54 protein-coding genes (1 of these 54 cut by a window edge) are annotated in these 56,349 nt (G+C 59.9%); 40 read left to right on the top strand and 14 right to left on the bottom strand.

The features are described 5' to 3' along the window. Positions 1–57 precede the first annotated feature (57 nt). Together ndk and WMP96_RS05515 are read left to right on the top strand one after the other, a co-directional pair. A complete protein-coding gene (gene ndk / locus WMP96_RS05510) occupies positions 58–468 on the top strand; it encodes a nucleoside-diphosphate kinase (protein ID WP_005324068.1) in 411 nt (136 codons plus the stop codon). Between the two features lie 161 nt (positions 469–629). Continuing rightward, complete coding sequence (locus tag WMP96_RS05515) at positions 630–1,934, top strand: exonuclease domain-containing protein (RefSeq protein WP_239205003.1); 1,305 nt, start codon at positions 630–632, stop codon at positions 1,932–1,934. Positions 1,935–1,947: 13 nt separating this feature from the next. On the opposite strand, the gene WMP96_RS05520 is transcribed toward WMP96_RS05515, so the two are convergent. Then, positions 1,948–2,298, bottom strand: coding sequence for an ArsR/SmtB family transcription factor (locus WMP96_RS05520; RefSeq protein ID WP_301715987.1), 351 nt, complete (start codon positions 2,296–2,298; stop codon positions 1,948–1,950). Between the two features lie 125 nt (positions 2,299–2,423). Between WMP96_RS05520 and arsB the strand changes: the two genes are divergently transcribed. Beyond that, on the top strand, positions 2,424–3,488 hold the full coding sequence (gene arsB / locus WMP96_RS05525) for an ACR3 family arsenite efflux transporter (RefSeq protein WP_301715986.1): 1,065 nt from the start codon (positions 2,424–2,426) through the stop codon (positions 3,486–3,488). On the opposite strand, the gene WMP96_RS05530 is transcribed toward arsB, so the two are convergent. After that, positions 3,485–4,252 (bottom strand): hypothetical protein, encoded by a 768-nt coding sequence (locus WMP96_RS05530; RefSeq protein ID WP_301715985.1) that lies wholly within the window; start codon positions 4,250–4,252, stop codon positions 3,485–3,487. The two genes, arsB and WMP96_RS05530, sit on opposite strands and share 4 nt — an antisense overlap. Before the next feature lie 202 nt (positions 4,253–4,454). Here WMP96_RS05530 and WMP96_RS05535 point away from each other — a divergent pair, with 202 nt between their 5' ends. The 22 genes from WMP96_RS05535 (at position 4,455) to WMP96_RS05640 (ending at position 27,989) form a co-directional block, all read left to right on the top strand. After that, entirely contained in the window at positions 4,455–8,291 is a 3,837-nt protein-coding gene (locus WMP96_RS05535; protein WP_340432312.1) for a translation initiation factor IF-2 N-terminal domain-containing protein, read from the top strand. A 226-nt stretch (positions 8,292–8,517) separates the two neighbouring features. Next, positions 8,518–8,823: a 50S ribosomal protein L21 gene (gene rplU, locus WMP96_RS05540; protein ID WP_005324077.1), complete on the top strand. Its 306-nt coding sequence runs from the start codon at positions 8,518–8,520 to the stop codon at positions 8,821–8,823. A 42-nt stretch (positions 8,824–8,865) separates the two neighbouring features. Next, positions 8,866–9,144, top strand: a complete 279-nt coding sequence (rpmA, locus tag WMP96_RS05545; RefSeq protein WP_005324079.1) for a 50S ribosomal protein L27 — start codon at positions 8,866–8,868, stop codon at positions 9,142–9,144. A 774-nt stretch (positions 9,145–9,918) separates the two neighbouring features. Then, positions 9,919–9,978 (top strand): hypothetical protein, encoded by a 60-nt coding sequence (locus WMP96_RS05550; protein WP_232212622.1) that lies wholly within the window; start codon positions 9,919–9,921, stop codon positions 9,976–9,978. A 1,420-nt stretch (positions 9,979–11,398) separates the two neighbouring features. Then, on the top strand, positions 11,399–11,572 hold the full coding sequence (locus WMP96_RS05555) for a hypothetical protein (RefSeq protein WP_301715982.1): 174 nt from the start codon (positions 11,399–11,401) through the stop codon (positions 11,570–11,572). Between the two features lie 36 nt (positions 11,573–11,608). Further along, positions 11,609–11,743 (top strand): hypothetical protein, encoded by a 135-nt coding sequence (locus WMP96_RS05560; RefSeq protein WP_275438794.1) that lies wholly within the window; start codon positions 11,609–11,611, stop codon positions 11,741–11,743. 1,860 nt (positions 11,744–13,603) lie between these two features. Then, positions 13,604–15,136, top strand: a complete 1,533-nt coding sequence (gene obgE, locus WMP96_RS05565; RefSeq protein WP_023020939.1) for a GTPase ObgE — start codon at positions 13,604–13,606, stop codon at positions 15,134–15,136. 60 nt (positions 15,137–15,196) lie between these two features. After that, on the top strand, positions 15,197–16,429 hold the full coding sequence (gene proB / locus WMP96_RS05570) for a glutamate 5-kinase (protein ID WP_034660157.1): 1,233 nt from the start codon (positions 15,197–15,199) through the stop codon (positions 16,427–16,429). Between the two features lie 33 nt (positions 16,430–16,462). After that, positions 16,463–17,392 carry a D-isomer specific 2-hydroxyacid dehydrogenase family protein gene (locus tag WMP96_RS05575; RefSeq protein WP_301715977.1) on the top strand — a complete coding sequence of 310 codons (930 nt, stop codon included), beginning with the start codon at positions 16,463–16,465 and terminating at the stop codon, positions 17,390–17,392. Continuing rightward, the gene (locus WMP96_RS05580; protein ID WP_023020942.1) at positions 17,392–18,297 is read left to right on the top strand and encodes a D-isomer specific 2-hydroxyacid dehydrogenase family protein; all 906 of its coding nucleotides are present in this window, start codon (positions 17,392–17,394) and stop codon (positions 18,295–18,297) included. The genes WMP96_RS05575 and WMP96_RS05580 overlap by 1 nt, the downstream gene beginning before the upstream one ends. After that, entirely contained in the window at positions 18,297–18,632 is a 336-nt protein-coding gene (locus tag WMP96_RS05585) for a hypothetical protein (RefSeq protein ID WP_023020943.1), read from the top strand. The genes WMP96_RS05580 and WMP96_RS05585 overlap by 1 nt, the downstream gene beginning before the upstream one ends. 72 nt (positions 18,633–18,704) lie before the next feature. Next, complete coding sequence (locus WMP96_RS05590) at positions 18,705–19,973, top strand: glutamate-5-semialdehyde dehydrogenase (protein ID WP_200288741.1); 1,269 nt, start codon at positions 18,705–18,707, stop codon at positions 19,971–19,973. An 11-nt stretch (positions 19,974–19,984) separates the two neighbouring features. Then, positions 19,985–20,941 carry a cutinase family protein gene (locus WMP96_RS05595; protein ID WP_200288742.1) on the top strand — a complete coding sequence of 319 codons (957 nt, stop codon included), beginning with the start codon at positions 19,985–19,987 and terminating at the stop codon, positions 20,939–20,941. Beyond that, positions 20,938–21,555: a nicotinate-nucleotide adenylyltransferase gene (gene nadD / locus WMP96_RS05600; protein ID WP_023020946.1), complete on the top strand. Its 618-nt coding sequence runs from the start codon at positions 20,938–20,940 to the stop codon at positions 21,553–21,555. The genes WMP96_RS05595 and nadD overlap by 4 nt, the downstream gene beginning before the upstream one ends. A 146-nt stretch (positions 21,556–21,701) precedes the next feature. Then, complete coding sequence (rsfS, locus tag WMP96_RS05605) at positions 21,702–22,145, top strand: ribosome silencing factor (protein ID WP_179387589.1); 444 nt, start codon at positions 21,702–21,704, stop codon at positions 22,143–22,145. Between the two features lie 6 nt (positions 22,146–22,151). Then, on the top strand, positions 22,152–22,850 hold the full coding sequence (locus WMP96_RS05610; protein ID WP_023020948.1) for a histidine phosphatase family protein: 699 nt from the start codon (positions 22,152–22,154) through the stop codon (positions 22,848–22,850). Further along, positions 22,850–23,725, top strand: a complete 876-nt coding sequence (locus WMP96_RS05615; RefSeq protein WP_301715975.1) for a DegV family protein — start codon at positions 22,850–22,852, stop codon at positions 23,723–23,725. The genes WMP96_RS05610 and WMP96_RS05615 overlap by 1 nt, the downstream gene beginning before the upstream one ends. 99 nt (positions 23,726–23,824) lie before the next feature. Then, positions 23,825–24,535 carry a ComEA family DNA-binding protein gene (locus WMP96_RS05620; RefSeq protein ID WP_301715974.1) on the top strand — a complete coding sequence of 237 codons (711 nt, stop codon included), beginning with the start codon at positions 23,825–23,827 and terminating at the stop codon, positions 24,533–24,535. Between the two features lie 18 nt (positions 24,536–24,553). After that, entirely contained in the window at positions 24,554–25,966 is a 1,413-nt protein-coding gene (locus tag WMP96_RS05625) for a ComEC/Rec2 family competence protein (RefSeq protein ID WP_301715973.1), read from the top strand. A gap of 1 nt (position 25,967) precedes the next feature. Beyond that, the gene (holA, locus tag WMP96_RS05630; RefSeq protein WP_340432319.1) at positions 25,968–26,945 is read left to right on the top strand and encodes a DNA polymerase III subunit delta; all 978 of its coding nucleotides are present in this window, start codon (positions 25,968–25,970) and stop codon (positions 26,943–26,945) included. Positions 26,946–26,955: 10 nt separating this feature from the next. After that, positions 26,956–27,345: an ankyrin repeat domain-containing protein gene (locus WMP96_RS05635; RefSeq protein WP_023020953.1), complete on the top strand. Its 390-nt coding sequence runs from the start codon at positions 26,956–26,958 to the stop codon at positions 27,343–27,345. Next, positions 27,342–27,989, top strand: a complete 648-nt coding sequence (locus WMP96_RS05640) for a LysE family translocator (protein WP_301715972.1) — start codon at positions 27,342–27,344, stop codon at positions 27,987–27,989. Before WMP96_RS05635 ends, WMP96_RS05640 begins: the two co-directional genes overlap by 4 nt. Here WMP96_RS05640 and WMP96_RS05645 read toward each other — a convergent pair. Beyond that, complete coding sequence (locus WMP96_RS05645) at positions 27,986–29,338, bottom strand: type II restriction enzyme (RefSeq protein ID WP_340432321.1); 1,353 nt, start codon at positions 29,336–29,338, stop codon at positions 27,986–27,988. The genes WMP96_RS05640 and WMP96_RS05645 overlap by 4 nt on opposite strands. Continuing rightward, complete coding sequence (locus WMP96_RS05650; protein WP_023020956.1) at positions 29,331–30,173, bottom strand: DNA adenine methylase; 843 nt, start codon at positions 30,171–30,173, stop codon at positions 29,331–29,333. Before WMP96_RS05650 ends, WMP96_RS05645 begins: the two co-directional genes overlap by 8 nt. 331 nt (positions 30,174–30,504) lie before the next feature. Between WMP96_RS05650 and WMP96_RS05655 the strand changes: the two genes are divergently transcribed. After that, the gene (locus WMP96_RS05655; protein WP_086588296.1) at positions 30,505–31,083 is read left to right on the top strand and encodes a TetR/AcrR family transcriptional regulator; all 579 of its coding nucleotides are present in this window, start codon (positions 30,505–30,507) and stop codon (positions 31,081–31,083) included. Between the two features lie 83 nt (positions 31,084–31,166). On the opposite strand, the gene rpsT is transcribed toward WMP96_RS05655, so the two are convergent. After that, positions 31,167–31,430 carry a 30S ribosomal protein S20 gene (gene rpsT, locus WMP96_RS05660; protein ID WP_049361613.1) on the bottom strand — a complete coding sequence of 88 codons (264 nt, stop codon included), beginning with the start codon at positions 31,428–31,430 and terminating at the stop codon, positions 31,167–31,169. Positions 31,431–31,657: 227 nt separating this feature from the next. After that, the gene (locus WMP96_RS05665) at positions 31,658–32,194 is read right to left on the bottom strand and encodes a type II toxin-antitoxin system PemK/MazF family toxin (protein WP_023031165.1); all 537 of its coding nucleotides are present in this window, start codon (positions 32,192–32,194) and stop codon (positions 31,658–31,660) included. Positions 32,195–32,212: 18 nt separating this feature from the next. Between WMP96_RS05665 and lepA the strand changes: the two genes are divergently transcribed. The 4 genes from lepA to efeB all read left to right on the top strand — a co-directional run bounded on the left by lepA (position 32,213) and on the right by efeB (position 38,734). Continuing rightward, positions 32,213–34,063, top strand: coding sequence for a translation elongation factor 4 (gene lepA / locus WMP96_RS05670; RefSeq protein WP_239205038.1), 1,851 nt, complete (start codon positions 32,213–32,215; stop codon positions 34,061–34,063). Between the two features lie 259 nt (positions 34,064–34,322). After that, entirely contained in the window at positions 34,323–36,287 is a 1,965-nt protein-coding gene (locus tag WMP96_RS05675) for a phospholipase C (protein WP_301715970.1), read from the top strand. A 3-nt stretch (positions 36,288–36,290) separates the two neighbouring features. Beyond that, positions 36,291–37,454: an EfeM/EfeO family lipoprotein gene (locus WMP96_RS05680; RefSeq protein ID WP_239205042.1), complete on the top strand. Its 1,164-nt coding sequence runs from the start codon at positions 36,291–36,293 to the stop codon at positions 37,452–37,454. Then, entirely contained in the window at positions 37,454–38,734 is a 1,281-nt protein-coding gene (gene efeB / locus WMP96_RS05685; RefSeq protein ID WP_301715969.1) for an iron uptake transporter deferrochelatase/peroxidase subunit, read from the top strand. Before WMP96_RS05680 ends, efeB begins: the two co-directional genes overlap by 1 nt. Positions 38,735–38,813: 79 nt before the next feature. On the opposite strand, the gene WMP96_RS05690 is transcribed toward efeB, so the two are convergent. Beyond that, positions 38,814–39,803: an HNH endonuclease signature motif containing protein gene (locus WMP96_RS05690; RefSeq protein WP_301715968.1), complete on the bottom strand. Its 990-nt coding sequence runs from the start codon at positions 39,801–39,803 to the stop codon at positions 38,814–38,816. Between the two features lie 113 nt (positions 39,804–39,916). On the opposite strand from WMP96_RS05690, the gene WMP96_RS05695 reads away from it, so the two are divergent. From WMP96_RS05695 to WMP96_RS05720, 6 genes are all read left to right on the top strand, one after another. After that, entirely contained in the window at positions 39,917–41,248 is a 1,332-nt protein-coding gene (locus WMP96_RS05695) for a M20 metallopeptidase family protein (RefSeq protein ID WP_340432389.1), read from the top strand. A gap of 42 nt (positions 41,249–41,290) precedes the next feature. Continuing rightward, complete coding sequence (locus WMP96_RS05700) at positions 41,291–42,511, top strand: sensor histidine kinase (protein ID WP_301715966.1); 1,221 nt, start codon at positions 41,291–41,293, stop codon at positions 42,509–42,511. Further along, a complete protein-coding gene (locus WMP96_RS05705) occupies positions 42,508–43,119 on the top strand; it encodes a hypothetical protein (RefSeq protein ID WP_301715965.1) in 612 nt (203 codons plus the stop codon). Before WMP96_RS05700 ends, WMP96_RS05705 begins: the two co-directional genes overlap by 4 nt. Then, complete coding sequence (locus tag WMP96_RS05710) at positions 43,116–43,781, top strand: response regulator (protein ID WP_301715964.1); 666 nt, start codon at positions 43,116–43,118, stop codon at positions 43,779–43,781. Before WMP96_RS05705 ends, WMP96_RS05710 begins: the two co-directional genes overlap by 4 nt. Before the next feature lie 66 nt (positions 43,782–43,847). Then, positions 43,848–45,059, top strand: a complete 1,212-nt coding sequence (locus WMP96_RS05715) for a sensor histidine kinase (protein ID WP_301715963.1) — start codon at positions 43,848–43,850, stop codon at positions 45,057–45,059. Continuing rightward, positions 45,056–45,709 carry a response regulator gene (locus tag WMP96_RS05720; protein WP_301715962.1) on the top strand — a complete coding sequence of 218 codons (654 nt, stop codon included), beginning with the start codon at positions 45,056–45,058 and terminating at the stop codon, positions 45,707–45,709. Before WMP96_RS05715 ends, WMP96_RS05720 begins: the two co-directional genes overlap by 4 nt. 22 nt (positions 45,710–45,731) lie before the next feature. Here the strand turns inward: WMP96_RS05720 and WMP96_RS05725 are convergent, their stop codons facing one another. Continuing rightward, on the bottom strand, positions 45,732–46,112 hold the full coding sequence (locus WMP96_RS05725) for a hypothetical protein (RefSeq protein WP_301715961.1): 381 nt from the start codon (positions 46,110–46,112) through the stop codon (positions 45,732–45,734). A gap of 173 nt (positions 46,113–46,285) precedes the next feature. On the opposite strand from WMP96_RS05725, the gene WMP96_RS05730 reads away from it, so the two are divergent. From WMP96_RS05730 to thpR, 3 genes are all read left to right on the top strand, one after another. After that, positions 46,286–47,680: a YeeE/YedE thiosulfate transporter family protein gene (locus WMP96_RS05730; protein ID WP_340432326.1), complete on the top strand. Its 1,395-nt coding sequence runs from the start codon at positions 46,286–46,288 to the stop codon at positions 47,678–47,680. Positions 47,681–47,765: 85 nt separating this feature from the next. After that, positions 47,766–47,888, top strand: a complete 123-nt coding sequence (locus tag WMP96_RS05735; protein WP_005324145.1) for a hypothetical protein — start codon at positions 47,766–47,768, stop codon at positions 47,886–47,888. 3 nt (positions 47,889–47,891) lie between these two features. Continuing rightward, entirely contained in the window at positions 47,892–48,434 is a 543-nt protein-coding gene (gene thpR / locus WMP96_RS05740) for an RNA 2',3'-cyclic phosphodiesterase (protein ID WP_301715959.1), read from the top strand. On the opposite strand, the gene WMP96_RS05745 is transcribed toward thpR, so the two are convergent. The 6 genes from WMP96_RS05745 to WMP96_RS05770 form a co-directional block, all read right to left on the bottom strand. Continuing rightward, entirely contained in the window at positions 48,431–50,044 is a 1,614-nt protein-coding gene (locus WMP96_RS05745) for an FUSC family protein (protein ID WP_340432328.1), read from the bottom strand. The genes thpR and WMP96_RS05745 overlap by 4 nt on opposite strands. A gap of 145 nt (positions 50,045–50,189) precedes the next feature. After that, positions 50,190–51,644 (bottom strand): ABC transporter ATP-binding protein, encoded by a 1,455-nt coding sequence (locus tag WMP96_RS05750; RefSeq protein WP_340432330.1) that lies wholly within the window; start codon positions 51,642–51,644, stop codon positions 50,190–50,192. Then, positions 51,641–52,462, bottom strand: a complete 822-nt coding sequence (locus WMP96_RS05755; protein WP_200288760.1) for an ABC transporter permease — start codon at positions 52,460–52,462, stop codon at positions 51,641–51,643. The genes WMP96_RS05750 and WMP96_RS05755 overlap by 4 nt, the downstream gene beginning before the upstream one ends. Next, complete coding sequence (locus WMP96_RS05760; protein WP_301715957.1) at positions 52,462–53,430, bottom strand: ABC transporter permease; 969 nt, start codon at positions 53,428–53,430, stop codon at positions 52,462–52,464. The genes WMP96_RS05755 and WMP96_RS05760 overlap by 1 nt, the downstream gene beginning before the upstream one ends. Next, positions 53,427–55,013 carry an ABC transporter substrate-binding protein gene (locus WMP96_RS05765; protein WP_340432334.1) on the bottom strand — a complete coding sequence of 529 codons (1,587 nt, stop codon included), beginning with the start codon at positions 55,011–55,013 and terminating at the stop codon, positions 53,427–53,429. Before WMP96_RS05765 ends, WMP96_RS05760 begins: the two co-directional genes overlap by 4 nt. Positions 55,014–55,052: 39 nt before the next feature. After that, complete coding sequence (locus tag WMP96_RS05770; protein WP_239205072.1) at positions 55,053–55,817, bottom strand: GntR family transcriptional regulator; 765 nt, start codon at positions 55,815–55,817, stop codon at positions 55,053–55,055. Positions 55,818–56,015: 198 nt separating this feature from the next. On the opposite strand from WMP96_RS05770, the gene WMP96_RS05775 reads away from it, so the two are divergent. Continuing rightward, on the top strand, positions 56,016–56,349 hold the 5' portion of the coding sequence (locus WMP96_RS05775; RefSeq protein ID WP_239205074.1) for a hypothetical protein. It continues 203 nt past the right edge of the window; only the first 334 of its 537 coding nucleotides appear in the window; it begins with the start codon at positions 56,016–56,018; the stop codon falls past the right edge of the window.

Below are 56,349 nucleotides of genomic sequence, written 5' to 3' on the forward strand. Positions count from 1 at the left end.
CCCAAAGGAATACCCCAGCGCGCGACGCAGTCGGGTGGTTTCGGTACAGTGTGGGGCATGACTGAACGTACACTGATTCTCATCAAGCCGGACGGCGTAAAGAACGGCCACGTAGGCGAAATCATCTCCCGAATCGAGCGCAAGGGCCTGAAGCTGGCCGAACTCGATCTGCGCGTTGCTGACCGCGAGACCGCGGAGAAGCACTACGAGGAGCACAAGGATAAGCCATTCTTCGGTGACCTCGTCGAGTTCATCACCTCCGCACCGCTTATCGCTGGTGTTGTCGAGGGCGAGCGTGCCATCGAGGCATGGCGTCAGCTGGCCGGTGGCACCGACCCAGTTTCCAAGGCCACCCCGGGCACCATCCGCGGCGACTTCGCTCTGACCGTTGGCGAGAACATCGTGCACGGCTCTGACTCCCCAGAGTCCGCAGAGCGCGAAATCGCTATCTGGTTCCCGAACCTTTAAAGCCTTTATAGCGTTTCGTACGCACTTAAGCCCGAGCCACCGGCTCGGGCTTTATTCATAGCGTCACCTGGTCCCTCGTTATATGGGCAGCGAGCAGGAGCACAACACGCCTACACTGGTGCGGCTAAGAACTATTTTCAACAAGACCTAGGGAGGCGCATATGCGCGGCTACGCGGTCGTAGACATTGAGACCACCGGATTTTCCTATAAGCACGGGCACCGCATCGTTGAAATTGGCGTCGTGGAGCTATCGCCGGAAGGAGCAGTGCAGGATTCCTGGGAAACGCTCATTAACCCGCAACGCCATATCGCGGCCACGGAAATTCATGGCATTTCCGCCTCTGATGTTCTAGGCGCGCCCACCTTTGCGCAAGTAGCGGACAAGCTGGCTAATTCTCTCGAAGACCGCATATTCGTTGCTCACAATGCGGGATTCGATCGGACCTTTATTCAGTCCGAGCTGCTGGCTTGTCGCGCCTGTTCTGAAGAGGCGTTGCCGGCGATCGATACGGCCGTATTGGCACGCAGGTATCTTGGTCTTCCCAAGGTGAAGCTGGGGGATTGCTGCGCCCATCTGGGAATTCATAATGAGTTGGCACACTCCGCATTGGCGGATGCGATGGCCACGGCGCAACTATTCCAGCATTTCCTGGCCAATACCCCGGCAGCCCAAGAGAACTATATGAGTGAGCGCTTGGCTGAGCAACAGCTGTATCGCAGCCTGGCACCCCACCCGGGTTGGGTGGAGCCGGCACTTCTCAGCCGCGCAGCTGCGGAATCCGCCAAGCAAGCGGCACAGTACGGCGGCTGGTTCGCCGGGCTCGTCGCACAACGTGAGACGCCATCGAATACGGCTGCGGAAGACTATTTCAAGCTTCTCGATGCCGCCTTGCTCGACCGCCGCCTCTCTGCCACCGAGCAAACCCAATTGCTGGCCTTTGCTCAAGCACATGGGCTCGATGAACATGGTCTGCGCGAGCTGCATGAAGCCTATATCACGCTGCTGATTGAAGAAGCCTGGGCTGATGGTGTTGTCACGGCTGAGGAACGCGACATCCTGGCTTCTGTCGGCCGCGCCTTGGGGATCCCGGCTTCTGATATCGAGGCTGCCGTAGACCCCGACACCGCTCCACAGGCAGAAGGTCGGCATGGTGCCCCTAGTGAAGAGGCGCCGCAAGGTTCTGAAAAGGCCGGCAGTATTGGCGGACTCGCCAGCATGGGCGGCATTGTGGTGAGCGCTGGCGAGCGAGTAACCATTACCGGAGCTAAGGCCTACTCGACTGCGGAATGGGAAGAGTATTTTGCCGCGCACGGCGTGGAGATTGGCGGCCTAGCCAAAAAGACCAAGGTGCTCATCGCCGGTGACCCGGACTCGCAATCGGGCAAAGCCAAGAAAGCGAAGCAGTATGGCATTCCCATCGTTGCGGAAGACGTCGCCCGTGAGGTCATTCACTTCGCAGACTAGGACTGGAGCTCTCCTAATCGAAGGAGAGTAATTGGCGCAGCGTGCTGAAGGCTTCCCTTTGTACTCGATGGGTAACGGTCCGGCCCGATTGCTGCTTGATTAAAAGGCCGGATTCCCTCAACTTGCCGAGGTGATGGGATACCGTCGGCTGGCTAAGGCCGGAAAGCGCGGTCAACTCCGTCACACTCATCGGGCCGCAGCCCTCATCGCACAAAATGGATAATAGGCGCAGGCGGGCTGGGTCAGCAAGGACTTTAAATTGCTGGGAAAAGTACAAAGAATCGCTCTGGCTGAGCGGGCCACTGCTCAGTGAGCAGCACTGCCCGTCGGGGGTGTTATCAGCATTGCTAGGGGAGGAGTCCATGCACACAGTATAAGGAGGCTGCTTCATAAGGAGGCTGCTTCCTACTCCGTTATATTGACGAGTATCAATATGGGTGATTAAAGTACTGCCTTGAAATGTGAATTCCTCGTCGCGCAAGGAGAGCTATGGCCATTCCGCAAAGCCCAAAATTGTCATTTCTCGATAGATTCCTGCCCGTCTGGATCATCATGGCCATGGCTGTGGGGCTATTGATCGGCCACTTCCTGCCAGGTATTGGAGAAGCACTATCTGCCCTAGAGGTAGGCGGTATTTCTCTTCCGATTGCACTGGGTCTGCTAGTCATGATGTATCCGCCCCTGGCTAAGGTCCGCTACGAAAAGACCCGAGACATTGCTGCCGACGGCCGATTGATGGTGGTATCGATTGTGTTGAACTGGCTGGCGGGGCCTGCATTGATGTTCACCCTGGCGTGGATATTTCTTGCCGACCAGCCCGAGCTGCGAACCGGCCTGATTATTGTTGGGTTAGCCCGCTGTATCGCAATGGTCCTAGTGTGGTCCGATCTCTCCTGCGCCGACCGCGAGGCCACCGCTGTTCTCGTGGCTATTAATTCCGTTTTCCAAGTAGCTATGTTTGGCGTTATGGGCTGGTTTTACCTGCAGGTTCTTCCTGGTTGGCTAGGCCTGGATACCACCTCTGCTGATTTTTCTTTCTGGTCCATCGTCACGGCGGTTCTCGTATTTTTGGGAGTGCCACTGCTGCTTGGTGTCCTCTCACGGGTCTGGGGTGAGAAAGACAAAGGCCGCGAATGGTTTGAAAACCGCTTCCTTCCGGCAGTATCTCCCTTGGCGATGATCGGCTTGCTTTATACCATTGTGTTGCTGTTCTCCCTGCAGGGAGAACAGTTGGTAGCGCAGCCCACGGCGGTGATCAAGGTTGCGATTCCGTTGGTCATTTACTTCGTTGGAATGTTCTTCCTAGCTCTGGGCGTGGCAAAGGCCGTGGGAATGAACTATGCGCAATCTGCTTCCGTGGCCTTTACCGCAGCAGGCAATAATTTCGAACTGGCCATCGCGGTTTCCATTGGCACTTTTGGCGCGGCGTCTGCACAGGCTCTGGCCGGCACCATCGGACCTCTCATTGAGATTCCCGTGCTCGTGGGACTCGTGTACGTCATGCTCTGGATAGGGCCGAAGCTATTTCCAGGAGACGAAAGCTTGCCGCGTTAACGCTTGCCCAATTGGTAGAGGCAACGAACCCCGGTCGGTGTGACGGTGTTTTTCCAGTCCTTGGGCGCAGAGCGCAAGGCGATGCGGTCAAGTTTCACTAGGCCCGCCTGTGCCAATTCATCAAGATGCTCACATACTAGGTCGAGATCGACCTGCATGAATTTGGACAGGGACCTAGCGGAGACCGTATTTCCTTGCACCGCGCCGGCGGCTATGAGGGCGGTGAGGGTGTCCACGTGGGCGTCGGCAAGCACTAGGCGAGCCTCGGTTACTCCTTCAAGCGGATCCTTTTCCAGGATCTTGTTAATGCGCCGCCGGCCAATCCGAAAGGATTGAGAAAACATTGCCCACAGCCCCAAAGGCAAGCCGCACGCCCACCACGCCCCTGACAGGACACCGGCAATGGGCGGGGCAAGTTCTACCTCCGGCACTAGCCCGGCTGCACTTAGTGGAGCCATGGCCAGCGGCGCGGCGATGGGGATAAGCGGGGCGATATAGGCAATGGTGGGATAGTCGCCCTCGCGATACTCCTCCCGCGCGGCGTTGATGCCGCGTGGGTAGTTGCGGATGAGGTGCACTAACCCCAGCACCGCACAGATGGCAAAAATACCGGCTCCTACCAGCATATAATCCACGCCGGTGTTGGCGAATCCAATGGCAAAGCCGGCCGGTACGCCGAAGTAAAGCGCCGAGCGTACAGGGATTTCATTGCGCTGCCGATACTGTGCCAGCTCGCGGGCGGGGATTCGTGCTAGTTCTGCCACCCTGTCAACATAACACCGCCTGCCAGCCTGGCTGCGTTTCTGTGACACAATGGTAATTAGCGCGTACGAGACGCGTAATAACTTAATACCCACAAACTTTTATAGCGCGCAGAATGCCTCGCGCGGCGGCGGTACAGTCCATGGCTGTGCCTGCGCCCGAGGTAGCGCCTGAAACAGACGATGTACAGGAGTAAGCCCGAACATGGTGGCACAGAACTCTCAAGAAACAACTGAAAACCTCAAGGCGGCGGCGTCTTTGGCCCAGAACTTGGATCGTGGCCAGCTCAAAGACAAGGTCCGCGTTTATGCCCTTGCCAAGCAGCTGGGGCTTGCCTCGCGCGATCTGGTGGCGCAGCTGAAAGAGATGGGGCTAAAAAAGAGCGCGCAAAGCTCCCTTACCCGTGAGGAAGCAGGCCAGGTGCTCGATGCCGTGGCTCAAGCCGCGGCGCTTGGCGATGCCCCCTCTGGCGATACCAGCGAAGCCTCCACCGCCGCACCGGACACGGAGTCCGCAGACAATGCTGCTGTACCGCAGGAAGATAATTCAGGCAAGCAACCCGAGAAGAAGCCGGCGAAGAAGCGCGCCAAGCGCGCACGCAAGGCCACTCGCAAATCCGCAGCCCCAGTGTCCGAAGAGTCGGCCGAGACCGACGCAGCGGGGGAGCAGCCCACAGAAGACGAAGAACGCCTACGCCACCGCGTGCGCAAGAACGTGGATAATGAGATCTCCCAAATCGAAGACAAGGTAGAAGCGTCACTCGCCAAGGCCGCAGCCGATACCGGCTCAGCTGCCGAAGACGCCGCAGCGGCGGAATCCGCGGATGAGGTGGAAGAAGCGCCGGCGAGTGCACTCGATACCGGCACAGTTGATGCGGCGAAGCTGCACGAAGCGCTTGCGGAGGCCGGCGAGGATTTCGAGGATGACTACTACGCCCCGCACATTGTCCCGCGCGCTGAATCTGAGGAAGAATCCGGGCACTATGACTTTGCACCGATCTTCATGGCCCCACAGCAAGATGATGCAGCGGCCTTCGCACTAGTTGCAGACGCTGCGGAGGAAGATTTCTCCGGCGATGACTCCGAAAGCGACGATGTTGCCGAGGAAGTGAGTGAGCAGCCGGGCTCCGGCCGTGGTTCTGGTAAATCCGAGGCTCGCCGTCGAGGTCGCCGCGGCGCCTCCCGCGGACGCGGCGCTAGCTCGAACCGTGAGGATCAGGCTACCGAGCCCGAATACATTGACGAGCCGAAGGCCATCCGTGGCTCCACGCGCATCGAGGCCCAAAAGCGCCGCCGCGCGGAACTGCGCGCAAAGGGCCGCACCCGCCAGCACATTGTTTCCCAGGCAGAGTTTCTTGCCCGCCGCGAAGCCGTGGAGCGCACCATGGTGGTGCGCGATAAGGAGCGCGAGGATGGTGCCGGAATCATCACGCAGGTGGGCGTGCTAGAAGATGACCTGCTGGTCGAGCACTTCGTTACCACCGAGTCCCAGGCTTCGCTGATTGGCAATATTTACCTAGGACGCGTCCAAAACGTCCTGCCGTCGATGGAGGCGGCCTTCGTAGATATCGGACAGGGCCGAAATGGCGTGCTCTACGCCGGTGAAATCGATTGGCGCAAGACCAAGCTGCATGGGCGCGCCCGCAAGGTAGAAAATGCTCTGAAGTCCGGCGATCAGGTATTGGTTCAGGTGGCCAAGGACCCAATTGGTCACAAGGGCGCGCGCCTGACCACCCAGATTTCCCTTGCCGGCCGCTACCTGGTCTATGTGCCAGGCGGCCGCAGCGCGGGCATTTCCCGCAAGCTGCCCGCCCCAGAGCGCAAGCGCTTGAAGGATATCCTGGGCCGCGTGGTGCCGGGCGATGGGGGAGCGATTATCCGCACCGCTGCCGAAAATGTCTCGGAAGAGGCGATCGCTACCGACGTCAACCGCCTGCACAGCCGGTGGGAGGACATCATCGCCCACGCCAAGAAAGAAAAGTCCTCCAAGGGCGCCAAGCCGGTGACCATGTACGAAGAGCCAAATATGCTCATCAAGGTGGTCCGCGATCTCTTTAACGAAGACTTCACCGAGCTCATCGTTGATGGCAAGCGTTCGTTCAATACCGTCCGCGCCTACGTCGATTCCATGGCGCCGGACCTTGCGGATCGCGTGGTGCGCTTTCGCGCCAAGGACCACGGCGGGCAGGATGCCTTCGAGGCCCACCGCATTGACGAGCAGCTGCATAAGGCCCTCTCGCGCAAGGTATGGCTGCCATCCGGCGGCACGCTGGTCATTGACCGCACCGAAGCCATGACCGTCATCGACGTCAATACCGGCAAGTTCACCGGTTCTGGTGGCAACCTAGAGGAAACGGTAACCCGCAATAACCTCGAGGCAGCCGAAGAAATCGTGCGCCAGATGCGCCTGCGCGATTTGGGCGGCATGATTGTGGTGGACTTTATCGATATGGTCCTGCCAGAAAACCAGGATTTGGTCCTGCGCCGCTTGAAGGAGGCCTTAGGCCGCGGCCGCACCCGCCACCAGGTTTCTGAGGTTACCTCTCTGGGCTTGGTGCAGATGACCCGTAAGCGCCTGGGCACCGGGCTGGTGGAGACCTTCTCTACCGAGTGCGAGTGCTGCCATGGCCGCGGGATCATCATTCACCAGTACCCGGTGGACGAGGCTGAGGACAATTCGCGCGCGAAGCACTCTGGGCGCAAGTCCAAGTCGCACAAAAAGCAGACTCATGATCCGCAGCAGCACCCGGCTGCGGTGGCGATGCATAAGCACGAGCTTGATGACGCCCCTGAAAGCGATTCCAAGCCCAAGCGCTTTAAGAAGACCCAGGCGCCGGTCTACGGCATCGAGAGCGGAGACGCCGCACGGGAATCCGCAAAGACGTCGCTGGAGGAGCTCGTAGCTAACGTCGTTGTGGATGAGCGCGGTGCGGACGAGCCGCACGCTGATCAGAACACGCACAGCGGAGACCGAGACAGCGCTAAGGAGCGCGGACGCGGCCGTGGGCGCCGACGGGCTCGCAAGCACACCCAGACTGAAGTATCCGATATCGAGGCCATCGCATACGCTGCGGCGGACAATGCTGCGGAGAGCGACGAGGTGCAGGAATTTAATTCCTACGTCCCCGATGCGGATACGGACGCGGACTCGGGTGCCGTCGCTAAGGCCCACCCAGATGCTGGGGAGGGCTCCAAACGCGGCAAGAAGCCGCGCCGGGCGACCCGCCGCTCTAAGGCCACACGCGCTGGCACAGGCAGCAAGCAGAAAGCCACGGAGTCTGCAGCAGGCAAGACCTATGAAGAGGCTGTGGCCGAGTTCGAGGCTTCCCCGCGCCGCAAGCGCCGCACACGCGGCAATTCGCGTTCTGATAGGCGTCCACAGCCGCAGGAATTTGCCGTCGCCGGTGAACAGGAATCTGCCGTACACAAGGCCGATCAGGCGGTACCCGCATCCGATGGCGGTAACGCAAGCGAGGCCGCAGCACAAAAGGGGCAGAAGGACTCGCGCGGGGAGCGAAAGGGCCGCCGGCGTGGTCGCCGTCGCACGGTGCGCACCCAGCAAGCCCAAAGCCGTGTTTCTTCGCGCCTGCCACACGAGTTAAAGGAGAAGACGCAGGAGCACGAGCAGGCGGGTGGCTCGGCCGAGCAGCGACATGAAAAGGCCGTTGGCACCACGCGTGCGGGGCGCACCGGTGGCAAGGGTCGCGGGCGTCGCCGTGCCGTGCGTCAGGCTGCCCCTAAGAAAGCCGTAGCAGAGAACCCGAAGGCAATGAAGTCCGAGTCGGGCCGTTCTACGCGACAGGAAAGCTCGCCGGAGCGCACCGGTTCTGGGAACCGGGCGGGCTCGAGCGATTCCAAGGTCTTGCGCCGTGGCAAGAAGAGGGCGGTGCGCAAAAAGGGGACGTCGGCAAGAGCGAGGGCCCCAAAGGCACAGGATAACGGTGCCCAGAAGCAGTCTGCGGCGAGCGGAGTCCACCCAGAAAAAGCCTCAGCTAAATCTGGGCGCGGGCGGCGCCGTGTAGCACGGCGAAGCAAGTCTTAGGGCTACGCCACGCGGGCACGAAAAGCGTGGTTTGTATTTTGTGCCCGCTACGGGGTAGTCTTTGACAGTCGCTGTTTAGTACTCACAGCGCTGGATCAGTCCGACACTCACTCAGTGAGTTGTGCGGGCATGTTCGCGCGGGAACTAAACGCAATATGTAAGTGTCCATTCGGAACGCGGCCTCCCCGGTTGCTTCCGAGCGAGTTTAGATAAGGGGTAACCCTCTATGTACGCGATCGTCAAGACCGGCGGCAAGCAGTACAAGGTTGCTGAAGGTGACCTCGTCAAGGTCGAGAAGATCGAGGGTGAGCCAGGCTCTGCCGTAGCTCTCACCCCGGTTCTGCTCGTCGATGGCGCCGATGTTAAGTCCAAGGCTTCCGACTTGGAGAAGGTTTCTGTTTCCGCAGAAATCGTTGAGCAGGGTAAGGGCCCGAAGGTCGATATCCTGAAGTACAAGAACAAGACTGGTTACAAGAAGCGTCAGGGCCACCGTCAGCCTGTGACCACCTTGAAGATCACCGGTATCAAGTAAGCCTTAACCGGCTGTAATTATCCCTGAAGGAGGGAAAACCACATGGCACACAAGAAGGGTGCTTCCAGCTCCAGCAACGGTCGCGATTCCGAGTCTAAGCGTCTCGGCGTCAAGCGCTTCGGTGGTCAGCAGGTTAATGCCGGCGAGATCATCGTGCGTCAGCGCGGTACCAAGTTCCACCCAGGTGAGAACGTAGGCCGCGGCGGCGACGATACCCTGTTTGCGCTTGCAGCTGGCTCCGTTGAGTTCGGTATCAAGCGTGGCCGTCGTATGGTCAACATCGTTCCGGCTGAAGAGGTTGCTGCAGAAGCGACTGCTTAACTTCAGTCCGATTAGGCTAATCCTCGAGTCCGTCCCACAGCAGTGTGAAGGGCTTGGGGATTTTCTGTTGTAAAAGGGCTCTCGGATTCTGCTTCTCGGGGAACACCTGTTGTCGGTGGGGTTATTGTGTGGAGTCGAATTGGGTCCAGTTTCTCCTATTATGTCGCCGTTTGCGGCGTTGATCAGGTTGGTGGTTCATTCTGAGTGGCTGCTGGTGTGGATGGTTTGGCAAAGTCTGTGGCTTATAGGCCTGCTGGTGAGTTGGACTTGCCGCGCAATCCTCGCAGGCATACTAGCTGTGTGGCAGTCAGGCGATAGCCCGACTGCGGCTTGAAGGTGTGGAACCGATGCATTTTGTGCGCCCGCTTTCCATAAGCTCTAGTCCGGTTTATCGGACTGGTAATGAGCTTGGTTTGTGGAAGCGCAATCCGCATGCTTGCGAAGATGTGTAACTACGCGCCGGTGTGGTTATATGCAGCTGCGTGAATGTTTAGGTCCAAAGATGCAGCTTTAGCTTGTGGTATTCATCCGCGTGATGTTGCTGATATGGACCAGGAGTTATTAAAATTTCCACTGGGCATGTGCCTTTGTCCCGGCTGGCCCGGATTTGGCGCTGTATAACAAGCTTATGTAGGTAATCCCGTATGTCGTTGGCCGCCAAGCAGCCCCAGGCCTGGCTATTCCACAAGAGCGAATTGATAGGCATATTGCTTCGCGTTATCTATCGGTAGAAAGCGTGAGCTCATCTTTGATCTTGACCGGCAGGGTAAAAGCGTGTGTGAGACAGCTCGGCGTTTTCAGTACTCTGCTAGCACTATCAGCAAGAAGCTTTAGCGTAACCGGGACGAGTTTGGGGTGTATCTTCCCACATATGCGCACCGTAAATCGGCGTCGAGTACGTTTACGCCGGAAGCGCAGGATTGATGCCAATCCACGTTTGCGTGAGACGGTCTGGGCGATGGTGAAAGATAGGTACTCGCCGCAGCAGATGTGCGGGTGGTTGCGTAGTTGCTATCCCGGTGATGAGGCTACGTACGTGTGTCCTGAAAGGATCTATCAACCTTTGTTTTCCCAGGCTAAATACGAGTCGAAAAAGAAGTCGCTGCTGCACTACGTCGAGATCACGCGCAACGTCGACCTCGTGGCACGCGAAGCGCGCCCGCAAGCGGTATGTCGATCCTACGGTCATGATTTCCGACTGGGCGGTACCAGGTCTTTGTGTAGCTGATCTCATCTTAGGTGTTGATAACCAGTCTGCAAATGGGCGCTCAAGTAGAGCGAACCATACGCTATGTAGTGCCTCCGAAGTAAACAAAGGGTTTACTAAAACAATTGCTATCTTGAGTTCAGAAGATTATTGCACCACCTTGTTGTAGGACAGCGTTGTTGTAGCTGGGGTAGCTCGTTCCCTTTGACGTCTGAGTCAGATGGTAGCGGTCTGAAGGAGGTTAGCAAGAGAGACTTGCGGTATATGTGGCCGCTAGATCTCGTAACATACTCTTATATTTCTGTGTAGGCTGATGGCATATAAGTAGGATCTTACCGGGGAGCGATGCTCATGACGTGCAGTGCATGGTAGGTATGGAGCAGCTGCCGTGTAGGTGGCGCCAATGCAGACTTGGTGAAGGATGTGGTCTACACCTGACGGGTTGTAGGCCAGCAGATGGGATCAAATAAAAATATCCCTACGTATAGTGTGTCGCAAGGGAAACCCTTGTTGTCTTAAGGGATCTCCACTGATTTCTGTAGAGAGCGGTCGCTCAGTTGGGGATTTGCGGCACGTCAGAAAGGATAAAAAGCTGATTTGCCAACGTGTAAAAGGCCCGCAGGAACATAATCGGAAGAGAAGCTATTAAGAAGAGCCAACTGTTCAGTGGAATAAAGCGTACAGATTAACCCCTATAAAGGGGGTTATTAGGGGTGCCTGGGCGCTAGGTAAAAATAAAGACTTTTAAATTAGAACGCGGATAGTTAACCTACGCGTTTATCTCATTTAACCTATCCTTCAATTTAATTGAAAGGCGGGCTACATAATCGCTGTTGAATTCCCAAAAGATGAGTATAGGCTTAACTGAGGCTGGGTTAGAATTATGATTTCCTAGTTGAAAGGGGGTGCAATTAGTTTGTAGAGCAGAATTTCTGTTGCGGAATTGTCACCTTATGGCAGAATACCTTTAGTGGGACGTGAGAGCGGTCCTGCAATCGAACCCTATCTGGGCTGAAAGTTCGCCAGAGGATACCGAGGAGTATGAGTATGAACTTTGACCTGTCGACCATCCAGGATTACCTATCCACCATCCAGCTTCACTTGGACAACTTCGTCAACACCCAAGAAGGTTGGTACAAGATTCTGTCCGGCGTGACCGAGATCTTCTCTGGCAAGAATCTTGAGAATGCTGCTGAGGCCATCAACCCGCTGTCCGAATAAAATAATTCAAGCATCCTAATTCCTTAAGGAGTCAAAATGTCCGAGCTATCCAGCACTGTGTCCGAGCTATCCAGCGTTTCCAATACAGTCGTAGAGGCTGTTAAAGCTATTGTTGAGCCGTTTGTAAATATTGCTGACGGCGCTTCCCAGCTCATTGGCATGTTCGTTTAAGAATCTGCCCAAGTAGACCGCAGGTGTCAAAAGGGTACTGGGTCTACTGCGTATTTACCCCATTTGCCTGACTAGCAATGTTGCTACGGGCAAGTGGGGTAAATTTTTCGGTACTGAAGTGGCCCGAGTTTTGTTCCTAGATCTTGCCATGGGATTTTATTATTTCCTGTGGTGGGTTCTGGTTTGGATAATTCGGTTTCCGTCTCGGCTGGGTCTGGGTGTCTTAAATTTTTCGTGGAGCTTGGTTTTGTTCCATCACGACACCATTTGGGTTTTGGAGGTTCCGCATCGGCAGCATCATCACACACTGTGAGTATGGATGAGTTCATGGTTGTAGGAACCAATAAAATTTTTCGGCTAGAGCATTGTCGTAAGAGTTCCCGACAGTTCCGGTGGAAGGGGGGGATGCCTTGCCAGGGAAGCTGTTTGTTGTAGACAACGTAGTCTTGCAGCAAGCCATGGTAGGAATGGTACACGAAGCTGTTTTTCTTTGGCGGATAATATCACTGGGTTGAAAGCATGTAGCGGCAATGCTTCGGTGCGCATGGATTTTGATTACGACCATCAGACAATGTGTTGAGTAAACGTATCAGTGACAATCGCGGTGTACACAAAGCCTTTCTTTGTGCGCGCGGTTGTTATGTCGGTCATCCACAGCTTGTAGGGGCATTGGGGTTTAAACTCATGGTTGGCCAAGTTTGGGCGCATATTTGGTGCGTTGGGCTTGCGCGTTGTTATAGGTGAGCGTCCTTTGCCTTGCCAGAATTGTCGGCCAAGCGCATCAGCTGGGAGGTTTGTTCACGCTCGAGTATGCCCCGCTGGTCTAAAGCTCGGCGGAAACACCGACTTCCTTAGCCACATAAGATACCGGGCGCTCTTACTCGAATACTAGGTTCGTGGCTTTGCGCCGATATTCCGGCGTGTACTTCTTGCGCTGTTAGCTCACAATGATCATTTTCTCCTACGGGCACAAAATCCGTACGAATAGGGTCCACTAAACGAGTGGTAATCTCATAGGGATATCAATGGTGGCTGGGCTGTAGTTACTGTCCGCTGTCTTTGTACGGCTCGTTGCGGTAATTGTCGGTTTCGGTGGCAGTTTTAGTGCTCTTGTAGCTAGGCTTGTGGTTTAGGTGGGCTTCTATTTTCAGCGTTTAGTCCTCTGCTCCTTGTGGTTTGTAACGTGCGTCGAACTAGGTTATTGGCAGCCGTGGTGGTCGTTTCTAGGCTGTCAATGTGTTTCGCAATTTTAGGGTGGGCAAGAGGCTTCTTATCAATTGCATGAGTCGTGGTCTTATAAGCTTAGATCTGGTCGTGTCGCAGTAGTCATTCTGGTCTAACTCTTCATGCAGGTTGGGAATCTGCCTACAAACCATCAGACACTCTCTATTGTCCACATGTCTCTTTGCTCAAAAGAATTTGCGGCCTTTTGCAAAATATCTTGTTGTTCGTGCAACTCTATGATTTTCTACCTGGCGGATTCGCTCGAAATTGGCCCTCACCCATAGGCAATATCGCGCAAAGCTCTAGTGCCGGAACGTTTGCTGGTGCCGTGTTAGTGGGCCTGAAAATAAAGGCGGGAACGTTTTCAACAAACCTCGCTGAAGCTGAAGGAAGCAGGCGACTTCAATGCACTCTGAGCGGACCATAGCACCACGTTTGAGTTGTTCGGAGTATTTAGGCATGGTGGTACAGTTCATTTCTTCTCCACCAAGCGGGGTACTAGGTGTCTACCTAGCAAAATCCAAGTCCTCCTAATAAGAATATTCAATATTCACATTATGTTAAACGGTTGGAGTCCAGCCCAAGATACGCATTACACTGAGTAGGACAACTATTCAATGCACGGAGGATTTGACCATGGCACGTTTTATTGACCGCGTTGTCCTGCACCTGCAAGCAGGTGACGGTGGACACGGCTGTGTGTCTGTCCACCGCGAGAAGTTTAAGCCATTGGGTGGCCCGGATGGCGGCAATGGTGGCCACGGCGGTGACATCATCCTCGAGGTCTCTGAACAAATCCATACGCTTATGGATTTCCATTACCGCCCGCATATTAAGGCGCAACGCGGCGGCAATGGAGCCGGCGATATGCGCAATGGTGCTCGCGGCGAGGACCTGATTTTGGAGGTCCCGGCGGGCACGGTGGTCCGCACTGAAAAGGGCGAAACCTTGGCGGACCTTACCGTTCCGGGAACGCGGTTTGTGGCCGCAGAAGGCGGCTTCGGCGGACTAGGCAATGCGGCATTGGCCTCAAAGAACCGCAAGGCACCGGGTTTTGCTCTCCAGGGTGAGCCGGGCCAAGCCCATGATCTTATCCTCGAGCTGAAGTCCATGGCGGATGTAGGGCTGGTGGGCTTTCCATCGGCTGGTAAGTCCTCGCTTATCTCGGTTTTGTCGGCCGCGAAGCCCAAGATCGGTGATTACCCCTTTACTACGCTGCAGCCGAACCTGGGCGTGGTGGATATGGGAGATAGCTCCTTTACTATCGCGGACGTGCCGGGGCTTATCCCAGGCGCGGCCGATGGCAAAGGCCTAGGCCTGGATTTCTTGCGCCACATTGAACGCACGGCGGTGCTTGCCCATGTGGTCGATACTGCCACCATTGAGCCCGGCCGTGATCCCGTTTCCGATATTGAGGCGATGGAAAGTGAGCTGGCAAAATACCAAGGGGCTTTGCAGGAAGATACTGGTTTAGGGGATCTGCGTGAGCGCCCCCGCGTCATCATCTTGAATAAAGCAGATGTGCCTGAGGCCGAAGAGCTGGCGGAATTTGTCAAGGATGATCTGGAAGAGAAGTTTGGCTGGCCTGTCTTTATTATTTCGGCCGTCGCTCGCAAGGGCCTGGATCCGCTGAAGTTCCGGCTCATGGATATGGTGACCGAGCATCGCAAGGCCCAGCCATTGCCAAAGAAGGATAAGAACCACACCGTTATCCATCCCAAGGCCCAGGGCCATAAGAAGCATACCGGTGTATTTGCTGATTTCACCGTGAAGGCCGATCCTGAGGTCGAGGGTGGCTTCATTGTTGAGGGCAAGAAGATTGATCGCTGGATTACCCAAACTGATTTTGAAAATGATGAGGCAGTGGGCTTCTTGGCGGACCGCTTGGCCAAGGCCGGCGTGGAGGAAGAGCTGCGCGAGCAGGGCGCTGTGGAAGGCTGTCCGGTGACGATCGGCGGCATTACCTTCGAGTGGGAGCCGATGACTGGCGGTGATCCGACGATGGCCAGCCGCGGCGAGGACGCCCGTTTGAAGGGCACTAGCCGCGTTTCCGCCGCCGAGCGCAAGCGTGCCTCTCAGGCACGCCGTGGTCTTATCGATGAATACGATTACGGCACCGACGAAGAGGTCACTCGCGAGGGTGCTAATCGGGATAGGTGGCAAGGCTAGCTCGGTAGGCCCCCTCTTCTTGGGGTGTATAAAAGGGGGCGCTTTGTAGACTCGGTTGGCATGTCTTCTGATCAACAGAAAGAGCCCATCCTTCCACTTCCGGTAGAGCCTTTTGACGGGCCTACCGCCGATACTCCCTTTCCAGAACCGCTCGATGAGAACCCGGTAGCGTCCGGTTTTGAATCTGAACTTCGCCACGAGATCGCGCACGCCAAGCGCGTCGTGGTCAAGATTGGTTCCTCTTCTCTCACGGATGAGAATTTCCGTGTTTCACAGGAAAAGATTGATCACATCGTCGATGCCGTTCATGCGCGCATGGGCCGCTCCGATGTCATTATCGTTTCTTCTGGTGCGGTCGCCGCCGGCATGGGGCCGCTCGGGCTGCACCAGCGTCCCACCGATCTGGCTACCAAGCAGGCCTCCGCTTCTGTAGGCCAGGTGCACTTGGCCTATGTGTGGGGCCAGTCCTTTGCTCGCTATCAGCGCACCATCGGCCAGGTTTTGTTGACTGCGTCAGATACTGGTCACCGCGATCGCGCCCGCAACGCGCAGCGCACCATTGATCGCCTGCGCCAGCTGCGTACCATTCCTATCGTCAACGAGAATGACGCCGTGGCTACCTCGGAGATGCACTTTGGCGATAACGATCGCCTCTCCGCGCTGGTGGCCAACCTGGTGGGTGCTGATGCGCTCTTCCTCTTCTCCGATGTGGATGGCCTGTATGACAAGAACCCGGCCGAGCCGGACGCTAAGTTCATCGATGAAGTGCGCACCGGCAAGGACTTGAAGGGCGTTGTAGCTGGCGATGGCGGCAAGGTGGGCACCGGTGGTATGGCCACCAAGGTCTCTGCAGCCCGCCTGGCAACCCGCGGCGGCATTCCGGTGCTGTTGACCTCCACGGATAATATTGGCCCCGCGCTTGCCGACGCCTCTGTGGGCACCGTCTTCCACACCCGCGAGGAACGCCAGCTTTCCGCCTGGAAGTTCTGGGCACTTTACTGCGCAGATACCGGCGGAGCCGTCCGCCTCGATGAAGGCGCTAAACAAGCCGTGACCGAGGGCGGTAATTCACTGCTAGCCGTGGGCATTACCGATGTGCAAGGCGAGTTCACCAAGGGCGAAATCATCGATATCCTCGGTCCGAATGGCGAGGTCATCGGACGTGGCGAGGTCCGTTTCGACTCCGAGGAACTGCACGGTATTAAGGGAAAGAAGATGGAAGAACTTCCTGAGGAGCAGCGCCGCTCAGTTGTTCACGCCGATTACCTCTCCAACTTCGCCTCCCGTATTTAAACCCAAGTCCCTGATTCCCCGTATGGTTGGGGCATGAAATATTTCATGGGTCCGGACGCTTGGCAGCCGATGGTAGAAGATATCGAGGCTGCCGGGCACGAACGCGTAAATAGCCTTGAAGATGCCGAGGTCTACATCAACAATGCGCCCAACCCGCGCCGCATCCCCGAGATGCCGGAGAACATCGGTTGGGTGCAGCATTGTTTTACCGGCGTAAATCAGCTCATTGATGCCGGGGTCATCACCCCAGACGGCGTGCCATGGTGCAACTCCGCCGGCGCTTTTGCCCAGCCGGTAGCCGAATCTGCACTTGGCCTGGCCCTGTCACAGGCGCACCACCACAAAGCCTTCGCCCAGGCCGCTTCGTGGTCGGTAGCACAGGAGCTGGACGAGTCCCAGGCGTGGCTTTATAACCAGCGAGGGCCGAAGAGGGTAGCCATCTTCGGCGCTGGGGGCATCGGCAAGCAGCTTATTAAGCTGCTGAAACCGTTTGGCGTGCACATTACCGCGGTCAATCGCTCCGGCCGCTCGGTGGAAGGCGCCGATGAGGTCGTGCCCATGGATAAGGCCGATCACGTGTGGGGCGAGGCCGATTTCATTTTCTGTATCCTGCCTGCGACCAAGGACACCGAGGGGCTCATTGATGCCGCCACTTTCCGCGCGATGAAATCCTCCGCCATCTTTATCAACGTCGGCCGTGGCAGCACCGTAGTAACCGACGATCTAGTGGCGGCCCTGCGCGATGGTGAGATCGCCGGCGCCGGGCTGGAAGTTATGGATCCCGAGCCACTGCCTGATGGCCATCCGCTATACGACCTGCCCAATTGCACCATGACGCCGCACATGGCTGCTTCCGCGCACGTGGCGCAGTACCACCTGGGCGCTATCTTCAACGCCAATGCCGCGGCGTGGGAGAGGGGAGAGGCGATGCCTACCCGCGTCGATGTGGAGGCGGGCTACTAATGAAGTACGCGATGCTACCCACCCCGTGGGAGGAAACCCTGCAGGCACTCGATGCAGCGGGTCACGAGCGCGCCCCACTGGAAGATGCCGAGGTTCTCATCTTCAACGGCGGCCCAGATGATTTCCCACGGCCCCTGCCACCGAGCGTGGGCCTGGTGCAGGTCCCCTTCGCTGGGGTGGATCACCTGCTCGACGTCATGCGTGATACCACCGCCCGCTGGTCTAATGCCGCCGGCCTGTATGACGCCACCGTGGCGGAATCTACCATTGCGCTCCTGCTCGCCCACTTGCATGCGCATAAGCGCGTGGGGACTAGCTGGTCTAACCGCGATGAGGTTGAGGCTCATACCAGCTTCCTTTTTGAAGATAAGACGGTAGCGGTGGTGGGCGCCGGGGGCATCGGCAAGCGGCTTATTCGTATGCTGGAAGGCTTCGGACCACGCATAATCGCGGTCAATCGCTCCGGCAACCCAGTCGAGGGTGCCGATGAAACCTTCGCCACCGCCGATATTGAGCGCGTCTGGCCAGCCGCCGATTATTTCGTGGCGCTTGCGCCGCTAACGGACGAGACCCACCGGCTTTTTAATGCCGCTGCCTTCCGTGCCATGCCCGATCACGCCGTGATTATTAACGTTGGCCGCGGACCACTGGTGGACACCGATGCTCTAGTCGAAGCCTTGCGGGCAGGAGACATCGCCGGCGCTGGCTTGGATGTCACCGACCCTGAGCCGCTGCCCGATGGGCACCCACTGTGGGACATGCCTAACGTGGTCATCACCCCGCACCTGGCCAACCCTCCCTATTCGGTGCGCCGGCGCATCGGCTCGCATACAGTACAGGTCATGGAGCGCTACTCCGCAGGTGAAGCAATCCCCACGGAAGTCGATATTCAGGCGGGTTATTAATGGACAACGCCGCCTCACAAGACGGTTCTTATCAAGGGAGCTCTTTTAATCCCACCGAAGCCGAGGTCGCGGATATGAAGGAGCGCCGGAAGAAGGTACAGGCGGTCGATTATGCTGCCTGGGCGGCCACCATCCTTTCCGTTGTGCTCGGCTATTTCTTCTTCCACTGGTCCTATTTTTGGGTTATCCCGATTATCTGTTTTATATGCTCGGCCGGAGCCCGCCACGTTTATAACTTGAGCTATTACGAAGAGGAATACCTCATGTTCGAGCGGAAGGACGAGAAGCGCCGCCGCCGGGCATCCGACAAGCGGAGCCGCGAGCTCGGCCAATAAGGACACCACCGTGCGGGTGCTTGCCGCCCAACTGGCTGAAAAGCGCGCGGCCTTTCGTTAGGCTGGTATGACATGAGCAACACTGAACGCGAAGAAGTTCTGTCCAAAGCCCGTGCTGCCAAGGAAGTCGCGCCCGTCGTGGCGCAGCTGTCCACGCCGCGCAAGAATGAGATCTTGCAGCGCGCAGCCGACAACCTCATTGCCCACACCGAAGCCATTCTCGCCGCCAATAAGCAGGATATCGATGCCGGCCGCGAACGCGGCATGTCCGAGTCCCTTATTGACCGCCTGTCTCTCGACGCCGCGCGCGTGGAAGGCATTGCCGGCGGCCTGCGCCAGGTAGCTGGCCTGCAGGACCCGGTAGGGGAGATCCTGCAGGGGCGCACCATGGATAACGGAATCCAGATGAAGCAGGTGCGCGTGCCGCTCGGTGTCATGGGCATGGTCTATGAGGCCCGCCCGAACGTCACCGTGGACGCCTTCGGTTTGGCCATCAAGTCCGGCAATGTGCCGCTATTGCGTGGCTCCAAATCCGCCCGCAACTCCAACACCAAGCTGGTAGAAATCTTGCAGGATACCCTCGTTGAGTTTGACCTGCCGCGCGAGGCCGTGCAGCTTTTGCCGTGCGAGACGCACGATTCCGTCCAGGACCTCATTACCGCCCGTGGTCTGGTGGACCTGGTTATTCCGCGTGGTGGCGCAAAGCTTATTGAGGCCGTCGTTACCGGCGCCACCGTCCCCGCCATTGAGACCGGCACCGGCAATTGCCACTTCTACGTGGATGCCTCTGCAGACATTGATAAGGCCATCGACATGGTCATCAACGGCAAGACCCGCCGCACCTCCGTGTGCAACTCCACGGAGTGCGTGCTTATCGACGCCGCTTTGGATGACTCCGTCAAGCTCCGCATCATCGCCGCGCTGCAGGATGCTGGCGTGACCATCCACGGCGACGTCGCCGAGCTCGAGGCCTTCGGCGTCAAGGATGCCGTGCAGGCCACCGATGAAGACTGGCGCGAGGAGTCACTATCTATGGATATCTGCGCCAAGGTGGTCGACGGCGTAGATGGCGCCATCGCGCATATCACCGAGTTCACCACTGGCCACACCGAGGCCATCGCCGCGCAAGACGCCGATGTCCTAGTGAAATTCGGCAACGAGGTGGATGCCGCCGCGGTGATGCTCAATGCCTCTACCGCCTTCACCGATGGCGAGGTCTACGGCATGGGCGCCGAAATCGGCATTTCCACCCAGAAGCTGCACGCCCGTGGCCCAATGGCGCTGCCGGAGCTCACCTCTTCTAAGTGGATCCTGCAGGGTACAGGTCAGACCCGTCCATAATTCTCCCCGCCATGATTCGATCTGCTTTCTTCCGTGCCGCCGTCGCCCTAAGCGCCTCGGCGGCGCTTGCCGTTTCTATAGCCCCCGCCGCCGCCACCGCGAATGCTGCCCCGGTCGTGCCCCAGGCAGCAGCACAATCCGCCCCATCGCCGCAGCCTGCTGGGTGTCCCGAGTTCGTTGTTTTGGCTGCTCGTGGCTCCGACCAGAATGAGGAATACGGCGAGTATTTCGGACCGCAGCAGTATTCGCCGCATGCCGCGCCGTCGAATGGCTATGAAGGGGCAAACCTCTCCGCGCTTTTTCATCTAGTGGAAAAACGCCATCCCGGCACGATGGATAAAGTCCATGTCCTCGCCCTTGACCCCCAAGCATACCCGGCGTCAATGAACCTGCCGCCGCTGGCGCAGGAAGGTGAGCAGTTGAATCCGCTACAGCTTATTCGCCGCCTCGGTGGGGTAGTGATGGAGCATCCGTTGCACGAGCTGGCGTATTCGGTCACCGTTGGTTTTGTACATAGTTTGCGCACCGGCATGGCCAACGCTCCGCGCGTGGTGGAAAAGTATGAGCGCGAAACAGGCTGCCAGCCGCGCTATATTACGGCTGGCTACTCCCAAGGCGCCATTGTCGCTACCAGCGCGGAGCGCTACCTTGCACAACGAGGCAAGCTCGCGGGGGCAGTTTACCTGGGCAATCCCCTCAGCCGTCCCCACGGTATGGCGGGCTGGCTACCGCAGCGTTTGCTCTTACAACCTGCGGCATTGCCGGACTCGCGCCGGCTTAACTATTGCCTGGACGGAGACTTCGTTTGCGACCTGAACCTCGCCTCCGCCCACGACGCGTTGGCTACCAAGGCGGCTCGCCATGCTTCTTATTTTGTAGAGCCCTCGCTTGGCGACGCCGCTTTTGCCGACTCCCTCGCCACCTTGCTTACTCCCTCCTCGGCCGGGGACTATAATCACCACCCATGACTAGCCCACAGCGCATTGGCATCATGGGTGGCACCTTTGACCCCATCCACAATGGTCACTTGGTAGCCGCCAGTGAGGCCGCGCATCGCTTTGCCCTCGATAGCGTCATCTTTGTGCCCACAGGTCAGCCTTGGCAGAAGTCTCACCGCGAGGTCACTGCGGCCGAGCACCGCTACTTGATGACGATGGTGGCAACCGCATCCAATCCGCGTTTTACCGTCTCGCGGGTAGATATTGACCGCGAGGGGCCTACCTATACCATCGATACGTTGCGGGATCTGCGTAAGCTTTTCCCAGAAGCGGAGTTCTATTTCATTACCGGCGCCGATTCTCTGGCCTCCATTATGAGCTGGCATAACTGGGAAGAGATGCTGGAGATGGCGCACTTCGTGGGGGTTACCCGCCCCGGATACGAATTAAGCGCCGATATGCTGCCCGCCGATGCCCAAGAGGATATTGACCTCATCGATATCCCCGCCATGGCCATTTCCTCCACCGCGTGCCGCGAGCGCTCTGCTCAAGGCCAGCCCGTGTGGTACCTCGTACCGGATGGAGTGGTGCAGTACATCACCAAAAACAATCTCTACGGTCCCAACCCGGACAAGCCCCTGTAGAAACTTTCACGGCCTTTCCCAGATTTTGGGCACGGGCCTGCTAAACGTGCAAGAATAGATTCTCACTAGAGATAGTTCATTTCGAATGCACTCAGACGCGAAAAGGGAATTTATACACATTGTCTACTTCTGATCTCGCCCGCAGCATGGCAGAAACCGCGGCACACGCGGCGCAAGAAAAGTTAGCCACCAATATCGCGGCTATTGATGTCTCCGATGTCCTCGCAATTACTGAGGTCTTCGTGCTGGCTTCTGCAGATAACGAGCGCCAGGTGGGCTCCATTGTGGATGAAGTCGAAGATGAGATGACCAAGCAGGGCTTTGAACCGCAGCGCCGTGAAGGTAACCGCGAAAATCGCTGGGTGCTGCTGGATTACGGCAATATCGTCGTCCATGTCCAGCGCAATGACCAGCGCGAGTTCTACGGCTTGGACCGCCTTTACCATGATTGCCCGGCACTGGAGATTGAGGGCATCGAAGCCCCGGAGCGTCCGGGCGAATGGACCAATGGCGTCAACCCGCGTGAGGTAGATTCCATCGACGAGCTCCCACTGGCCGATAAGGTCCCAGGTGAGGACGAGGAGCTTTAAACCCATATGAGTCGCCGCCTGATCCTGATCCGCCACGGACAAACTACCTATAACGCCACCGGCCGCATGCAAGGCCACTTGGATACCGAGCTGTCTGAGCTGGGCTATGAGCAGGCCCGCGCTGCCGCGCGCCTGCTCCAGGATCAGGGCGTGTCCAAAATCGTTGCCTCCGATCTCATTCGTGCGAAGGAAACCGCCCGCGTCGTCGCCGAAGCCCTCGGCGTGGACTTCAGCACGGATGCCCGCCTGCGCGAAACTCACTTGGGCCAGTGGCAGGGCAGAACCTCTGCTGAGGTAGATGCGGAGTTTCCAGGCGCGCGCGCCATTTGGCGCCACGATCCCACCTGGGCCCCGCCGGAGGGGGAGTCTCGCGTGGACGTGGCTGAGCGTGCCCGCCCCGTCATCGATGAGCTCATGGAAGACTTTGCCGGCTGGGACGCCGGCCCCGTCCTCATCGTGGCCCATGGCGGGGCCATCTCGGCGCTTACCTGCCACCTGCTTGGCCTTGACCACGCGCAGTACGGGATCCTTTCGGGGTTGAAGAATACCCACTGGTCACAGCTGACTGCTCGCCCGGACTTTAACCCGGGAACGCCGCTGTCCTCGCTAGAATTCACCCCCGACAATGTGGGCAATGCCCAGTGGTACTTCGACGGCTGGAATATGGGCGGCGAGGTCACCGGGGACGGCGGGGCGGATATCTAGTGGCGGTTCGCGTCATTACGGATTCCGCTGCGGGCCTGCCCCGGGAGCTGGCGGAGCAGCTATCCATCACCGTCATTGACCTCCACCTCATGGAACGCCACGGCAAGGATGGCTTGGAGCAATCTACTTCGGGATTAAGCGCGCTGGAGCTGGCAGCCGCCTATGGCCGCGAAATGGAGCGCTCTCAGGATGATGGCGTGGTGGCCATACACCTATCCAAAGAGCTTTCTTCCACCTACTCCGCCGCAGTTACTGCTTCGGGCGTTTTCCCGCACACGGTGCGGGTGATTGATTCCGGGTCGGCCGGCATGGCGATGGGTGCGGCCGCCATGTCCGCAGCCAAGCTCGCCTCCCGCGGAGCCGGCTTGGAGGAGTGCTACGCTGCGGCCATGGACACCCTCAAGCGCGCGGCTACCTGGGTGTACCTGCATTCCACGGAGGATCTGCGCCGCTCCGGCCGCCTTTCGCCGGCCACAGCCGTGTTATCTACGGCGCTTTTGGCCACCAAGCCGATCATGTCGATTAACCGCGGCAAGCTGGAGCTGGTGGGAAAAACCCGCACCCAGACCAAGGCTTTTACCAAGCTAGTAGACCTCATTGCCTCCCGCGCCAACGGGAAGCCGGCCTTCGTCGCCATCCAGCACAACCACGCCGAAGGCGCGGCCGCCAAGCTGGAGGCGCTGCTTGAAGCGGCCCTGCCGCAGGGCTCGTCCTTTATCTGCACCCCGCTTAACGACGTCCTCTCCGTCCACGTCGGCCCCTCCGCCATCGGCGTATCTGCGGTGTTTAGCTCGGAGCCTCCCGCCGATCCAGCGCATCCTCACACGCGTGGTCGACCACGCGCCTTCCCACCGCGCCGTTCTGTGGATAACTAGGCCCAGTGCGCCGGGTTCGTTGACGTCCCCAACAAGTTATCCACAGCCCGCCTTCGCTGTACCTACTGCCTTAGCGCCCACGCCTTTATTCTCAGCGCCATGGCGGCACCCAAGATTAGCGAACGACTCCGCGAATTTACCCAACCCACCGGTGAGGAAGAGCTCCTCGCCGTCGATTATCCTCGCCCGCGTCTGCACATTAGCCCGTGGCAAGCCTGCGCCGTGGCGGTCATTCTCGTCGTCGGCGTGGTGGCGTGGCTTGGCATCAACGCCCGCTCCGATGAATCCTCGGGCATGCCCGAGCCTGCGGCAATAAGCGGTGATTCTGGCACTGCACCCAGTGCAGAGCCCAGTGAAATCATCGTCTCTGTCATTGGCGAGGTGGCCGAGCCCGGCTTGCAGACCCTCGAGCCCGGCGCGCGCGTCGCCGATGCCCTCGACGCCGCTCAACCCCTTCCCGGTGCAGACACAATCGCGCTCAACCATGCCCAGCGGCTTTCCGACGGCCAGCAGCTCCACATCCTTCCCTCCGGCGCCGCCCCACCTCCCGCACCCGGCGAACCAGCCCCAGCCGACGGCAACGGCATCAGCGAGAGCGGCAACAGCGGGAGCGGTGCCAGCGGCGTGAGCCTGAATAACGCCACCGCGGAGGAACTTACAGAACTCAAGGGCGTTGGTGAGGTCACCGCGCAAGCTATCGTGGCGTACCGCGAGGAACATGGCGGCTTCCAAGATATTGAGGAATTACTCGAGGTCACCGGCATCGGACCGGCGAAGCTAGCGCAGCTTAAAGACCAGGTCCAGCTCTAAGCTGAGTACGAGCACGCGATGCGAGAACTGCGGCTCGTCCCCGGCGCGGCCACCGCTTGGCTGGCTGTCATTGCTGTGCTGCTAGGCGGCCGTGGCTGGGCAATCTTTATCATTGCGGCGGTCGTCGGGTGCTGCCTGATCGCCCGCCAATGGGGCCAAGCGCTATTTTCCGGAATGGTCGCGACAGCCGCGGCGCTGGTTGCCGCGGTGCGCCAGGCCCGTGCCGCTGCGTTCGACCTCGGCACCGAGGTTACCGGCCGCCTGACCACCGCGCCGACGCAGACCAGCACGGGCGGCTGGCTGCTGCGGCTTAAGGTGCCGGGCTACCCGACTCAACTGCCGGTCTTTAGCTCGGAACCGGTCCCGGCCGCTGCGGGCGCCGAACTCACGGCCAGGGTGGAGGTGAGGGAGTCGGATAGGGCGGGCGTCGGAAAGCTCAGCGCCACTGCCACAGACGTGCAGGTAACCGGTGAGCCCGAAGGCCTAGCCGGCTGGGCGGCCCACGTGTCCGACACATTTCGCGCGCTGGTTGTAGATACCGTCGGTCCTTCCAGCCAGGGCCTGATTCCTGGCATGGTGCTCGGCGATACTAGCCTGCAAAGCTCTTCAGAGCGCGACCTGTATATCATCACCGGCCTTTCGCACTTAAGCGCAGTTTCCGGTGCAAATGTCGCCATCGTGTGCTCCGCCGCAGCCATGGTCTGCGCCGCCTTCGCGCTGGGGCCACGCGCCCGCGTGGCTGCCTCTCTGTGTGCTTTGGCCACCTATGTTGTGCTCGTGGGTTTTGAGCCCTCCGTCCAGCGCGCGGCCGTGGCTGGGCTGGTGGGGCTGCTCGCCGTGCTTAATTCCACGCGCATGGAGCCGATTCATGCTCTTAGCCTCGGCATCATTGCCCTGCTCTTCGTGGATTCCGACCTCGCCGTGCACTTTGGTTTCGCACTTTCTTGCGCGGCGACGCTCGGCATCGTGGCGCTTAGCCCGCTCATTTATAAACACTTGGCCACAACCGGCTGGCCCGCCATTTTTCTGCGCGCGGTCGCTGTGGCCATTGCCGCCGATATCGTTACCCTCCCGCTAGTCGCACTCATGTCCGGCGAGGTCTCCGTGGTCTCCGTGTTGGCCAATATCCTGGTTGAGCCCGCCACCGTGCCGATTACCATCGTGGGGCTTATCGCCGCCGTCTTCGCCCAGCTCGGTCCACTCGATGTGCTAGGTGCGGGCTTGCTGCGCCTTATAGAACCCTTTTCGTGGTGGATTAATACCATCGCCCACGGCGTGGCCCACCTTCCGGTGGTCACCATCCCCGCTAGCCCGCTTTTTACGCTGCTTGCCTACGCCTGGATCATTGCCGGCCTCCTCTATCACCGCCCCTGGCTGACTCTGGCGCTGACGCTAGCGGGCATCGCCTGGCTCGGTGTGGCGGCAGGTTAGAATGGCGGGCATGCCTCCAGTACATCTCATCCTTGGCGACGATGAATTCCTCACCGAACGCGCCCGCCTGCAGATTCAGCGTGCCGCGGCCGAGGAGAGCGGCCCAACCGGTGCTCGCCCCGAGCTGACCAAGCTTAAAGCTTCCGAAGTCTCCGAGGGCGAAATCCTCGAGGCCACTAGCCCCTCTCTTTTTGGAGATAGCCGCGTCATCGTCATCAGTAACTGCGAGCGAGCCGGCAAGGAAGTAGTCGATATCATCCTGCGTGCCTGCGCGAACCCCGCGCCGGGCATGACCATGGTCATCATTTACTCCGTGACGGCCAAGACCCTAAAGAAAAAGAAGAAGCAACCTGAACTGGTGGCCAAGCTGCGCAAGATTGCCGAGGTTCACGAAGTCTTCTCGCTCTATCCCAATGAGCTGGGGCAGTGGGCCACCCGCGAATTCTCCTCCCACGGTGTGCGCCCGACCCCGGACGTCATCCATGCCGTGCTCGAAGGCGTGGGCTCTGACCTACGCGAGCTGGCCTCTGCCATCTCCCAGTTGGTGTCCGATACCGGCGGCAACGTCACCCGCGAGGCCGTGCAGAACTACTACGTCGGCGTGGCCGAGGTTGCCAATTGGGATATTGCCGATGCCGCCGTTGCCGGCCGCGTCGAAGCCGCCGTGTCCACCTGCCGCCGCGCCCTGCAGCTTGGCGCCAGCCCCGTGGCGATTGCCGCAGCGCTAGCCAATAAGGTCGGAGCCGTAGCCCGCCTGTATTCCGCCCGCGGGGACCAGTATTCTTTAGCTAGCCAAACCGGCCTAGCGCCCTACGTGGTCAAGATGACCCAGCCGGTGGCTCGCCGCTGGTCCGCCGATAATGTCACCAAGGCCGTCATCCTCGTCTCGGAACTCGATGCCGCCGTCAAAGGCCAAGGCGGTGAGCCCGAATTCGCCATAGAGGCGACCGTCAAACGAGTCGCGGAACTGGCGCGATAAGCTAGAAGCTATGTCTGAGACGCAAGTGCAGGAATTCGCCGGTCGGCTCTTTGACATGGCACGCGAGGGCAGCTTGGACCTCCTGGCCTATATCGACCACGGCGTAAATATTGACCTCGTGAACCAGGACGGCCAGTCCTTCCTCATGCTCGCGGCCTATCACGGCCACGCCGAGCTGGTTACCGCACTTGCTCGCGTCGGCGCGGACGTTAATCTGCTCAATGACCGCGGTCAATCACCCCTGGCCGGTGCCATTTTCAAAAAGGAAGATGCGGTCATCGACGCCCTCTTGGCCGCCCACGCCGACCCTGCCGCCGGCCATCCCTCCGCGCTGGAGTCTGCCCGCATATTTGGCCGCGAGGACCTCATCCCGCGCCTAGAAAGCGAGGCAGGGGAGTGACCTGGACGTCCTTTTTCACCCTCTTGTTGATGAATCTGGTGGGCGTTGCTTCGCCCGGACCCGACATTATTTTGGTGACCCGCTACGCCACCCGCTCGCGGCGCCACGCCATAGCCGCAGCCGCCGGCATCCAAATCGGCGTGCTCTTTTGGTGCACCGCCACCGTTTTCGGCGCCGCAGCGCTGCTGACGGCTTTTCCGGAAATTTTGGGAGCGGTTCAGGCCGTTGGCGGCTGCTTCCTGGTGTTTATGGGTTCGCGCGCCTTGCGCAGCGGCATCGCCCAGCGCGCCAACCCGCCGGTGGATCTGGAAGACGCCGCCGCGCAACTCGGGCGCCTACGCTCTGCCTTCAAGGTCGGATTAGCCACGAATATGTCCAACCCGAAAATCGTGCTTTTCCTCGCCGCGATGATCGTTCCGCTGCTTCCCGCCAGCCCTCCCATCTGGTTGGCCATCGGGTTGACGCTGTCCTTATCGCTTTCGGCCTTCCTCTTTTTCCTCGTCGTTGCCACGGTAATTTCCACCAACGCCGTGCGCCGCAAACTCATCGCCGCAGGTCCGTGGATCGATATCGGCTCGGGCCTGTTTTTCATTATCGCCGGCATCGTCCTTATTGTCTCCGGCGCGCAGAACCTCCTGCACTAAAACAGCCGCGGCATTCCCTCCGCCACCGTGTCGAGCACCCACTGGGTCCAGCGGGCGACGGTGGAGGCGCGCCGCCGGGACGTCGCCAAGCTCAGCCCCAATTCCTCCATCGCCGCAATAATCTCCGCGGTGCTGGCGACCGCGCCCCGCGCCAAGCTGAGTTCGAGCACCTCGCGAAATACCCGCCGCGCCGCCAACGTCCGTATAAGCGCCGCATTTCGGGCATCGCGCTGCGGCTGCTCGATAATTCTCCTCCCGCGCTCGGTGGGCTCCCAGGCCTCATCCACCTGCACCGCCAACCCCAGGTAACGCGCGGCGTTGGCATAATAGTCCGCCTGCCGCGGATCGAAATCATAGCGCTGAGTAATCTCTGCCTTACTCAGCGGCTGCAGCGCCATGAGCTCCAAGAGGTTGACCACCCGCTCAAAGTTATTGGCCTGCGGAAAGGGCACCTCCGGCTCGACGTCGGGCTCCACCGCCCGAACGATATCCAGCGATGCCTGCGCATCCAGGTGCGAGGCCGACAGTGCGTAGCGGGCGCTATCGACCAGCGCAATGCTGCGAAAATCGGCCGGATCCCTAAATTCATAGCGGTATAGGTGGAAAATGCCATTGGAATACACCAGGTAAACCGGTACCACTTCCTTTGCCAGGCGCTGTTGGAAGCGCCGGTAGGGAAAATATAGCTGCCGGATATTGAAATCATCCGAGAGGTGATTTTTCGCCTCCACCAGCACTAGATGCTCGAGCGATTCAAAACCGCCGTCGATTTCCATCTGTGCGCGGTCCACCGCCACCTCCACGCCCAGGTCCGGCAGCCGCACCTGCATCTCGCGCGTGGACATGCGGCCTGCCACCGTAGCTTGCAAAGGCCCGCAGGCCAGAAAGTCTTCTAGCATCCCGCTTGCCGACGCCCCATTTAACGCCACCGCCTCCGAGCTCACCCCCTCCAACGAGAGGGTATCTAGACCCGCTGGCAGCTGCAGCGTACGTACCTCCCCGCGCTGTGCCTGCGGAAACTTCTCGTAGAGGTTGAACCGGCCCACCAAGTATTCGCTGCGGCTTACCGGCACGATGCCGAGCTGCAGGCGCTGAAAGATCCAAGGCCGCGAGGTGGAAAAATCATGCTTGGCCATCAACCGTGGCTGCCGAGCAGAGATTTTCTCCACTTCCCGCGCGCTGATGAAAAAATACCCGCGCCGTTCCAATTCTTCGCCGTAGCCAGCCGCCAAGATGCGCAGCCAACCCCAGTCATTAACGCCTAGCTTCACCGACTCCGGAACGCCAAAACGTGCCCGCAGCTCCTCCTGCAGCTCCCGCCCCGTGTGCGCCTTCGGCCCGCTAGTCACCGCTGACCTCATAATTGCGCACTAGTACCTCATCGACCTTGCCGCGCTTCGAAGCGACGGAATTGATCGCCCGCGTTGCCCCCACGATGCCTACCTCATAATCCGCATAGAGCTCTCGGATGAACTCGGTGGCCGAATTCGACAGCAGAAACTTTGCCCCGCGTTCGTCCAACTCATCGCAGACCTCTTTGAGCCGTTCTTGCTCCGCGCGGTCAAAGCCGCCCTTTTGATAGCCGGTAAACGAGCTCGTCACATTGACTGGGTCATAGGGCGGGTCGAAATAGACAAAATCGCCTTCGCCTGCTTCTGCCACCGCTGCGGCGAAATCGCCTTGGGAAAAGATCACCTCATTTTCCGCAAAATAGCGGTGCACCGCACGCAGCGTGTCTTCATCGCAAATGGTGGGATTCTTATAGCGCCCGAACGGCGCATTAAATTGACCTGCCGTATTCACGCGATACAGACCGTTATAGCAGGTGCGGTTGAGATACAGCGTTCGTGCAGCACGCTCGATGGGGGAGAGGGCGGCAAACCGCTTCGCATCCCTGTCCACTGCGCGCAGCGCATAGAAGAACTCCGCCTCATTGGGATAGCTCACGAGTTCTGCAATGAGCTCGTCGACGCCGCCGCGTACCACCTCATATAGGTTGATGAGCTCAGCATTGAGATCATTGACCCGTGCGCTGGCTGGTTGGAGCGAGAAAAGCACCGCGCCGCCACCGATGAAGGGCTCATAAAACCGCCGCGGGACATCCGCCGGTAGGGCGGCGTGGATATGTGGCAAGAGCTGGCGCTTTCCGCCCGCCCATTTCACCAGTGGCTTAACGTTTTTCATCGTTGACTCATCTTAGCGGCCCTACCCGACACGAGCACCATTGGGCTTTCGAACGTGCGGGCGGATAACTGGAGCGGAGGGCTGGCCGCACAGGTACTTTGGTTGTCTAACATCACAGCTTTGTTAAATAGTTCTATGACGGGCCTAAACGTACGGCCATGCCGGTAGTAAATTCTTCCCGTGCGCACGGCTGTTTCCATAGTCGAATATGAGGTAATAGAATCACCCCAAACGCCTTAGTTTGTAGGGAAATACCATTTTCACCTAAAGATTTAAGGGTTTAGAAAACGAAAGTAAGGCCCTTAGAGCGTCGGGACAGAAAGGGGCATTTATGCCGCGTATATCACAAATCCGAGTCGCTGCGCTCAACCTCGTCATCGAAGCCGGATACGGCGGGTTTACTATGGAGGAACTCGCCCAAAAGGTAGGCGTTTCCCGCCGTACCCTTTTTAATTACATAAAAGACAAAGAATCGGCAGTTTTAGGTCCCGAATTTTCGGAGGAACTAGAGCACCAATTTCAGAATTTCGCCGCCGGACTGCCCACCGGAAGCCTGCGCGAAGATTCTGAAATCGTGGCCAAAGCCGTATTTGACCGCGCCGTGGGTGATGAGTTCTTCCCCGAAATTTCCCAGCTGACGGCCCAGGCGCTAGCTAAGGATACGAAGCTGCGTGCCCTGTATTACCAGCGCAATAGCCGCACTATTGAGCGCCTCCGCCAAGCCGTGCAAGCCCGTGAGGGCTGGAAGTCCTCCGATTCGCGCCTCACGCCGACCGTCAACATCATCCACACCCAGTTCCTGACCGCCTTCGAGATTTTTGTGGAAACCCGTGGTGGAACTTCGCTTAGTGAAGCCTTCCGCAACGCCGGTGCCATCTTCGAAGATTACTTCAACGACGAACTGGCCTAAGCCTCCCCGCTCGGGTCTAGGCTAAGAAAATCCCCCGGTGCGCTCCGTAGAGTGCGACCGGGGGATTGTCAGTGCAATGGCTCTTAGTCCATCTTGTTGAACGCGGAAGCCATGCCGGACTTCTTGTTGGCTGCAGTGTTGCGGTGGAAGACACCCTTGGACACGGACTTGTCCAGGGCGCGGGATGCCACGCGCAGCTGCTTTTCAGCAGCAGCCTTGTCGCCAGCGGTAACGGCCTCGCGGAACTTGCGGATCTCGGTACGGACGGCGGAGCGAACGCTCTTGTTGCGCTGGCGTGCCTTCTCGTTGGTGATAACGCGCTTCTGCTTGGACTTGATATTTGCCATGAAAAATACCTCTTAGTAATCGAAAGTGATTGACGTAGAAACCGACCTACTCGGACTACTCCCGCGGCCAGCAATCGCTGGCACGCTCGGCGCTGGTATTCGAAGAGCGAACCCAAGGTCCTGCCCGCCCCGACCAACGCGCCCGGCAAGTAAGTAACCAACATACAATAGCAGTACCGAACCCGACCTGCCAAAACTCTCAGCATGGCCGCCGTCTGTGCGACTGGTTAGGCCCAGTGGTAGCGCGCGCGTAACCTATTCGCGATTCTTTCGAACCGGCGTTCGGGAAAAAGTGTGCCTTGTCGGCGCACCTGTTCTTCGGAAACCTCCAGCAAGCGGTCGAGGCGCACCCAGCAATCGCACCCGGATTCGTCCCACTCGCCGGCGCCGATTTCCAGCCAGGCGTCGTCAAGCGCATGCTTCGGGTTGGGGGAGATAAGCAAACCCATCACCGTGGTGCGCGTGCGGCCGACAACCAGGATGGCGCGCTCACGCGGCGGGGCCTGCTTGCCTTCGGCCGGGGCCCATACCCAGACCACCTCGCCGGAATCAGCCTGGCCATCCATATCGGGGGAGAAAAATATGGAGCGGGGGTGAGAGGCGGTGGCCTCGACCCGGATATCAGCGGCCTTGCGCGGCTCGTGGAACTCGTCCGACCTATCCAGCCCCAACCGGGAATTAATGCGGGTCAGGCCGGTGTCTATGGGCTCGCGCTCGCTGATTCCCAGCGCTTGGCGCAGTCGGGTGAGCATGGCGCTTTTCATGTCGACTATTGTAGACGTATGTCTGAAAACTTTGCGGCCACGACGTTTACGGATCCCGCCCGAATCCGAAACTTCTGCATTATTGCTCACATCGACCACGGCAAGTCGACGCTGGCGGACCGCATCCTGCAGCTATCCAAGGTGGTTGCGGAGCGCGATATGCGTGACCAATTCCTCGATAATATGGACATCGAACGCGAACGCGGTATCACCATTAAGGCGCAGAACGTGCGCCTGCCCTGGGTACCCCAGTCCGGTCCGGACGAAGGGGAGCAGATCGTCCTACAGATGATCGACACTCCTGGCCACGTGGACTTTACCTACGAAGTCTCCCGCGCCCTCGAGGCGTGTGAAGGCGCCATCCTGCTTGTCGACGCCGCCCAGGGCATCGAAGCCCAAACCCTCGCCAACCTGTACCTGGCGATGGAAAACGACCTGGAAATCATCCCGGTCCTCAATAAAATCGACCTGCCGGCCGCCGACCCGGAAAAGTACGCGCTGGAAATCGCCAATATCATCGGCTGCGAGCCAGAAGAGGTCCTGCGCGTATCCGGCAAGACCGGCGAGGGTGTGGTCGAGCTGCTGGACAAGGTCTGCGAGTTGGTGCCGCCGCCGTCCTCCGAGTTCGACGCGGATGCGCCGGCCCGCGCCATGATTTTTGACTCCGTCTATGACACCTACCGTGGCGTTGTCACCTATATCCGCATGGTCGATGGCAGGCTCACCCCGCGCCAGAAGGTCACCATGATGTCGACCAACGCCAACCACGAGCTGCTCGAAATCGGCATCGTGTCCCCTACGATGCAAAAATGCGAGGGCTTGGGCCCCGGCGAGGTGGGCTACCTGATTACCGGCGTAAAGGACGTGCGCGAGACCAAGGTGGGAGATACCGTCACCTGGTCCAACGGCGGCGCTGAGACTCCGCTTAAAGGCTATAAGGACCCGGACCCGATGGTCTACTCCGGCCTTTTCCCCATCTCCCAGGCTGATTTCCCGGACCTGCGCGATGCTTTGGAAAAGCTGCAGCTTAACGACGCCTCCTTGACCTTCGAGCCCGAAACCTCCGTCGCCCTGGGCTTTGGTTTCCGCTGCGGGTTCTTGGGCCTATTGCATATGGAAATTACCCGCGACCGCTTGGAGCGCGAGTTCGGCCTCGATCTGATTTCTACCGCGCCGTCGGTGACCTACCGCGTGGTGGCCGAAGACGGCGAAGAAAAGTGGGTTCACAACCCGTCCGACTGGCCGGAAGGAAAGCTTAACGAGGTCTACGAGCCAGTGGTGAAGATGACCGTCATCGTGCCCGAGCAATTCGTCGGCCCCACCATGGAGCTCTGCCAGTCCAAGCGCGGCCAGATGGGAGGCATGGATTACCTCTCCGAGGACCGCGTAGAGCTGCGCTACACCATGCCGCTGGGTGAAATCATCTTCGATTTCTTCGATATGCTCAAGTCCCGTACAAAGGGCTACGCCTCGCTGAACTACGAGGAGGCCGGCGAGCAGCTCGCGGACTTAGTCAAGGTCGATATCCTGCTCAACGGCGACCCAGTCGACGCCTTTTCCGCCATCGTCCACCGCGATTCCGCACAGTGGTACGGCAATAAGATGACCAAGAAGCTTAAAGAACTCATCCCGCGCCAGCAGTTCGAGGTGCCGGTGCAGGCGGCCATTGGTTCGAAGATCATTGCCCGCGAGAACATCCGGGCCATGCGCAAGGACGTGCTGGCCAAGTGCTACGGCGGCGATATCTCCCGTAAGCGCAAGCTGTTGGAGAAGCAGAAGGCCGGTAAGAAGCGCATGAAGACGCTGGGCTCCGTCTCGGTGCCGCAAGAGGCTTTCGTGGCTGCGCTGTCTACCGACGCCGACGATTAACCCCGTACCCCCTATTGGCAAAGTGGAGCCGAATAGATTCTTAACATTTCGTTAACGGCTCCTGGGGTGCGGCCGGCAAAAGTTCAAAGTGAGCTGCTTCTATAGGGCGCCCCCACGGCCGGGGACGCCCTTTTAATCTAGTTGCAGTCGGTGTTTTGGCGGCGTTAAATTTCGATTCGAAAGCGACCGATGACTCGCCTGGTGAGCCACAGCCACTTTCGACCTGCCCCGCAAATTCTTGACCAAGGTTGGATTTTTAATGAAGCTTCGCTCTCGCGCTGTGGCCCTTTGCGCCGCCGCAGCCGCCACTACGTCCCTTGTCCCCGGCGTTGCCCAGGCAGCCACCACGACCCCAATTGAACACGTCGTTGTCATTTACTCGGAGAATATTTCCTTCGACCACTACTTTGGCACCTACCCAAACGCCCTGAATAAGGACGGCGAAAAGCTGCAAGGCAGCGAGAAGGACGCCCCGAAATTCACCGCCAAGAAAGACACCCCTAAGGCGAAAAACCTCGAAAATGATGGCGTAATGGGGGACAAGAACCCCAACTCCGTCAAGCCTTTCCGCATCGGGCCAGACCATGCAGTGACTACGGACCAGAACCACCACTACGGCGATGAACAGGCGGCATACAACGGCGGCAAGATGGACAAGTTCCCGGAGACTGTATCCACAGACATCGATAAGTCTTCCAACGGCTATTATGCCGTTCCAGGCATGACTATGGGCTATTACGACGGCAATACCGTCACCGGAATGTGGAACTACGCGCAAAACTTTGCGATGAACGACAATAGTTACTCCACTATCTTCGGCCCATCCACCCCAGGCGCGCTGAATCTAATTTCCGGAACCGTGGCCGGCGGGACCATGCATGACCCAGCCACGGGCGAGCAGAAGAAGATCGAACCTGGCAAGAACCACGCCCTCGCTGGGGTATCCGAAGATGGCAAGACCGCCACTGTTGTCGGCGACCCAGATCCGCTTTACGACGACTGCTCGAATAACTCTTCCGCCGGCACCAACCAGGTCACCGCGATGCACTCCAAGAACATCGGTGACCAGCTCAATGACAAGGACGTCACTTGGGGCTGGTTCCAAGGCGGCTTCCGGCCAACCGAGGAAGCTACAGACGACGCTCGCGCACGCTGCGGCGCCTCCCACACCACGCTGACCGGCCAGAACCAGACGGACTATAACCCGCACCACCAGCCGTTCCAGTACTACGCTTCCACCGCGAATCCGCACCACTTGGCGCCGTCGAGCGATGACATGATCGGCAAGACTGACCGCGCCAACCACCAGTACGATCTGCAGGACTTCGATACCGCTCTGGAGCAGGGCAACCTGCCGGCCGTGTCCTTCCTGAAGGCTGCCAACTACCAAGACGGACACGCCGGTTACTCCAACCCGCTAGACGAGCAGGCCTTCATCACCCATTACATCAATGAGCTGCAAAATTCCCCAGAGTGGGATTCCACCGCGGTCGTTATCGCCTACGATGACTCCGATGGCTGGTACGACCACAAGGCCCCAGAAATCCGCAATGGTTCCAATGACCCGCACCAGGACAAAGAAATCTGCACCGCCGCCGCAGCAAAAGTAGGCGTTGCCGGCGGAAAGGACGGCCAGTGCGGGCCGGGTACCCGCCAGCCTTTGCTGGTTATCTCCCCATACGCGAAGACTAACCACATCGACTCCACTTACACCGAGCAGACTTCCGTCACCAAGTTCATTCAGGACAATTGGGGACTCGGCCGTCTAGGGGGCATTGCCTTTGACGAGCGCGCCGGCGAGCTCAACAACATGTTTGACTTCAACGCCGCCCACAAGGCTCCGAAGCTTTTCTTGAACGAGACCGACGGTACCGTGGCCAAGGACTACGCCTCCATTGAAAAGGTGGATAATTCCTCCCGCGCCGGCACCAACCTCAAGGACGTCGTCGAGGGCATGGACGACCCCAAGGTCACCGAACAGGGCGTTCCCAACATCACCAAGCTGCACCAAGATGCGAAGCCACAGCCAGGTGCGAATAAGCCCGATGATTCGAGCTCCAGTTCTTCCGCTGGTTCTTCTAAGGGCGGTATCATTGCGGCTATCCTTACGGCTCTGGGCGTCGGCGCAGGGGTTGTCGCTTGGTACATGAATGGCCACCCCGGCCTAGACCTGAAGAAGCTGCAAGATTTTAAGCTCCCGCCATTGCCCAACCTCCCGTTTTAATCAATGAAAACCTTCCATTTTGCCACCGCCGCGGTGCTTGCCATCGCGGCCATAGCTCCTACTGCCGTCGCCCAAAGCTCCTTGAGCTCTCTCGGTTCTAGCTCGTCTAGCTCGCGAGACTCGCGGCCGGCGGCGTCGACAAGCACAAGCGCGAAGCCGAAAGAACCACAGCTGAATGTGCGCGACGTGTATTCATGTCCTACGCCGGAGAAGGTACAGGGGCAGGCATCGTGGAAGATCTATAACACCTCGGGGCTTGCGCTCACCGTCTACGTGGCAGATGATGCGGGCAACGCCTACCAGGTCCTCGAGCGCGTGGGCACCCCAGCCAAGCGCGCCTGGGCCCCGAAACTGCAGGACGGCACATACCACCTCACCTGCGTTTTCCACAATGATTCGGCCGTGAAATCTGATGATTTTGCGGTCACCGGTTCCACCATCACCGATGCTCCCAAGATGGTCCCCATTACTGACCGTGAGGTCGCGGCCGTGGCCATTCAGCAAGCGGCCAGGCAGAAAAAGCGTGTGCCCGAGCTACAGAAGAAAGCCCACGCTCTTGCTGAAGCCACCTCAAAAGATCGCCGCGCTGCCCAAGCGGCCTACCTTGACTACCTCGAGACCTACCGATCCTTCGACGATTCCAGCGAGATGTGGCCGGGGCCCGGCTTGGAGGGGTACAGGGACGTCGAAAAGCTGCTGTGGTCCAGGCGCCCCGTCAAGGATGCGGCGAAGCCTGCCCGCGCGCTTGCCGACGCCGTCGATAAAACCGCCCGCGCCCTCGATACCTCCCATTTCGCCATTCCCGCCCCCGACTACGGGCTGCGCACCCATGAAGTAATGGAGGAATTCGAGCGCTTCGATATGCGCGGCGAACGCGATTTCGGCGCCCATGCCCTGCCCACCGCGCTGCGGGGCGACGTTATTTCAACCCGGCTGACGCTGGATGCCGTCCGCTCCCTTGTCGAGGGCCGTGGGCTCGATACCTCGCCCATCTATGAGCAGCTGGATGAGCTTGACAAGCTCGCCACGAAGTTCGATGAAAAATATGACACCGCTTTTGATAAGTGGTCCCAGAAGGACCGGATGCGTGTGCAGTCCGCCGTCGCGCGTGCCAATGAACTGCTTGCCCCTGTCGCCACGATGACCGTAGTCAGAAGGATGGATTAGTGCCCTGCCCGTTTAATTTTTCCCGCCGCTCGTTTCTCTCTGGGCTCGCGGCCACCGCCGCGCTTTCTGGCCCGGCAGCAGCTGCCAATGCGCAGTCCAGCCTCGCGGGCTCTTCCTTTGGTTCCTCTAAGCGAAGCGAAGGCGCTGCTGACCATGCTTCTCCATCGCCGCGCACCGAGGCGGACGCTCCGCTCGAACTTCCTTTCCACGGCGAGCACCAGCAGGGGATCGTGACCCCAGCCCAAAAGTATTCCGAGGTCGTCGCCCTCGATGTACAGTTCACCGAGAAATCGCGCTTAGAGAAGTTGCTTCGCACCGTGACTGAGCGCGCCCGCATTCTTACCTCCGGCGGCGCTACTGCGGCCGATGGCATTGGCTATCCCGCCGGCGATTCCGGGGAGCTAGGACCGCAGCTTCCCACCGATAGTTTGTCCATTACCCTCGCCGTGGGCAATTCGCTTTTCGACGACCGCTTCGGTCTTAAACCCCACAAACCCGTCCACTTAAGTTCCATGCAGGCTTTCGCCGATGACACGTTGGAGGAGGAGCTATGCCACGGCGACCTCGCCCTGCAGATTTGCGCCGACCAGCACGACACCGTCATTCACGCGCTGCGCGATATCTTGCGGCACACCCGTGGAGATGTGGCCGTGCGCTGGCGCCAAAACGGTTATATGAATGAACCGCGGCCGTCTGGCACCCAGCGCAACCACCTTGGGTTTAAAGACGGCATAGTCAATCCAGCCGAAAAGGATCAGGACAAGCTGGTTTGGGCCGGTACGGACGAGCCGGACTGGGCCGCCGGCGGCAGCTATATGGTGGTTCGACTCATCGCTATGTATACGGAATTCTGGGATCGCATCTCCATTGCTGAGCAGGAGCAAATCTTCGGCCGCGACCGTGCAACCGGTGGCCCGCTTTCCGGTGGCGACGAATATGCCGAGCCCAACTACCTCGACGATGCCACCGGTGATGTCATCCCCACCGACGCGCATATTCGCCTGGCGAATCCGCGCACGCCAGAAACCGCGGACCAGCTCATGCTGCGCCGCGCCTATAACTACGACAATGGCGTGCGCGATAACGGCACCCTCGATGTCGGACTCGTCTTTATCTGCTTCCAGCAGGACTTGGAGCGTCAGTTCATTACGGTGCAAAAGCGCCTCGAAGGTGAACCCCTAGCGGACTATATCCGACCCTATGGTGGTGGCTATTTTTATGCTTTGCCCGGCGTCGCTGATGACTCCGACTTTTTCGGCCGCGCCCTCCTCCAAGCCTAGAAATGCTTCACCGACTCGCACTGTGCGGGAAAGCCGTGTGATCTGGGAAGCGTCCGCCCAAAAAATGAGGGCAGGGTCTTCAGCTTGAGTTGGCCCACGGCGGGACCCAGACTATTCGGCCCCGCCGCCGCGCTAACCGGCCGCGCACCGGCGGCGCGTTCGGGTCATCGTCATTGACCCCGTTGTGGTACGGGCAGGCCACACTGAGATTCGCCATATTGGTCTCGCCGCCGTGTTTCCACGCCTGCAAGTGGTGGATTTGGCACTTGTCTGCCGGATAGTTGCACTCGGCCCACGGGCAGGTGGGGTTTTCCGCGCTCGCCATCAGCCGCTGCTTATCCGAGGCGTGCCGCGAGGTGCGATACAGGTTCACCGGTCCCTCATAGGGATGGACGAGCGTGACAAGTCCGCAGTCGGCAAGGTGCTTTTCCACCAGTTTGGCGCCGCTGATTTCGGCCCCATTGGTCAGCCGTAGGGTGATTTCTTCTCCACCGCCAGAGAGAATCTCGTCCAATTCATCGAGCTGGATGATGATATTCGTCATCGCGGCAGGGCGCGCCGTGGCCCCGCCGCGGAAGAAAATATTCTCCACGGAATCCAAGGGGTTCTTTTCGCCGATGCTGGCGTGCAGGTCAGCGATGAAATCGGAATCACCGGTAATCGAAAGCGTCGATGGCCCGCCCTTGCGCCGCGTCATTCGCACGCCCTTTTCCGGCTGCCGCGGCGGATACATCTCCTTCAACCGCGTGCGCGCGAGCCGCTCCACATCCTGGTCTGTCGCGCACAATTCAGCGCGCAGCGCCCACGCGTCCCGCTTGGATTTGGTGCGGGAGACGTATTTTTCAATGAGTTTCAATGTGGCCAGGCAATGCGTGGTGGCCCGGCACGAGCGCTGCCGGCGGGTGAAGGAGGTGGGGCCAAAGTAGACGTCGGCAAGCGCGAGCAGGCTACGAGCTTCCTGCCGGGGCAGGCCCAGCCGACGCAGATCCGTCTCGCGCACGCCGGAGACCTCGCCGAGAAGCTCCATCGGCGAGGCAAGTTGGCGGGCGTAGTCCTGCAAGCGGGTCATGCCCGTGAGCATAAGACACCCCGCAAGGCCGCAGTAGCGCACCCGCGTGAGCCTGTGGATAACTCGCCTCTCCCGTCACACCGCCCTCGAACCCGCCCGGCAGCCCCGGACGCCTGGCAGCCCCACGCCAGGCCCAGCAGCTGCCGCCCCTGCCGGTTACTCGGGCGCGCATTGGCGAGCAGATGGCCACCGAGGTCTTCCAGGAAATGGGCGAGGAGATGCTCGAGGAGTTGCAGAACTTCCGCCGCGATCTGCACCGCAACCCGGAAATCGGCCTGGACCTGCCGCGTACGCAAAAGAAGGTCTTGGAAGCGCTCGAGGGCCTACCGCTGGAGATCCACGTGGGCCAGGATTTGAGCTCGGTGGTGGCCGTGCTGCGCGGCGGCCAGCGCGGCGAGCGGCCGGTGTCGGTGCTTTTGCGCGCGGACATGGACGCCCTCGAGGTACGCGAGCAGACCGGCAGCCCGTTTGCCTCGACGAATGGGTATATGCACGCCTGCGGCCACGATCTGCATACCGCCGGACTGGTGGGCGCGGCGCGGATTCTGTGTGAGCATCGCGCGGAGCTGCACGGCGACGTTACCTTTATGTTCCAGCCCGGCGAGGAGGGACCGGGTGGCGCGCTGCCGATGATTGAAGAGGGCGTGCTCGACGCCGCTGGCCGACGCCCCATTGCTGCCTACGGCCTCCACGTTGGCCCGCAGGACCGCGGCACGTTCCACTATGTGCCCGGCCCGATGATGGCTAGCTCGTCCAACCTGACCATTACGGTGCTCGGCAAGGGCGGACACGGCTCCCGCCCGCATGACGCCATCGACCCGGTAGCGGCGCTGGCGGAGATCCAAATGTCGCTGCAGACCGCACTGACCCGCCGCTTCGATGCGCTCGAGCCCATCGTTATTACCGTGACTAACCTGTGGGCGGGGGACGGCGCGTATAACGCCATTCCGGAGCGCGCAGCTTTGGGCGCTACGGTGCGCGTGCTGCGGGATGAGAAGATCGACGCCGTGCGGCAGATGATTACGGAGGTCTCCAGCTCCGTCGCTGCTTCGCACCGGTGCACCGCACAGGTGGATTTCGAGGTCTTGTACCCCACCACCAAGACGAATCCGCGGGAAAATCAGTTCGCTGCTACCTTGTGGAGCCAGATGTTTGGCACCGAAAACGTCCAGCCATTCGATGCCCCGATGATGGCCTCCGAAGACTTCGGCTACGTCCTCGCGCAAGTGCCGGGCACGTTTATGTGGATGGGCACGGCCAATCCAGACAAGCCCGAAAATGAGCGCGAGTGGAACCACTCGCCGATGATGCGCTTTGATGACTCGGTGCTGGGCATGCAGGCCGCGGCGCTGGCGGCCGTGGCTTTTGAGCGCTTGGCCACCGAAAACGAGCATCCGTCCGCGCAGACGAAGGCCATGCGCGATGCGGCCGGGGTGCAAAAATAATTCTTCCCTAGGGATTATGGCCATGGGCTTAAGCTTTAGGCCATGATCAGAACCAAGTGGAGCACGGCCGGTATTGTTGCCGCTTGCGCGGTGGCGAATTGGCTCATCGGCGTGGCGTTGATGAGCTTCGATATTGAGGAATATTCGCCGTCGTTTGAGGAGTACGGGCCCTATATCTGTACCGGTTTTGCGGTGGGCGTGGTGACGATTATCGCCCTGCCCTTTGCGTTAGAGCACCAGCCGCGCGAGCTTTCCGACGTCGACTATGCCGGCTCCACCCGTAGCTTCATCGCTGGCTGTATCGTGCTGCTGGGGTCCGGCTCCTATTTTGGTGCGGCTAGTGGAGTCGTGGCTTTCATTTCCATGGTCTCGCGGCGCTCGACTTCGCGCTCGGTGGCCGCGGTGGCGTGCTTCGTGGTGTCGTTTGCGATAGAGACCACCTTCAATCCGTATGCGGGGTGGGAGGCAATCGGATGGGGGGAAGCCATCGTCTTGGTGGTCTTGGTGGTCGCTGGGTTGTTAGTGGGCCAAAAGCGCGCCAATCTGCGCGAAAAGCGGTGGCGCGTGGAGCAGCAAGCCCGGATGAATCGCGAAGAGATGCGCGCCAAGGTAGAACGCGCGCGGCAAGAGGAGCGCGAGAATATCGCGCGGGACATGCACGATTCGCTCTCGCATCGGCTGAGCCTTGTGGCCATTCATGCGGGTGCACTGAGCTATCCGCGTGAGGGCGTGCCGGCCGAGTTTACAGACGCAGCGCGCACCATCCGCACGGAGGCCCAGAACGCGGTCGAGGATTTGCGCACCGTTTTAAGTGCTTTGCGTGAAGATCTTTCCCAGGATCCGCGCGGCGGGTTAGAAGAGCTGGTTGCTGCCGCGCGCGAGGCCGGTGCCGAGGTGACTGTAACCTATGCGCACGGCACCAGCCCGGACGTTTTTGATGGGCTGTCCACGATGGCGCAGCACGCCGTGCACCGCGCAGTACAGGAGGGCCTGACGAATGCGCGCAAGCACGCCGCTGGCCAGCCGGTGAGCATTACGGTGCGCGAGGCGGCCGGTGAGGTGGGCGTCGAGATGCGCAACCCGCTTCCGGCGGCTAAGGCCGACGATCACGCGGGCAGTAGCGCCGGCGGCTACGGGCTGGTGGGCCTGCGCGAGCGCGTGGAGCTAGCCGGCGGGCGCATGAACGTCCACGTCGACGAAGAAGGGGAGGAATTTGGATGGAGTATCCGTCTACCGCTAGCGCGCCAGGAGGCCACGCAATGAGCGAAATGAGTTGGCAGTTGCGCCATCCCGATTACGGGCTCATGCGCATTGACCTAGAAGAAACCACGACCCGCGAGGGATGGACAGGAAAGTACTTAGACTCTAAGCGCAGTCTTTTTACCTCTATGGTCGACGGAACTTCGCGCAAGCTCAGCTATACCGATACCGATGACTCGGCCTATAGCGTGGAATTTCTGCGCGGAAATAGCGACGATAATGCGCCCGAAGACGCAGACCGCATCGAGCTGGTGGAGCGCAGTGGCTTCGTCGTGCCACAGTTTCGCGGGCAAGGGGCGAGGGTGATGTTTGCGGCGGTGGGGGAACCGGGCGTCGATAAGCGGCTGCATCGGGTGAACTTATGGACGTTGCTCCTGCAGGCGGCGCTGACATTCATTGCGGCCACGCTAGTCATCGAATTTTTCCCGAAATTCTTCGAAAAGATAAACGAGATTCTCGTGCCCTCGTTCCTCAACGGCGTAGTGGCGGGCCACGCCACTATAGTGCCGGTAGCGCTCGCGGCATTGGTGGCGATTACAGTGGCGTATACGCCCGTCGCGTCGAAGTTTTGGCGCGCGCGGTGGAATCAGCCGGTGGGAAAGGAAGCATGATGGCAGATACTCTGCGCGTGGTGCTGGTTGATGACGAGGACCTTGTCCGCAGCGGGCTGCGCCTGCTGCTATCGAATGCGCCCGATATTGAAGTCGTGGCTGAGGCGAGCAATGGCCGGGACGCGGTGGCTACCGTCCTCGATACGCAGCCTGATGTGGTGCTGATGGATATTCGTATGCCGGTCATGGATGGCATCGCGGCCGTGGAGAAGATTCTGTCCGTCCACACAGTGCCGATCATCATGCTCACGGCCTTTGATACCGATTCCTTTATCCTGCGGGCCCTGCGCGCTGGGGCGGCCGGGTTCTTGCTCAAGTCAACGCCGCCGGAATCGCTCATGGCGGCCGTGCGTGCGGCCGCGGCGGGGCAACCGCTGTTGAGCCCGCAGGTCGTCGACAAGCTGGTAGGCATGCAAAGCCCCGCGCTTTCCGACGCCCAATCCCACCACACCCGCACCGCTCGAACCCGGCTTTGCACTTTGAGCTCCCGCGAGCGGGAAATCGCCGGGCTGGTAGCCCAGGGCTTGAATAATCAAGACATCGCCGACCAACTGGTGGTGTCCATGGCGACGGTGAAGTCGCATATGCAGCATATTTTGAAAAAGATCGGCGGTACCAGCCGCGTGCACATCGCCATTATGGTCTTAGAGGCGCGTGGCTAAGGCTGGAGAATCCTCCCTGCGGGGGATACCGCAGGTGTGGCGGGTCGACTTAGACTGGTGCGCGTTATGAAGTTGTTCCGAAAATCCGACGAGATGCTCCGGCGCCCGCTGTGGCAGAAAATTCTCATCGCAGTAATCGCTGTCGTCGGCGACCTGTTGGTCTCGTTGATCAGAGTTGGGGAAAGTGATCCCTCAGAGAATCGGATCCTTGTAGGAGCCGCGGTGTTGGTCGGTACCTGGATGCTTCTGCCTTTTGCCTTGCGCCATGCCGCCCGGGAGCGTGACCCGCGCAGCACGCAGTCTGGCCCGCGCAGTGCATTGGTAGCCGCAACCATTATTTCGGCGACGGTGACGATTGCTGAGTTCCGGCCTTCGGTATTTATAGCGGCGTTTTCTGCGGCCTCGCGCCGCAGCCGGTTGTGGATGGCGCTGGTATGCACGGCCATGGTGCTCTCGGAGTTGGTCGATTTTGATATATCTCGAAGCGAAGGGCTTAGTGCGCCCGGGAAGTTGGGAGTTTTCTCTGGCATCATCCTCCCAGCAGTAGTGGTTTTAGTCGTCGGGCTGGTTCGCTCGAACCAAAAAGAGCGCACGATTGCGCTGCAGGCGCAGGCGGAGCTCACGCACGAGGAAATGACCACACGGGAGAATTTTGCGCGGCAGGAAGAGCGCGACCGGATCGCGCGGGATATGCATGATACGCTCTCGCATCGGCTGAGCATGATTGCGGTCTACGCCGGCGGGTTGGCCTACCGCAAGGACCTAGATCCGGAAGAGACGCGGAAGTCCGCGCGCACGATTCGCGATGAGGCCGAGGCCGCTGTGGGGGATTTGCGTGAGGCGCTGCACTCGCTGCGCAGCGAGGGGCGCATCGATCCGCGCGAGGGCGTGGAATCGCTGGTGGAGCGTTCCCGCCAGGCGGGCATGGACGTGGAAGTGCGCTACCAGGCGGGCGCGGGGCCGCAATCGCTGGAAGAGCTGAGCACCATGGCCGGTCACGCGCTCAACCGCGCGGTCCAGGAGGGCCTGACCAACGCCCGTAAGCACGCACCGGGGCAGCCGGTCACCATCACCATCGCTACGCTTGCCGACGCCCTGTCTATCACCATGTCTAACCCCACCGCCCAGACTGGGGAAAAGGCAGGCGTGCCCAGTGGTGGGTACGGGATCGTCGGCATGCGCGAGCGCGCTAGCGTGGTGGGCGGATCGCTACAGGTAAACGATGAGGAAGATAGGTTCTCGTGGACGCTGCGCCTGCCAAGGAAGGAAGAAAAGTGAGTGAAATTCGGGTGGTGCTCGTCGACGATGAGCCGCTGCTGCGCCACGGGCTGCGCGTGATCTTGGAAGGCGCGCCGGGCATTAGCGTCATTGGCGAGGCCGGAAACGGCAAGGAAGGCATCGAACTTATCCTGGCCGAGGAACCGGATGTGGTGCTGATGGATATCCGCATGCCGGTCATGGACGGCATCGAGGCGACAGCGCAGCTGCACTCGCTCGCCGGCGCGCGCGATATCCCGGTGGTGATGCTCACCGCCTTTGATACCGACGAGTTCATCCTGCACGCCCTGCGCGCTGGGGCAGTGGGATTCTTGTTGAAGACGACGGCACCGGAGGCGCTGGTGGCGTCGGTAAGAGCGGCGGCCCAAGGCCAGCAACAGCTCAGCCCGAAGGTGCTAGAAAACCTGGTGGGGTTGGCGGACACGCCGCCGCAGCCGGAACAGGAGATGATTCAGCCCAGTGGGCTAGATGAGCTTAGCGAGCGCGAAAATGAAATCGCCCAGCTGGTGGCCCAAGGACTGAGCAATGCCGAGATTGCCGAGCAGCTTTTCATCTCGCTGACCACGGTTAAGACGCACATGAAGCACATCCTGGCCAAGATCGATGGCACCAATCGGGTGCACATCGCCATTGCAGTGCTCGGCGGCTAGCTCCTGCTCGGTGCGGGACCGGCTAGGGCCGACGGAAAATGGCGGAGACTAGCCCGATAAGCGCAATGGCGCCGACAATGATGGAGGCCGCCGGCCAGTATTGCGGGAAGTACTTGAGCGTGTAGCCAAAGACTTGGCCGTCATCGAAGTGCTGCCACAGTGCTACAGGCATCCACCACAGCTTGGTCAGAGTGAGCAGCGCGCCCACGAGGCCGGCGGCAACGCGGCTGCCCCCGCGCAAGAAGAAGCTGGCCGCAACCAGCAGTACGCCCGCGATGGTCAGGGCGAAGAGGAGGGGAGTTTCGGTGCCCAGCGGAGAGCCGCGCAGCAGGAACTCGTGGTCGATTGCGTGTTGCTCGATGAGGGTATAACCATCGAGGACAACGTCGTCTGGGATTCCCATAGGTTAATTCTCCTTAGTTGTGCTCGGAGCGGCTGGGGCGCCTGAGGTGGCATAGGGAAGGCCGACAGAAACGCGGACAGTTGCCACCTTAGAACCGGATTGTACATCTATTATAGACAAATCTGTCTTTGAGGGCGTAGTCTGAGGCCTTTGACTCGATACAAGGAGACAGTGTGATTATTACCGGACTTCTCACTGGCATCGTCTTCGGTGCCGTGTTGCAGCGTGGGCGCTTCTGCGTGACCGGCATGCTGCGCGATATTTTCCTCAATAAGACCTGGCGCGGTTTTACCGCTCTGCTCATTTTGATCTCGGTCCATGCTTTTGGCCTTACCCTGTTGACCGGCGCTGACGTGCTCTCTCCGGAGATTGCTGATTTCAAACCGGTAGCCGTCATCGTGGGTGGCTTCATCTTTGGCCTTGGCATCATCTTGTCCGGCGGCTGTGCTTCAGGAACGTGGTACCGTTCTGCCGAGGGCTTGGTCGGTTCTTGGATTGCTTTGCTGTTTTATGGGCTGTCAGCCGCGGCGATGAAGTCCGGTCCGTTGTCCGGGGCGAATGAGTGGTTCAAGCAATGGAGCCTTCCGGTCACCACCATCCACGGCGCACTGCATATCTCCCCGTGGATTCTGGTCGCGGTTTTGTGGGTGGTGACCTTCCTATTGTGGCGCCACTACCGCGCCAAGGATGCCGGGCGCCCGAAGATTGACTTGGGCCAACCCTGGTATGCCAAGCCGCTGAATATGAATATCGCGGCGGTCGCTGTTGGCATCATCGGCACGGTGGGTTTCGTGCTCTCTGCCGATGCTGGCCGTAACGGCGGCCTCGGCATCACCACACCGACCGCAGATATCGTACGCTGGTCCGCCACTGGTGACTCCGCGCGTATGAACTGGGGCACCCTGTTGGTCATCGGCCTTCTGGTGGGTGCTTTCATCGCCGCGAAGTCCGCCGGCGAGTTCCGCGTGCGCGTTCCGGATGCACAGACTGCAACCCGCGCCATTTGGGGTGGCATCATGATGGGTGTGGGTGCTTCGCTGGCTGGCGGTTGCACCGTGGGCAACGGCATGGTGGAGACCTCCTTGTTTAGCTTCCAGGGCTGGGTATCGTTGTTCTTTATGGCACTCGGCGTGGGTGCGGGCGCACGCCTATGGCTCAAGCCGAAGAAGGCGCAGGGCCACCAGCCACGGCAGCCGCAGACCTACTCCACCGAGGAGTCCGTGGATAACTCGGCGGTCTCCGCCGAGGACAAGGTCCTGCCCAGCTTTGCCACGGCAGCAGGGGCGGTAGCGCTCAAGACTAAGCCGCAGGCCAAGGAGAAGGCTCGCGCGTTGGGCGGCGGGCGCTATGCGCTCGATACCCTTGGCACAGTCTGCCCGTTCCCCTTGATTGAGGCCAAACAGGTCATGGCGGAGCTAGAGCCTGGTGAGGCGTTGGTCATTGATTTTGACTGCACCCAGGCCACCGAATCCATTCCGCAGTGGGCGGCCGATGAAGGCCATGAGATTCGTGATTTCCACCGTGCGGGCGATGCCGGCTGGCAGGTCACGGTAGTCAAGGGCGGCTAATTACATCATTGTCAGCTACTATGTGGAGGCAGAAGAATCGCGCGTGATTCTTCTGCCTCCTTTGTGGTTTGAAAGAAGTTATCTCATGCCCGAGTTTGATGATAATTCCACCGCCGTTGCGGATATTTTGCATGCCTTCGCCGTCTTTGAACGCGAGGAAGAACACGTGCTGGACGCAGAGCTGCGCCTTAACGTGTATGCCAGCTAGGCCATGATTCGCGTCTTTTCCGCGCTGCTGCCCTCTGCCGCCGCGCGCGAGCATTTGGTACATACACTTAGGCCCATCCATGCGGCAACCACCAATGAGTTGCGCTGGACGGATCCGGATAATTGGCATGTGACCATGGCCTTTTATGGCGATCAGCCCAATGATGCTGCAGCAGTGCGCGAGCACCTCGCCCACGCGGTGGCTGGGCGCTCAGCGTTGGATGTGCGTTTAAGCGGTGCGGGGAGTTTTGAGCAGCGCACCCTGTGGTTAGGCCTCGGTGGTCAGGTGCGTGGCGTGCGGGAGTTGATGGCGGATTGCCAGCTTGCCGACGTCCCCTTTAACCACCACCGCCCCCACCTGACCGTCGCGCGTGCGGGCCGACGCACCCGCGAGCCGTGGGCGCTGGCGGATTTTACGCGCGCCCTATCGGTGTATCGGGGACCGGAATTTTGCGTGGACCGGGTCTGCCTTATGCAATCGTACCTGGGCGAGGGCCGCGGCGGCGGGCCGCGCTACGAGGTACTAGAGGAATATCCCCTGTTCTAGGCGGCGCGGGCGGCACGGATTTCTCGCACGAGGGCATCGAGCTCTTCGCGGGTGGCGGTGCGGTCTGGGTGGGTGGTGCAAAAGTCCAAAAGGAAGTAGCCGGCGTGCTGCAGCGCGATGTGGCGGGCCCAGAATTGGCGCACGGCATCTGGGTTATCGGCGGCGAGGGATTGGATGGCGCGGCGCTCGGAAAGCAGCTCGTACTGTAGGTCACGGCGTGCGGACAACACGGAATCCGGGGTATTGACAAAGAGCAGTCCGAGCAGGGTAGCCATGGATTCCATCGCGCGGACCTGCAGGCGAGCCTGATTGCGTACTGGGGCACTGCGCTGCCATAGCCATAGCACCGCGGTGGCGATGAGGATGGACAAGAGGATCTCGCCGCAGCGAGCTTGAATGGTGGGCAACAGGGGGCGGGTAGCTGAGTTGCCCATGAGAAGCGCGAGCGGGGTGGAGAAGATAACGCAGATGGCGTAGTTTTTCGCCACGAAGATTTCGGCGCAGAATTGGCAGGCAGCCAGAGCCAGCAGCAGCGTCCAGCCATTAATACCGAAGTAGTGAAGGATGGAAAATAGCAGCACGCCCACAACGGAGCCGAGCATGCGGTGGATGCCGCGGACGGTGCCCGGCACATGGTCGGGTCCCCATTGCAGCATGAGGAAGGCAGAGACCACGCCCCAGTCCGGCCGGTCGAAGCCGAGGCTAAGGCCCACGAGCACGGTAATGATCGCCGAAAGAACCACCTTTTGGGTAGTGACCATGGCATGCGAATCCTGCACCGCGGCGCGGTAAAGCCGGTACCGGCCGGTGGGCCGGGTATGGGGGATAGCGGTGCGATTCGGGTCGACGTCGGTGACATGATCGGTAAGCTGGTCCGAATCGGAGCCGAGGTCAAGGGCGCGGTTATGTGCCACGATGGTGTGCTGGGCAGCAAGGGTGCGCTCTACTAGGTGGGCTCCTTGGGAGTCGATGATGCGGCCACCGCGGATAATGTGGGCGTCGGAAAGCGCCTGCCATGCAGAAAAAAGTGCGGTTTGTGCTTGGTGGTGGCGGGCGAGTGAATCATCCTGTCCGGCCTGGAAGGCCGACGCGGCCTTTTCCAGGCTGGATACGGCGCGGCGCTCAGGGCCGTGCGGGTCAAAAAGGGCCGGGGCCATGCCGAGGATCAAGCTGGCCACCATGCCCGTCAGCGCCCAAAAGAGCAGCTGGCCCACGGTGACATCGGTGCGGGCGAGCATGACCGAGCCGCCGCCGACCATGACGAGGAAGAAGGTGCCCGGTGGCGGCAGGCGCAGCGCATTTTGGGCAAAGCCACAACCGGCGGCCAATGCCGTGGAGTAGAGGCCTGCGAGTAGGAGCCACCAATGGCCGTGGCCGGGCGCAAAGATAAGATGGCCTACCAACACGCCGACGGCGGCGACGGTAATGAGCGCGGTGCCGGCGGTGAGCATGACGCGCGGGCGGGTGCGATAGGGCTGTCCCTCGCCAAAGATGACGGTAAACGCGCCGGTGGAAATGAGCAGGATAGCGTAGTCGTGGCCGGTAAGCAGCGCAATGGCGCCGGGCAGGAGAATCGCCAATCCCGCGCGCAGTGCACCAGGCCAGCGCACCGAGGCGCTATTAAATGCGGTGAGTAGCTGGGTGGTGCTAGGGCGCTGCGGGATGGGTTAGTCAAGCTGGGCGGCCACGGAGCAGCAGGATCCTTTCTAAGTGGAGCTATCTGACCCGACTACCTTACGCCCACCAGCACCCGCTTCACATTTCGGCGGCCGCGATAAGCCGACGCGTGTAGTCCGTGCTGGGGGAGGACCATACGGCCTCGGTAGGGCCGTGCTCGATGAGTCGGCCGCGGTCGAGGACGGCGACACTATCGCATAGGTGGCGTACCACCGCAAGGTCGTGGGTGACAAAGAGTAAGGTGAGCTCTCGCTTGTCGATGATCTCTGCCAGTAGCTCCAAAACCTGCGCGCGCACGGACATATCAAGGGCCGAGACTGCTTCATCGGCCAGCAGGATATCTGGCTCGCCGCACAGCACGCGGGCAATGGAAATGCGCTGGCGCTGGCCACCAGAAAACTCGTGCGGGAAGCGGTCGAGGCTATCGGTCGGAAGCCCGACCTCCTCGAGCGCGGCCGCGGCGCGGGAGCGCTTTTCGGCTTTGTTTGGGTTGCCCGGCATGGCCTCTGCGATGGATTTCCAGATCTTTAGCCGCGGGTTGAGAGAGCCCTGCGGATCTTGGAAGACCATCTGCACCCGGCCACGGACGGTGACCTCGCCGCTTGTGGGCTGGTCGAGTCCGGCAATGAGCTTGAGCAGGCTGGTCTTTCCCGATCCGGAGCCACCCACAATGCCGAGGCGCTCGCCGTGGTGCACGCGCAAGTCGATGCCGTCGAGTGCGGCGTGAGTGCCGTGCACCTTGCTAACCCCTTCGAGCGTGACCAGGGAATCTTCCGCTGCGGCCGGGGCAAGGCTCATCTCTGGTGGCTGTGAGGAGGCGATAAGCTCGCGGGTGTAGGGATGCTCGGGCTGGGCAAGAATCCGCTCGGTAGGGCCAGACTCCACCACTGCGCCGTGGTGCATTACCACAACGCGGGGACACATGCGGCGGATGACTCCCAAGTCATGGGTGATGAAGATCAGCGCGATGCCGCGAGCCTTGGTCACGCGCTCGATGACGCGCAATACGCCATCTTGCGTGGTGGCATCCAGCGCGGTGGTCGGTTCATCGCAGATGAGCAGATCGGGGTGGCCGGCCATGGCCATGGCAATGAGCACGCGCTGGCGCTGGCCTCCGGAGAGCTGGTGTGGGAATCGGGTGGCGATATCGGCGGCCAGGTCCACCTCTTCGAGAGCGGTTGCGGCATCGCGCACCCCGGCGTGGGCCAGCTGTTTGCCCACGCGCATAAGCGGATCCAGCGCGCTCATTGGTTCTTGGAAGACCATGGCCATGGTCTTCCCGCGCAATGGGCGGATACGGGCATCGCGTGCGCCTATCACCTCGTGGCCATCCACGGTGACGGAGCCGCTCGCGCGTACCCCATCGGGCAAAAGCCCCATGATGGACAGCGCAGTGAGCGATTTGCCGGAGCCGGATTCACCAATAATGCCGAGCCTTTCGCCGGCCGCGAGCTCGAAGTTCAAGGGCCCCAAAAGGGCAGTGGTGGACCCAGCAGCGGTGACCGCCAGGTTATCTACTTTGAGCAGGCTCATCGCGCGGATCCTTTCAGGCGGGGATCGAGGAGGTCACGGAGGGCGTCGCCAAGCAGGTTAAAGCCCAGCACTGTTGCCGCAATGGCCAGGCCGGGCCAGAAGGCCTGCAGAGGAGCGGTGCCCAGAAGCGACTGGGAATCTTGCAGCATCCGGCCCCACGAGGCGGCCGGTGGGGCGGTGCCTAAGCCAAGATAGGACAGGCCGGCCTCGGCCAGGATGGCAAGCGCGAAATATACCGAGGCCTGCACGATGAGCAGACCGGCAAGATTGGGCAGAATATGGCGCCACGCTACCTTCCAGCCCGGCACCGCGGAAATGCGCGCGGAGGAAATATAGTCCTGCGTGATGACCTGCAGCGTGCCCGAGCGCGCAACCCTGGCAAAAGAAGGAATGCCGGCGATGCCGATAGCAATCATGGCCGTAAGCGTTGAGGGGCCCCATACCGCGCCAGCAATAATCGCCAAAAGCAGCGCGGGGAAGGCAAGCAACAAATCCGCACTGCGCATCACTAACGCATCGGCCCACGTGCCGCGGCGCATGCCAGCGAGGATGCCGAGCGGCACGCCGACCACGGCGGCGATTCCCACCGCCACTAGGCCGACGAAGACCGTAATCTGGGCCCCCGCCATGAGGCGGGAAGCGGTATCGCGACCGAAGCGGTCCGTACCAAGGAGATGCTCGGCGCTGGGGCCGGCAAGGCTCACATCCGGGTGCGCGAGAGTAGGGTCATACGGCGTCCACACCAGCGAAATCACTGCCACCAGCACCGTGGCGGCGACGAGGATGGCCCCCAGCCAGCCAGAAAAACGCAGCTTCATTATTTATCACCTGCCGTGATGCGCGGATCGATGAATCGGTAGGCCACATCCGTGAGGGCATTGACCACCAAGGCGAAGGCGACGAGGAGCATGACCAAGGTCTGCACCGTGGTCAGATCGCGCACCGCCACCGCATCCAGCAGCATCGAACCTATGCCGGGGATGACAAAGACGGACTCAATTACTACGGCGCCCACGACCATCGTGGTTAGCTGTACGCCGGCCACGGTAAGCACGGGCAGCGCCGCATTGCGCAGGCCGTGGCGCTTCAGCGCCTGCCACGGGGACTGACCCAGCGCACGGGCGGTACGAATATAGTCCTGATGCAGCACATCGAGCACAGCCGAGCGCACATAGCGCGTCAGCATTGCACCTTGCACCACGGCCAGCGCAATGACCGGCAAGATGAGGTGGCGAATAAACTCGCCTGCGCCCTGGTTTGGCGGCACCCAACCATTGGCCGGCAGCCAGCCTAGGTGAACGGCAAAGATGGCCACCAGGATGATGCCGAGAAGGAAGCTGGGCACCGCAATGCCTAGCTGCGTACCGGCAGAAACCACATCCGCGCTGCGGGTACGGTTGCGCAGTGCCAACCACATTCCCACCGGAATGGCCCCGGCCAATGCGAGCAGCATCGCCAAACCAATCAGGATGAGCGTGACTTGGGCGCGGTCCAGCACCAGCGGCGTAATATCTTGTTGCGAGGACAATGACTGCCCAAAACTGCCGGTAAACAGGCCTTTTATCCACTCCCAATATTGCGTGAGCAGCGGGCGATCCAGGCCCAGCTCAGAGCTGAGCTCGCCGACGGCCTCTTCGGTCGCATTCACTCCCAGCGCCACCCGCGCCGGGTTGCCTGGCACCGCGCGCATTAGCGCGAAGATGATGATGGAGGCGGCAAAGAGCGTTAATGCAAAGCGCAGCAGCGGGCGCACGATGGCGCGCCCAGTAAGGCGAAGGGAAGTCATCGTGCCTCCTTCTCGGCGTCGTCTGCGGCGTTATCCGCAGAAGCCGCGCTAGCAGTAGCGTCTGCGGAGCTGAGATCGCGCAAGATCAGCGCGTCCGTGACCTGATCAGGATGCAGTCCGCGCACGCCTGTGCGGGTGAGCACGATATTGGGCATATTCATCAAAGTCAGCGCGCCGGCATCAGCCATGATCTGGTCCACGGCTTGTGCCATGAGCTTGGGGTAGTCCTGCTCGGGTGCGGAGTCTGCCTGGGCCAAAAGCTCGCGGGTGCGCGGCGAATCGTAGTTGAGGTAGTAGTCCGGATCGCCGAATAGGGTTGGCACATCGCGCGGTTCTACGTGGGAGATGAGCGACATTTGATAGTCTTTGGCACCCATGACCTGGCCCAACCATACGGCTGGGAACTCGGCGGATTCCAGCTTCACCTTAAAACCAACTTCGGTGAGTTGCGAGCACAGCAGCTCGGCGACGGTCTGGGCATAGGGCAGCGTCGGTGTGGTCAGCGTGATTTCGGCCCCTTCTGCGCCGGCCTCTTCGAGTAACTGGCGGGCCTTATCCGGGTTGTAGTCGTAATAGTGCTTTCCTTGGAACCACGGATCCGTGGGTGGGATTGGCGCACCCCCGGTGTCTTTGGCTAGCCCATTCCACAAAATGTCATTGGCCGCCTTGCGGTCGACGGCATAGGCGACTGCCTGGCGCACGCGCGGATCATCAAAGGGAGCCCGGGCATTATTCATGGATAGCAACACCTCACCATTGGTGGTGCCGACCTCGGTAGCGATGCCGTCCTTGACGTCGTCGAGAAGCTCCGGGTTTTGCACACCCCAGACCACGTCCACGCCGCCGGCCTGCAGCGCATTGACCGAGGAGATGGTGTCTGGGAAATAGCGCACGGTGACATCGTGCGCGGCGGGCTTTCCCCAATAATTTTTGCGGACCTTGAGCTCCACAAATTCCGAAGGCGCAAAGCGGGAAACCTCAAAGGGGCCGGTACCCACCGGTTGGGCGGCGAGGTTATCCATGCCATTAGGCGTCATCATCGCGCCGGTGGCCGTCCCCATGGACCAGAGCCAACCATTCGATGGCTGTTTCAGGCGCACCTTTAGTGTGTGATCATCGATGGCTGTGGCCTTGGCTACCGGATCCATGGCTGCAGAGATGCCATTGGTCCATTTCTCGCGAACGTAATTAATGGAAAAGGCCGCGGTCTCGGCGGTAAAAGCATCGCCATTGGAAAAGGTGACACCTTTGCGCAGGTGGAAGGTATAGCTGCGGGCATCGTCGCTGATCTCCCACGAGCTGGCGAGCCCCGGGGTGATAGAACCGTCCTCATCGATGCGCACGAGAGTTTCGTAGACATTGTCCATGAGTACGGCGGGGATGGCGGCACCACCGGTAGTGGTGAAATCAAGGGAGGTGGCTGCCGAGGTGGAGGCTACGGTAAGGGAAGCAGAAGCGGAGTCACTATCTGCTTGGGAGGTATCAACCACCGCGGTATGGCCTGCAGAGCACGCTGATACGGTTCCGACAGCGGCCGCCATGGCGAGGCTACCCAGCGCCCTGCCGGCGCGAAATCTTCTCATAGGAAGCAGGGTAGCCGGTGGGGATAGCTGCCGTGAAACTTATGCAAAATTTCCGGGTGTGGGGATAACTTCTAGGGGTGAAACACCCCCACGTACGTTATTCATAGCCAGCTTCATGCGGTCCGCGCGATAGAGGTATACCGCCAATTCCACCGGTTCGCCGGAGTGGTTGGATATTTCCATCTGGAGCCGCCACAGTGGGGTGCCAGTGGCCACTTCAAGTGCCTCGGCATCCTCGGCCGTGGCTTCTTCCAACGTGAGTTCGCGGCGCACATTATCAAAGTCCACGCCGCATTCGCGCAGGTGCGCATGAATAGAGCCGGCATCCGCGTCGAAGTCCAAGATGTGCTTTCCCACCACCATGGGGAAATACATTCGCTCAATGGCAATGGGGTGGTCCTCGGTATAGCGCACGCGGTGGACAAAGACCACATTTTGTTCTGGGTCTACACGCAGAAAACGAGTGATTTCCCGCGGCGCACGGCGGCGAGCCAGCCACAGGGTGTGCTGTTGGGGATCCGCGTCATATTCGCTGAGCCAGCTGGAGATGGAATAGATGGATTCAAAAAGCTCTGCCTGGGTAGAGGCTAAAACGGTGGAGCGTCGCCCGCGGCCGGAGGAAACCAGCCCTTCGGCGCGCAAAGCCGCAACCGCTTGGCGCACGGGTCCGCGGGAAGAAGAAAACTTCTCGCATAAATCTGCTTCACTAGGCAGAAAATCGCCTGGTTGCAGCACGCCAGAGCTGATCTGCTCTCGCAGGTAATCAGCGATCTTTCTATGCTGCTGTTTATCGCGTGGGCTCATTCAACCTTTGTCCTTAGTCTCTCCGGGGCTTTTCGCAGCGGAGCGAAACACAATAATGCTATTCCATTTTTCTAAGGCGCGCTAATGAAGCAGCGCCACTTAGAAACTACGCGCTATTCGGGCGAAAAGGCACTAAATAAAATCACGCGCCGCTCTATCAGCGCTAGGTAGGTGGGAAGCACGCTAGGCTAAGTTTTCGTGGACGAGAGCACCGAAATCATTGAAGTACGCGAAGCCAGCGGTACCGCGCGCCTGGGCAAGGCAGTGACGGTGGCTGTCATTATCGCCGTCGCGCTGCTGCTAATCGGTGGAGTGCTTATTTACTCGGCGCTGCAGGAGCCGGCCGACACACGCTTGCATACCGTTTACCTCATTGCCGCGCTCATGCCCTTAGGAGGGGCGCTGTGCGCGATGCTGGCGGTGGTAGCCTCCGCGCAGCGCCGAGCTCGTGTGCTGCTGCGCATTGGCGAGGATATTTCCTTGCCACTCCAGCGGACTAGGTATCCGGCCGCTGAGCTTGAGCGCATGCAGT

The sequence above is a fragment of the Corynebacterium sp. KPL4035 genome, from assembly GCF_037908325.1.
In the GTDB taxonomy this organism is placed as follows: domain Bacteria; phylum Actinomycetota; class Actinomycetes; order Mycobacteriales; family Mycobacteriaceae; genus Corynebacterium; species Corynebacterium kefirresidentii.

What these genes read in the sequence shown, in the direction of transcription:
- ndk (WP_005324068.1), top strand. Translation starts at nt 58, where the DNA reads ATGACTGAACGTACACTGATTCTCATCAAGCCGGACGGCGTAAAGAAC.
- WMP96_RS05515 (WP_239205003.1), top strand. Translation starts at nt 630, where the DNA reads ATGCGCGGCTACGCGGTCGTAGACATTGAGACCACCGGATTTTCCTAT.
- WMP96_RS05520 (WP_301715987.1), bottom strand. Translation starts at nt 2,298, where the DNA reads ATGGACTCCTCCCCTAGCAATGCTGATAACACCCCCGACGGGCAGTGC.
- arsB (WP_301715986.1), top strand. Translation starts at nt 2,424, where the DNA reads ATGGCCATTCCGCAAAGCCCAAAATTGTCATTTCTCGATAGATTCCTG.
- WMP96_RS05535 (WP_340432312.1), top strand. Translation starts at nt 4,455, where the DNA reads ATGGTGGCACAGAACTCTCAAGAAACAACTGAAAACCTCAAGGCGGCG.
- rplU (WP_005324077.1), top strand. Translation starts at nt 8,518, where the DNA reads ATGTACGCGATCGTCAAGACCGGCGGCAAGCAGTACAAGGTTGCTGAA.
- rpmA (WP_005324079.1), top strand. Translation starts at nt 8,866, where the DNA reads ATGGCACACAAGAAGGGTGCTTCCAGCTCCAGCAACGGTCGCGATTCC.
- WMP96_RS05555 (WP_301715982.1), top strand. Translation starts at nt 11,399, where the DNA reads ATGAACTTTGACCTGTCGACCATCCAGGATTACCTATCCACCATCCAG.
- WMP96_RS05560 (WP_275438794.1), top strand. Translation starts at nt 11,609, where the DNA reads ATGTCCGAGCTATCCAGCACTGTGTCCGAGCTATCCAGCGTTTCCAAT.
- obgE (WP_023020939.1), top strand. Translation starts at nt 13,604, where the DNA reads ATGGCACGTTTTATTGACCGCGTTGTCCTGCACCTGCAAGCAGGTGAC.
- proB (WP_034660157.1), top strand. Translation starts at nt 15,197, where the DNA reads ATGTCTTCTGATCAACAGAAAGAGCCCATCCTTCCACTTCCGGTAGAG.
- WMP96_RS05575 (WP_301715977.1), top strand. Translation starts at nt 16,463, where the DNA reads ATGAAATATTTCATGGGTCCGGACGCTTGGCAGCCGATGGTAGAAGAT.
- WMP96_RS05580 (WP_023020942.1), top strand. Translation starts at nt 17,392, where the DNA reads ATGAAGTACGCGATGCTACCCACCCCGTGGGAGGAAACCCTGCAGGCA.
- WMP96_RS05585 (WP_023020943.1), top strand. Translation starts at nt 18,297, where the DNA reads ATGGACAACGCCGCCTCACAAGACGGTTCTTATCAAGGGAGCTCTTTT.
- WMP96_RS05590 (WP_200288741.1), top strand. Translation starts at nt 18,705, where the DNA reads ATGAGCAACACTGAACGCGAAGAAGTTCTGTCCAAAGCCCGTGCTGCC.
- WMP96_RS05595 (WP_200288742.1), top strand. Translation starts at nt 19,985, where the DNA reads ATGATTCGATCTGCTTTCTTCCGTGCCGCCGTCGCCCTAAGCGCCTCG.
- nadD (WP_023020946.1), top strand. Translation starts at nt 20,938, where the DNA reads ATGACTAGCCCACAGCGCATTGGCATCATGGGTGGCACCTTTGACCCC.
- rsfS (WP_179387589.1), top strand. Translation starts at nt 21,702, where the DNA reads ATGGCAGAAACCGCGGCACACGCGGCGCAAGAAAAGTTAGCCACCAAT.
- WMP96_RS05610 (WP_023020948.1), top strand. Translation starts at nt 22,152, where the DNA reads ATGAGTCGCCGCCTGATCCTGATCCGCCACGGACAAACTACCTATAAC.
- WMP96_RS05620 (WP_301715974.1), top strand. Translation starts at nt 23,825, where the DNA reads ATGGCGGCACCCAAGATTAGCGAACGACTCCGCGAATTTACCCAACCC.
- WMP96_RS05625 (WP_301715973.1), top strand. Translation starts at nt 24,554, where the DNA reads ATGCGAGAACTGCGGCTCGTCCCCGGCGCGGCCACCGCTTGGCTGGCT.
- holA (WP_340432319.1), top strand. Translation starts at nt 25,968, where the DNA reads ATGGCGGGCATGCCTCCAGTACATCTCATCCTTGGCGACGATGAATTC.
- WMP96_RS05635 (WP_023020953.1), top strand. Translation starts at nt 26,956, where the DNA reads ATGTCTGAGACGCAAGTGCAGGAATTCGCCGGTCGGCTCTTTGACATG.
- WMP96_RS05650 (WP_023020956.1), bottom strand. Translation starts at nt 30,173, where the DNA reads ATGAAAAACGTTAAGCCACTGGTGAAATGGGCGGGCGGAAAGCGCCAG.
- WMP96_RS05655 (WP_086588296.1), top strand. Translation starts at nt 30,505, where the DNA reads ATGCCGCGTATATCACAAATCCGAGTCGCTGCGCTCAACCTCGTCATC.
- rpsT (WP_049361613.1), bottom strand. Translation starts at nt 31,430, where the DNA reads ATGGCAAATATCAAGTCCAAGCAGAAGCGCGTTATCACCAACGAGAAG.
- WMP96_RS05665 (WP_023031165.1), bottom strand. Translation starts at nt 32,194, where the DNA reads ATGAAAAGCGCCATGCTCACCCGACTGCGCCAAGCGCTGGGAATCAGC.
- lepA (WP_239205038.1), top strand. Translation starts at nt 32,213, where the DNA reads ATGTCTGAAAACTTTGCGGCCACGACGTTTACGGATCCCGCCCGAATC.
- WMP96_RS05675 (WP_301715970.1), top strand. Translation starts at nt 34,323, where the DNA reads ATGAAGCTTCGCTCTCGCGCTGTGGCCCTTTGCGCCGCCGCAGCCGCC.
- WMP96_RS05680 (WP_239205042.1), top strand. Translation starts at nt 36,291, where the DNA reads ATGAAAACCTTCCATTTTGCCACCGCCGCGGTGCTTGCCATCGCGGCC.
- WMP96_RS05690 (WP_301715968.1), bottom strand. Translation starts at nt 39,803, where the DNA reads ATGACCCGCTTGCAGGACTACGCCCGCCAACTTGCCTCGCCGATGGAG.
- WMP96_RS05700 (WP_301715966.1), top strand. Translation starts at nt 41,291, where the DNA reads ATGATCAGAACCAAGTGGAGCACGGCCGGTATTGTTGCCGCTTGCGCG.
- WMP96_RS05705 (WP_301715965.1), top strand. Translation starts at nt 42,508, where the DNA reads ATGAGCGAAATGAGTTGGCAGTTGCGCCATCCCGATTACGGGCTCATG.
- WMP96_RS05710 (WP_301715964.1), top strand. Translation starts at nt 43,116, where the DNA reads ATGATGGCAGATACTCTGCGCGTGGTGCTGGTTGATGACGAGGACCTT.
- WMP96_RS05715 (WP_301715963.1), top strand. Translation starts at nt 43,848, where the DNA reads ATGAAGTTGTTCCGAAAATCCGACGAGATGCTCCGGCGCCCGCTGTGG.
- WMP96_RS05725 (WP_301715961.1), bottom strand. Translation starts at nt 46,112, where the DNA reads ATGGGAATCCCAGACGACGTTGTCCTCGATGGTTATACCCTCATCGAG.
- WMP96_RS05735 (WP_005324145.1), top strand. Translation starts at nt 47,766, where the DNA reads ATGCCCGAGTTTGATGATAATTCCACCGCCGTTGCGGATATTTTGCAT.
- thpR (WP_301715959.1), top strand. Translation starts at nt 47,892, where the DNA reads ATGATTCGCGTCTTTTCCGCGCTGCTGCCCTCTGCCGCCGCGCGCGAG.
- WMP96_RS05750 (WP_340432330.1), bottom strand. Translation starts at nt 51,644, where the DNA reads ATGAGCCTGCTCAAAGTAGATAACCTGGCGGTCACCGCTGCTGGGTCC.
- WMP96_RS05755 (WP_200288760.1), bottom strand. Translation starts at nt 52,462, where the DNA reads ATGAAGCTGCGTTTTTCTGGCTGGCTGGGGGCCATCCTCGTCGCCGCC.
- WMP96_RS05760 (WP_301715957.1), bottom strand. Translation starts at nt 53,430, where the DNA reads ATGACTTCCCTTCGCCTTACTGGGCGCGCCATCGTGCGCCCGCTGCTG.
- WMP96_RS05765 (WP_340432334.1), bottom strand. Translation starts at nt 55,013, where the DNA reads ATGAGAAGATTTCGCGCCGGCAGGGCGCTGGGTAGCCTCGCCATGGCG.
- WMP96_RS05770 (WP_239205072.1), bottom strand. Translation starts at nt 55,817, where the DNA reads ATGAGCCCACGCGATAAACAGCAGCATAGAAAGATCGCTGATTACCTG.